General features: G+C 63.2%; 43 protein-coding genes and 1 pseudogene. 27 read left to right on the top strand and 17 right to left on the bottom strand.

The features are described from left to right. Positions 1-46: 46 nt before the first annotated feature. Positions 47-892: a lysophospholipid acyltransferase family protein gene (locus tag NH396_RS02470; protein ID WP_253061337.1), complete on the bottom strand. Its 846-nt coding sequence runs from the start codon at positions 890-892 to the stop codon at positions 47-49. Positions 893-900: 8 nt separating this feature from the next. Beyond that, the gene (locus NH396_RS02465; RefSeq protein ID WP_253061335.1) at positions 901-1,629 is read right to left on the bottom strand and encodes a beta-ketoacyl synthase chain length factor; all 729 of its coding nucleotides are present in this window, start codon (positions 1,627-1,629) and stop codon (positions 901-903) included. 331 nt (positions 1,630-1,960) lie between these two features. Between NH396_RS02465 and NH396_RS02460 the strand changes: the two genes are divergently transcribed. Further along, positions 1,961-3,502 (top strand): TrkH family potassium uptake protein, encoded by a 1,542-nt coding sequence (locus NH396_RS02460; RefSeq protein ID WP_253061333.1) that lies wholly within the window; start codon positions 1,961-1,963, stop codon positions 3,500-3,502. A 102-nt stretch (positions 3,503-3,604) separates the two neighbouring features. On the opposite strand, the gene NH396_RS02455 is transcribed toward NH396_RS02460, so the two are convergent. Beyond that, a complete protein-coding gene (locus tag NH396_RS02455; RefSeq protein ID WP_253061331.1) occupies positions 3,605-4,873 on the bottom strand; it encodes a 1-acyl-sn-glycerol-3-phosphate acyltransferase in 1,269 nt (422 codons plus the stop codon). A 62-nt stretch (positions 4,874-4,935) separates the two neighbouring features. Beyond that, positions 4,936-5,856, bottom strand: a complete 921-nt coding sequence (locus tag NH396_RS02450) for a recombination-associated protein RdgC (protein ID WP_253061329.1) — start codon at positions 5,854-5,856, stop codon at positions 4,936-4,938. Positions 5,857-6,222: 366 nt separating this feature from the next. Here NH396_RS02450 and NH396_RS02445 point away from each other — a divergent pair, with 366 nt between their 5' ends. The 7 genes from NH396_RS02445 to rpsA all read left to right on the top strand — a co-directional run bounded on the left by NH396_RS02445 (position 6,223) and on the right by rpsA (position 17,068). Then, a complete protein-coding gene (locus NH396_RS02445; RefSeq protein WP_253061327.1) occupies positions 6,223-6,735 on the top strand; it encodes a thioesterase family protein in 513 nt (170 codons plus the stop codon). A 247-nt stretch (positions 6,736-6,982) separates the two neighbouring features. Then, positions 6,983-9,760 carry a DNA gyrase subunit A gene (gene gyrA / locus NH396_RS02440; RefSeq protein WP_253061325.1) on the top strand — a complete coding sequence of 926 codons (2,778 nt, stop codon included), beginning with the start codon at positions 6,983-6,985 and terminating at the stop codon, positions 9,758-9,760. A gap of 58 nt (positions 9,761-9,818) precedes the next feature. Next, complete coding sequence (gene serC / locus NH396_RS02435) at positions 9,819-10,913, top strand: 3-phosphoserine/phosphohydroxythreonine transaminase (RefSeq protein WP_253061323.1); 1,095 nt, start codon at positions 9,819-9,821, stop codon at positions 10,911-10,913. A 13-nt stretch (positions 10,914-10,926) separates the two neighbouring features. Continuing rightward, entirely contained in the window at positions 10,927-12,066 is a 1,140-nt protein-coding gene (gene pheA / locus NH396_RS02430) for a prephenate dehydratase (RefSeq protein ID WP_253061321.1), read from the top strand. 68 nt (positions 12,067-12,134) lie between these two features. Beyond that, positions 12,135-14,366: a bifunctional prephenate dehydrogenase/3-phosphoshikimate 1-carboxyvinyltransferase gene (locus tag NH396_RS02425; protein ID WP_253061548.1), complete on the top strand. Its 2,232-nt coding sequence runs from the start codon at positions 12,135-12,137 to the stop codon at positions 14,364-14,366. Beyond that, on the top strand, positions 14,363-15,082 hold the full coding sequence (gene cmk / locus NH396_RS02420) for a (d)CMP kinase (RefSeq protein WP_176677692.1): 720 nt from the start codon (positions 14,363-14,365) through the stop codon (positions 15,080-15,082). The genes NH396_RS02425 and cmk overlap by 4 nt, the downstream gene beginning before the upstream one ends. 306 nt (positions 15,083-15,388) lie before the next feature. Continuing rightward, positions 15,389-17,068: a 30S ribosomal protein S1 gene (gene rpsA, locus NH396_RS02415; protein WP_176677691.1), complete on the top strand. Its 1,680-nt coding sequence runs from the start codon at positions 15,389-15,391 to the stop codon at positions 17,066-17,068. 255 nt (positions 17,069-17,323) lie between these two features. On the opposite strand, the gene NH396_RS02410 is transcribed toward rpsA, so the two are convergent. The 5 genes from NH396_RS02410 to NH396_RS02390 all read right to left on the bottom strand — a co-directional run bounded on the left by NH396_RS02410 (position 17,324) and on the right by NH396_RS02390 (position 22,332). Beyond that, a complete protein-coding gene (locus NH396_RS02410; protein WP_253061319.1) occupies positions 17,324-17,527 on the bottom strand; it encodes a hypothetical protein in 204 nt (67 codons plus the stop codon). 414 nt (positions 17,528-17,941) lie between these two features. Further along, positions 17,942-18,760: an RNA methyltransferase gene (locus tag NH396_RS02405; RefSeq protein WP_253061317.1), complete on the bottom strand. Its 819-nt coding sequence runs from the start codon at positions 18,758-18,760 to the stop codon at positions 17,942-17,944. Positions 18,761-19,112: 352 nt separating this feature from the next. Continuing rightward, a complete protein-coding gene (gene groL / locus NH396_RS02400; protein ID WP_253061315.1) occupies positions 19,113-20,762 on the bottom strand; it encodes a chaperonin GroEL in 1,650 nt (549 codons plus the stop codon). Between the two features lie 57 nt (positions 20,763-20,819). Then, on the bottom strand, positions 20,820-21,113 hold the full coding sequence (locus NH396_RS02395; protein ID WP_043331438.1) for a co-chaperone GroES: 294 nt from the start codon (positions 21,111-21,113) through the stop codon (positions 20,820-20,822). A 655-nt stretch (positions 21,114-21,768) separates the two neighbouring features. Beyond that, positions 21,769-22,332, bottom strand: a complete 564-nt coding sequence (locus tag NH396_RS02390) for an FxsA family protein (RefSeq protein WP_253061313.1) — start codon at positions 22,330-22,332, stop codon at positions 21,769-21,771. Positions 22,333-22,908: 576 nt separating this feature from the next. Here NH396_RS02390 and NH396_RS02385 point away from each other — a divergent pair. From NH396_RS02385 to rsd, 6 genes are all read left to right on the top strand, one after another. Then, positions 22,909-23,670 carry an SDR family oxidoreductase gene (locus tag NH396_RS02385; protein ID WP_253061311.1) on the top strand — a complete coding sequence of 254 codons (762 nt, stop codon included), beginning with the start codon at positions 22,909-22,911 and terminating at the stop codon, positions 23,668-23,670. 143 nt (positions 23,671-23,813) lie between these two features. Next, complete coding sequence (gene msrB / locus NH396_RS02380) at positions 23,814-24,311, top strand: peptide-methionine (R)-S-oxide reductase MsrB (protein ID WP_253061309.1); 498 nt, start codon at positions 23,814-23,816, stop codon at positions 24,309-24,311. Positions 24,312-24,471: 160 nt separating this feature from the next. Next, complete coding sequence (locus NH396_RS02375; RefSeq protein ID WP_253061307.1) at positions 24,472-26,895, top strand: Tex family protein; 2,424 nt, start codon at positions 24,472-24,474, stop codon at positions 26,893-26,895. A 164-nt stretch (positions 26,896-27,059) separates the two neighbouring features. Beyond that, entirely contained in the window at positions 27,060-28,658 is a 1,599-nt protein-coding gene (gene gshA, locus NH396_RS02370) for a glutamate--cysteine ligase (RefSeq protein ID WP_253061305.1), read from the top strand. A 269-nt stretch (positions 28,659-28,927) separates the two neighbouring features. Next, positions 28,928-29,488, top strand: a complete 561-nt coding sequence (locus NH396_RS02365) for a disulfide bond formation protein B (RefSeq protein ID WP_176677683.1) — start codon at positions 28,928-28,930, stop codon at positions 29,486-29,488. Between the two features lie 126 nt (positions 29,489-29,614). Next, entirely contained in the window at positions 29,615-30,118 is a 504-nt protein-coding gene (rsd, locus tag NH396_RS02360) for a sigma D regulator (RefSeq protein ID WP_253061303.1), read from the top strand. 107 nt (positions 30,119-30,225) lie between these two features. On the opposite strand, the gene NH396_RS02355 is transcribed toward rsd, so the two are convergent. Both NH396_RS02355 and NH396_RS02350 read right to left on the bottom strand, forming a co-directional pair. Next, positions 30,226-31,617, bottom strand: a complete 1,392-nt coding sequence (locus NH396_RS02355) for an FAD-dependent oxidoreductase (RefSeq protein ID WP_175088486.1) — start codon at positions 31,615-31,617, stop codon at positions 30,226-30,228. Positions 31,618-31,874: 257 nt separating this feature from the next. Then, positions 31,875-32,531: an HAD family hydrolase gene (locus NH396_RS02350; RefSeq protein ID WP_253061301.1), complete on the bottom strand. Its 657-nt coding sequence runs from the start codon at positions 32,529-32,531 to the stop codon at positions 31,875-31,877. A 260-nt stretch (positions 32,532-32,791) separates the two neighbouring features. On the opposite strand from NH396_RS02350, the pseudogene NH396_RS02345 reads away from it, so the two are divergent. Next, positions 32,792-33,265: pseudogene (locus tag NH396_RS02345) on the top strand (RNA pyrophosphohydrolase); the annotation flags it as partial. Positions 33,266-33,574: 309 nt separating this feature from the next. Further along, on the top strand, positions 33,575-35,875 hold the full coding sequence (ptsP, locus tag NH396_RS02340) for a phosphoenolpyruvate--protein phosphotransferase (protein ID WP_253061299.1): 2,301 nt from the start codon (positions 33,575-33,577) through the stop codon (positions 35,873-35,875). Here ptsP and NH396_RS02335 read toward each other — a convergent pair. After that, positions 35,868-36,821 (bottom strand): NRDE family protein, encoded by a 954-nt coding sequence (locus tag NH396_RS02335; protein WP_253061297.1) that lies wholly within the window; start codon positions 36,819-36,821, stop codon positions 35,868-35,870. The genes ptsP and NH396_RS02335 overlap by 8 nt on opposite strands. 171 nt (positions 36,822-36,992) lie before the next feature. On the opposite strand from NH396_RS02335, the gene NH396_RS02330 reads away from it, so the two are divergent. From NH396_RS02330 to NH396_RS02285, 10 genes are all read left to right on the top strand, one after another. Further along, positions 36,993-39,803: a response regulator gene (locus NH396_RS02330; protein ID WP_253061295.1), complete on the top strand. Its 2,811-nt coding sequence runs from the start codon at positions 36,993-36,995 to the stop codon at positions 39,801-39,803. A gap of 73 nt (positions 39,804-39,876) precedes the next feature. Further along, entirely contained in the window at positions 39,877-40,659 is a 783-nt protein-coding gene (locus tag NH396_RS02325; RefSeq protein ID WP_253061293.1) for a sulfite exporter TauE/SafE family protein, read from the top strand. Positions 40,660-40,786: 127 nt separating this feature from the next. After that, the gene (gene lgt / locus NH396_RS02320) at positions 40,787-41,590 is read left to right on the top strand and encodes a prolipoprotein diacylglyceryl transferase (protein WP_253061291.1); all 804 of its coding nucleotides are present in this window, start codon (positions 40,787-40,789) and stop codon (positions 41,588-41,590) included. A 214-nt stretch (positions 41,591-41,804) separates the two neighbouring features. Next, complete coding sequence (locus NH396_RS02315) at positions 41,805-42,599, top strand: thymidylate synthase (RefSeq protein ID WP_131432578.1); 795 nt, start codon at positions 41,805-41,807, stop codon at positions 42,597-42,599. Beyond that, on the top strand, positions 42,596-43,147 hold the full coding sequence (locus tag NH396_RS02310) for a dihydrofolate reductase (protein ID WP_253061289.1): 552 nt from the start codon (positions 42,596-42,598) through the stop codon (positions 43,145-43,147). Before NH396_RS02315 ends, NH396_RS02310 begins: the two co-directional genes overlap by 4 nt. A 103-nt stretch (positions 43,148-43,250) precedes the next feature. Next, the gene (locus tag NH396_RS02305; RefSeq protein WP_253061546.1) at positions 43,251-44,240 is read left to right on the top strand and encodes a ProQ/FINO family protein; all 990 of its coding nucleotides are present in this window, start codon (positions 43,251-43,253) and stop codon (positions 44,238-44,240) included. Between the two features lie 419 nt (positions 44,241-44,659). Beyond that, entirely contained in the window at positions 44,660-45,649 is a 990-nt protein-coding gene (locus NH396_RS02300) for a TRAP transporter substrate-binding protein (protein WP_175088495.1), read from the top strand. A gap of 97 nt (positions 45,650-45,746) precedes the next feature. Beyond that, entirely contained in the window at positions 45,747-46,331 is a 585-nt protein-coding gene (locus tag NH396_RS02295) for a TRAP transporter small permease (protein WP_175088496.1), read from the top strand. Beyond that, entirely contained in the window at positions 46,328-47,713 is a 1,386-nt protein-coding gene (locus NH396_RS02290; protein ID WP_043331424.1) for a TRAP transporter large permease subunit, read from the top strand. The genes NH396_RS02295 and NH396_RS02290 overlap by 4 nt, the downstream gene beginning before the upstream one ends. Before the next feature lie 495 nt (positions 47,714-48,208). Further along, on the top strand, positions 48,209-49,252 hold the full coding sequence (locus NH396_RS02285) for a porin (RefSeq protein WP_175088498.1): 1,044 nt from the start codon (positions 48,209-48,211) through the stop codon (positions 49,250-49,252). A 242-nt stretch (positions 49,253-49,494) separates the two neighbouring features. Here NH396_RS02285 and NH396_RS02280 read toward each other — a convergent pair whose 3' ends face one another. The 5 genes from NH396_RS02280 to edd all read right to left on the bottom strand — a co-directional run bounded on the left by NH396_RS02280 (position 49,495) and on the right by edd (position 56,212). Further along, the gene (locus NH396_RS02280; RefSeq protein ID WP_253061287.1) at positions 49,495-50,478 is read right to left on the bottom strand and encodes a carbohydrate kinase; all 984 of its coding nucleotides are present in this window, start codon (positions 50,476-50,478) and stop codon (positions 49,495-49,497) included. Then, a complete protein-coding gene (pgi, locus tag NH396_RS02275) occupies positions 50,478-52,160 on the bottom strand; it encodes a glucose-6-phosphate isomerase (protein WP_253061285.1) in 1,683 nt (560 codons plus the stop codon). Before pgi ends, NH396_RS02280 begins: the two co-directional genes overlap by 1 nt. A 204-nt stretch (positions 52,161-52,364) precedes the next feature. Further along, positions 52,365-53,243, bottom strand: a complete 879-nt coding sequence (locus NH396_RS02270; RefSeq protein ID WP_253061283.1) for a D-hexose-6-phosphate mutarotase — start codon at positions 53,241-53,243, stop codon at positions 52,365-52,367. A 37-nt stretch (positions 53,244-53,280) separates the two neighbouring features. Next, the gene (glk, locus tag NH396_RS02265) at positions 53,281-54,306 is read right to left on the bottom strand and encodes a glucokinase (protein WP_253061281.1); all 1,026 of its coding nucleotides are present in this window, start codon (positions 54,304-54,306) and stop codon (positions 53,281-53,283) included. A gap of 55 nt (positions 54,307-54,361) precedes the next feature. Further along, entirely contained in the window at positions 54,362-56,212 is a 1,851-nt protein-coding gene (gene edd, locus NH396_RS02260) for a phosphogluconate dehydratase (protein ID WP_253061279.1), read from the bottom strand. A gap of 365 nt (positions 56,213-56,577) precedes the next feature. On the opposite strand from edd, the gene gap reads away from it, so the two are divergent. Further along, on the top strand, positions 56,578-57,582 hold the full coding sequence (gene gap / locus NH396_RS02255; RefSeq protein WP_043331416.1) for a type I glyceraldehyde-3-phosphate dehydrogenase: 1,005 nt from the start codon (positions 56,578-56,580) through the stop codon (positions 57,580-57,582). The last annotated feature ends 89 nt before the right edge of the window (positions 57,583-57,671 follow it).

The following is a 57,671-nucleotide window of genomic DNA, read 5'->3' as shown; positions in this document are numbered from 1 at the left end:
AAGGTTCCGTCATGGCATGGCGGCGATCATGCGGGCACTGCGCTCTTCATGACAGCTTTCGCGGCCGAGAGGCCCGGGGCTGGCCTGTGCCATCCTGTGCCGCGTTGGCCTGCTGGAAGCTTTCCAGCTGCGTGGCGAAGGTGTCGGCAAGCTCACGTGTCAGTGTACGGGCGGCACGCGAGGGAGGCATCGGCGACGCGTCGGGAGCCTGGGTGACCTCGGGTGGCATGTCCGGCAGCACCTTGATGTTGAGCATCACCCGCCGGGCCGGGATGTGGTACCAGGGCTCGCCCTTGGTCAGCGTGCTGGGCTGGCAGTCGATCAGCACCGGTGTGATGTCACTGGGCGTACGCAGCGCGATGTTGGCGGCGCCGCGGCGGAATTTCAGCGCCCGCCCCGGCACGCTGCGGGTGCCCTCCGGAAACAGGATCAGGGCATTGCCCTTGGCAAGGCTCGCGCGTGCGGCGTCCAGCACGTCCTGCGGCTCGTTGTTGGTGATGTAGCCGGCGGCGCGAATCGGCCCGCGAGTGAAGAGGTTGCGCGCTAGCCGCCCCTTGACCACGCAGTCGGCGTGGGGAATCAGCGCGAGCAGGAAGACCACGTCGATCAGCGTCGGATGATTGGCCAGCACCAGTAGGCCCGGGCGTTGCAGACGCTCGCAGTCATGCAGGCGATAGTCGAGCACCCCCAGGGTGCGCATCAGGCCCACGAAACCGCGCATGGCGTGATGGATGATCCGGCGTGCGAGCCTCTGGCGCTTGTCGGGGCGATGTACTACCCATGCCAGCAGCGGCCATGTGCCACCCAGCAGCAGTCCACCCAGTCCGAAGATCAGGAAGCTCAAGGCGGTGGCGATACCTCGCCACAGGCGTCCGAGGGCAGACGACAGCACGCGCGACATCAGTCGGCCCGGGGGCTGGAGAAGGGAGTGGAGGAGGGCCTGGAGGAGGCCGTGTTCAGCTGCCACTGCTGGCGGCGACAGACAAGCGTCTCGGCCCCGGCCTGCTCAAGCCAGGTGATGACCTCAAGCGGCGTGGGGGCACTGCCGGACAGCGAGTCGGCCGGCGTGGCGCTCAGTGTCCAGGCGCTGTCATCGTCACTGCGGCGGCTCAGGCGCAGGGCCACGGCGCTGGCGCACGCCGGGTAGTCACCGTGGTGTAGAAAGGCCTCTGGCGCGGCGATATCGGAAAACAGCACGATGACCTCCTCGCGCTCGCTCAGATAGCCGAGAGCCTCGCTCATCAGCGCCTCGAATTCGTGGCCGCAGGCGGCGAGGGCTTCCAGCGGCTGGCGTGATTTGCCGGTGATCGAGTACATCCCCAGCACGGCATTGTGCACCGAGAGCGAGAAGCGCGCCGGTGACAGGGCTTCGTCGGACTGGGTGGCGGCATCCAGCAGGGCGAGAATCTTGCCGGTATCGCCATGGCGCGAGGCATGGATGATGGGCAGGTCGGCGTCAGGGTCGAGCGCGAACAATAGCTTGCAGCAGGCCTGGCCGACCGGGCTGAGTCGACGACGCTGCATGGCCGGGACTTGCTCGGCACGCGGGGAAGGGGTGATATCTACGCGGCTGTCGTGGGCGGTGCGGGTCGCACTCGCCTGCCAGGCTCGCCAGTCAGTCAGACGCATGAGGTTCTTGTCCGTGAACGCATCGTTGCCATATTGGGGCCTCAGTGTACCGCACGGGGGTTGGGCAGCCCAACCGGACTCAGGCGTGTTGGCACTGAGCAGGCGGCGTGGCTACGCGTGTCGTTGGCAGGATAGCAGCTTGCAGGGTGGCACAAGGCGCCTGACGTGAGGTGTCGGGGCGTGATGTCCTGCGGCGGGTCACCGCTGTGGCGGCGCTGGACAGCGGCGAAAGAGGGTGTAGGGTATCGCCGCACTGAGACTGGCGCCCGGGGCGTCATGGGGTAAAACGCTGAGGACGCACAATGATGACGGTCATCAACAGGTCGGTGGCATGAAGGCTGGCTCGCCGAAACGGCGGCGCAGGCGGGAGCGCGCAGGGCAGGCGACCCGAGCGCACTCGCAGGCGCTGGTTCGCCTTCTCTCGCTCTCGGAGTGGTTGCCGGTCATCCGGGTGCTCGGCCTGCTGCTGTGCGTGGTGGCCTTGATGATGCTGGCGCCCTTGCTGGTGCTGCTCAGTGAAGCGGATGCGGATGCCAGCGCCTTTCTGATCTCGCTGGGCATCACGCTCGGCTCGGCGGCCATCATGCTGACGGTATCGCGCAAGGTGGAGCTGCAGCTCAAGCCACGCGCGATGTTCGTGCTGACGACACTGAGCTGGGTGCTGGTGTCGGCCTACTCGAGCCTGCCGTTGATCTTCGGGGCGACCCACCTGGGCGTGACCGATGCCGTGTTCGAATCGGTGTCGGCGATCACCACCACCGGCTCGACCGTGCTGTCAGACATCGAAGGGCTCTCGGATGGCCTCAAGCTGTGGCGCGGCCTGATGCAGTGGGTCGGCGGCATCGGCATCATCGTGATGGCGATCGCGATCCTGCCGTTTCTGAAGGTCGGCGGCATGCGCCTGTTCCAAACCGAATCCTCGGACTGGTCAGACAAGGTGCTGCCGCGTGCCGGTGGCGTGGCCAAGGCCATCGGCCTGGTCTACGTCGGGCTGACGTTGCTGGCCATCGGCTGTTATTGGCTCGGCGGCATGCACTGGCTGGATGCGCTGGTACATGGCATGACGTCGCTGGCCACCGGTGGTTTCGCCAATTACGACAGCTCGATGGGCGTCTATTCCGACCGGCCCTATCTGCTGTGGATGGCGTCGACCTTCATGTTGCTGGGGGCGTTGCCCTTCGTGCTGTTCATCCGCGCCTGGCAGGATCAGGCCGGTGTCCTGTGGCGTGATGCCCAGGTGCGCGGCTTCCTGCGTCTGCTGGGGTGGGTGATCGCCTTGCTGACGCTGTATCGCGTCGTCAACGGCGAGGCCATCTTCACGGCGCTGACCCAGGTGACCTTCAATGTCATCTCGGTGGTGACGACCACCGGCTACGCCAGCGATGACTACAGTGCCTGGGGGCCCTTTGCGGTGGTGGCCTTCTTCTATCTGACCTTCGTCGGCGGCTGCAGCGGCTCGACCAGCGGTGGCATGAAGATCTTCCGTCTGCAGATCGGCCTGATCATGCTCGGCAACCATCTGCGCTCGCTGATCCATGCCAATGGCGTCTTCTCGCAGCGCTACAACGGTCGCGCGCTGCCCGATGAGGTGGTGCGCGCCGTGATCGCCTTCTCGTTCTTCTTCTTCATCACCATCGGTGGCCTGGCGCTGGCGCTGTCATTCATCGGGCTGGATCTGATCACCGCGGTGACCGGCGCCGCCACGGCCGTCACCAACGTCGGCCCGGGGCTGGGCGAGATCATCGGCCCGGCGGGCAACTTCTCGAGCCTGCCGGACAGCGCCAAGTGGTTGCTGTGCATCGGCATGCTGATGGGGCGTCTCGAGATATTGACCGTGTTGGTGCTGTTCTCGCCCAGCTTCTGGCGCAAGTAATACTGTCCAGTCCTACCCAACGAAAACGCCACCGTCGATTGACGGTGGCGTTTTCGTGGTTTTGGTCGTGCCAAGCGCAGGGGCGATATGGCTTGCGCCGTCTTACTGCGCGACCTTCTCGCCGTCCGTCGCCTCGGCGGCATCGAGCTTCTCATCGAGATCGATGGAAAGCCCTTCGCGATTGAGGATCGGGTTGGCGTATTGCATCAGCCACCAGTCCTTGAGCTCTGCGGGTACCTCTGCGAGGCGGTTCTCGAAGGTGGCGCGGTCGGCGCCGCTGATCGCCGAGACATCCAGCGCCGAGGCCAGGCGCGGCGCCTCACGCAGCTGCGGACGGCTGGCGGCCAGCTTCTCGAGTGCCAGCTGATGGCTCGGGTAGAGGGTGTAGTGCTGGAGCACCTGGCGATCGACCTCGGCCACCACGTCCTCGGGGGTCGCGAAGTCGCCCTTGAGCGGCTCGCCGAACACCAGCTTGACGCGCCCCTTGTGGCCGCTGATACCCGCCGCGATGGACTGGATGTCCTCGTACTGCACCTTCTCGTAACGCCCTTCATTGGCGACGGCCGCCAGCTCACGCGCCTTCTGCAGATCACAGGGGTCGAACTCATAGCTGATCGACACCGGCACGATGTTGAGCTCGCTGATCGCCTCGCTGAACGGACGCGTCTTGTCGGCGGTGCGCGCCGCCATGGTCAGCATCTTGATGATGGCGCTCTCGGTGCCGTCACGGCCATCCTTGGCGCGCCCTTCACGCTGGGCCAGCCAGATGGAGTGCTGGTCATGGATCAGCGAGTGGCGGATATAGCCCGACAGTGACTGATAGGCAGCCAGCATCGCCCGCTTGCCTTTGGCGGAGCGCGGCACGATGAAGCTCTTGTTGAGGCGCATCAGGTCGGTGACGAAGGGCTTCTGCAACAGGTTGTCGCCGATGGCGATGCGCACCGTGTCGCGCCCGTGGCGATAGAGGGCGTAGTTGACGAAGGCCGGGTCCAGCGAGATATCGCGATGGTTGGACAGGAACAGATACGGCGTGTCGTCCGACAGGCGTTCCAGTCCCACCGTCTCGAAGCTGGTGGTGGTGGTGTGGATCATGCGCGCCATGTAGCTGGCGATGCGGCTCTGGAAGCTGGCCACATCGGTGACGCCACGCATCTCGCGCTTGATGGCCAGGCGCGCGATCTGACGCGCCAGCCACGGGAAGCGCTGGGTCAGGCCCGGCAGGCGGAAACGCGTCAGGGTGTCGAGCAGCTCGCGGTCCTGCTCCAGGCGTACCAGCACCTCCGCTACCTCGTCGTCGTGGTAGGGGCGAATATCGGCGAACGGGTCCTGTTCGCTGGTCGTGGCAGGCTTGGGTGTTGCAGTGTCAGTCATCGACGCACGTCATCCGGGTTTGTCATTCTGAGAAAAGAGAAAGTCGGCAGCGGCCCCAAGGCTCAGCTGGCGGGCTGGGCTTCACCACCCAGCCAGGCGGTCATCTGCTCGATCACGCCGGACAGCACCTGGGCCATCAACGCGAAGTCGGTCTCCAGCCGCAGGATGGGGTCTTCGCCATCATCCTGGGCGTTGGCTTCATCGACCACGGCATCGGCGAACTTGAGGCTCTTGAGCGCCATGTCCTCACCGAGCACCAGCGCGACGCGGCCATCGACTTCCAGCGCCAGCTTGCTGACCACACGGCCCAGATTCAGCGCCGTCTGGATTTCCTCGCCGTCGAGATCGAACTGGCGCGCACGCAGTACGCCATCTTCGCCGCCCGGCGCCTTGAGTTCGACCTGATCACCGACGATCAGGTCTTCCGGGCGCGAGCTGACATCCTTGAGCCAGGTGGTCATCACCTGGGAGGGCGGCTGGGCGACGGCCAGCGGGGTGACCTTGAGCGTGCCGAGCGTCTGGCGCAGCAGGTCCAGCACTTCCTCGGCGCGCTTGGCGTTCGAGGCGTTGACGGCGATCAGGCCGCGACGGCTGTCCCACCACAGGTCGGTGCGCGAGGAGCGCGTGAAGGCGCGCGGCAGCAGCTCCTCGTAGATCTGCTCCTTGAGGGTCAGCTTCTCGCGGCGACGCAGCGGACGACCTTCGGCGGTCTCGCGCTCGGCCACGCGTTCCTCGAGCTCTTCCTTGACCACGGCGGAGGGCAGTACGCGCTCCTGGCGCAGGGCGCTGATCAGGAAATGGCCCTGAATCTCGTGCACCAGCAGATCGCTGTTGCGACCGCCCGGTGCGACCCAGCCGATACGCTTGGCTTCGACGCCGCTGACCGGGCGGAAGACATGCTCCGGCAGGGCCTCGGCGAGACGACCCTCTTCCAGCGGTGCGCTATCGTGCAGGCGATACAGTTGCAGGTTCTTGAACCACATGCGACCAGTCCTTGAGTCCGGTGAACGGGGGGCTGCCCGTCTGAATGGCGCATATTATGGCGAAACTCATGCGGCGGGTCATCCGCCGTGGGGCTCGCGGTGGTGATCCGGTGGTTCGGGGAAGAGGAATAGGGAGACTGGAGTGGTCGACGGTATGGTGCCGGTGCCTGGAGACGAGGGGAAGGCTCTGGCAGGCATTTTCCTCTGTTCCATTTCCTCTGTTCCATTTCTCTCCGGTCTCTGTCCGACACTCGAGTGGCGGCAGTCGCGACTTTCAGCCAAGCGTTTGTTTTTCTGTCCGTCACCGGCATAAGATCAGCTGACGACGGCCATACGGCGCGATCGTTTCATGGACGGGAGGCAGGGATGCAACACGAAAGCAATCCACCGCAGGCAGCGAATGGCACTCACACAGACGTCGGCAATCACGCAGGCGTCGTCAGTCGCACGGCCCTGACAGTGCGAGGCTATCATCTGGATGGCTATGGGCACGTCAACAATGCCCGCTATCTGGAGTTCTATGAGGAAGGCCGCTGGGAGTTCATGCTCGCGCACCTCGATCTGGCCGCGCTCAAGCGAGAAGGCATCGCGATGGTGGCGGTCAACCTCAACCTGGACTGGCACTATCCCGCCACCGTGCACGATGAGCTGATCATCACCACGCGGCTGTCAGAGCTCGGGCGCCGCAAGATGATCATGCGCCAGGAGATCCATCTGGGTGAGCGGCGCATGGGCGAGGTGCATCCGCGTTCCGGAGCGCTGGTCTCCAGAGCGGATTTCACCTTCGTGCTGATGAATACCGATACCGGTCGCGCCATGCCGCTGGATGGCGAGATCGGCGCGCTGCTGGGGTTGTTGGTCAGTGAAGAAACGGCCTGATCGCCCTCAGCGGCGAGGCATGAGCCAGCAGGCCGTGCACATTGACGGCCGTACTACCGTACTGAGGTGTCCTTGCGGCGTCGTGTGAGCTGCTAGGCGCGCTCGCAAGTGATATAATGCCGCCACTTCGGTGCCGCGGAGCTGGCACCCCGTGTCCGCTTCACGTCACTGCCGCGCTGCAGTAGCGACGGAGCATGCGTCGTTGCTGCAGTGGCGCCAACAGTTGAGTTCAAGGATTTGACGAATCATGGGTGAGATCGCCAGAGAGATACTGCCAGTCAACATCGAGGACGAGCTCAAGCAGTCGTATCTCGATTACGCGATGAGCGTCATCATCGGGCGTGCCTTGCCGGATGTTCGCGATGGCCTCAAACCGGTTCACCGTCGCGTACTGTTCGCGATGCACGAGCTGAACAATGACTGGAACAAGGCCTACAAGAAATCTGCCCGTGTCGTCGGCGATGTGATCGGTAAATATCACCCGCACGGTGACAGTGCGGTCTACGACACCATCGTCCGCATGGCCCAGCACTTCTCCATGCGTTATGTGCTGGTGGATGGTCAGGGCAACTTCGGTTCCATCGATGGCGACAGCGCCGCGGCGATGCGTTACACCGAGGTGCGCATGGCGCGCCTGGCGCACGAGCTGCTGGCCGATCTCGAGAAGGACACCGTCGATTGGGTCGACAACTATGACGGCACCGAGCGCATCCCTGGCGTGCTGCCGACCAAGACCCCGAACCTGCTGGTCAATGGCTCCTCCGGTATCGCCGTGGGCATGGCCACCAATATCCCGCCCCACAACATGGGCGAGGTCATCGACGGCTGTCTGGCGCTGATCGACAACGGCGATCTGACCGTCGATGAGCTGATGGAATTCATTCCGGGGCCGGACTTCCCGACCGCCGGTATCATCAACGGCCGTGCCGGCATCCTCGATGCCTATCGCACCGGTCGTGGTCGTATCTACGTGCGTGCCGTGCATACCATCGAGCACAACGACAAGAACGGCCGTGATCACATCATCATCACCGAGCTTCCCTACCAGGTGAACAAGGCGCGTCTGATCGAGAAGATCGCCGAGCTGGTCAAGGACAAGAAGATCGAGGGCATCGCCGAGCTGCGTGACGAGTCCGACAAGGACGGTCTGCGCGTGGTCATCGAGACCAAGCGTGGCGAGTCCGGTGAAGTGGTCGTCAACAACCTCTTCTCCCAGACCCAGCTCGAGACCGTGTTCGGCATCAACATGGTCGCGCTGCACGAAGGTCAGCCGAAGATCCTGAACCTCAAGCAGATTCTGGAATCCTTCGTGCGTCACCGTCGTGAAGTCGTCACCCGTCGTACCCTGTTCGAGCTCAAGAAGGCGCGTGAACGTGGCCACATTCTTGAAGGTCTGGCGGTGGCGATCTCGAACATCGATGAGGTGATCGAGCTGATCAAGGGCTCGCCGAGCGCGGCGGAAGCCAAGGAAAAGCTGATCGGTCGTGAATGGCAGCCGGGTCAAGTGGTCGAGATGCTCGAGCGCGCCGGTGCCACGTCCTGCCGTCCGGAAGACCTGCCGGAAGGTCTGGGGCTATCTGAAGACGCCAAGCACTACCGTCTGTCGCCGGCCCAGGCTCAGGCCATCCTCGAGCTGCGTCTGCATCGCCTGACCGGTCTCGAGACCGAGAAACTGCTGGCCGAGTACTCCTCCATCCTCGAGCGTATCGCCGAGCTGATGGAGATCCTGTCCTCTGCCGACCGTCTGATGGAAGTCATCCGCGAAGAGCTGCGCGAAGTGCGCGCCCAGTACGCCGATGAGCGCCGCACCGAGATCATGACCAGCCGTCGTGACCTGACCATCGAAGACCTCATCAACGAGGAAGACATGGTGGTGACGGTCTCGCGCAGTGGTTATGCCAAGACCCAGCCGCTGTCTGACTACCAGGCCCAGAAGCGCGGTGGCCGCGGCAAGTCCGCCACCTCGATGAAGGATGAGGATGTCATCGAGCACCTGCTGGTCGCCTCGACCCACGACACCGTGCTGCTGTTCTCCAACAAGGGCAAGGTGTACTGGCTCAAGGTCTACGAGATGCCGCAGGCGTCACGTGGCTCGCGCGGCAAGCCGCTGGTCAACCTGATTCCGCTGGACGACGGCGAGTGGGTCACCACCATCCTGCCGGTGCGCGATTACGCTGCCGACAGCTACATCTTCTTCGCCACCGCCAACGGCACGGTCAAGCGCACCGCGCTGAGCCAGTTCTCGCGTCCGCGCAGTGTCGGCCTGATCGCACTGGACATCGAGGAAGGTGACCGTCTGATCGGCGCCGACATCACGTCCGGTTCCGACCACGTCATGCTGGTGTCCTCCAACGGCAAGGCGATCCGCTTCGAAGAGCAGAATGTGCGCGTGATGGGCCGTACCGCCCGTGGTGTGCGCGGCATGCGCCTGCTCGACGATGCACAGGTCATCAGCCTGATCATTCCGCGCACCACCGCGATCGATGACAACGAGATCGAGGTCGATGAGGCCGCGGACGCGACGGCGGAAGGTGTCGAGAGCGCTGATGTGGCGGCCACCGAGGGTGCGACGGAAGACAGCGTCGCCAGCGGTGAAGTGCCGCAGTGCTACATCCTGACCGCGTCCGCCAATGGCTTCGGCAAGCGCACGCGTCTGGAAGAGTTCCCGCTGCGTGGCCGTGGTGGCCAGGGCGTGATCGCGATGCAGACCAGTGAGCGCAACGGTGATCTGGTCAGCGCGGTGCAGGTCAGCGACAACGACGAACTGATGCTGATCACCGACCGCGGCACTCTGGTGCGTACCCGCGTCGCCGAGGTGTCCACCACCTCGCGCAACACCCAGGGCGTGACCTTGATCCGCACGGCGGAAGAGGAGCGTCTGGTGACGACGGTGCGTGTCGACGAGCCGGAAGAGGTCGTCGTGGTGCAGGATGAGCTGGACGAAGAGGCGCTGAGCACCGACGAACAGGTGCAGGCGGGAGATGACGCCGAGTCGACGGATACCCCGCCGACAGGCGCGGAATAAGACGCTGGATTGCGACCGCCTTCGGGGCGGTCGCTTCACTTTCGGGAAATAAGACGACATGACACGCAAGTTCAACTTCTGCGCCGGTCCTGCTGCACTGCCGACCGCTGTCCTGGAGCGCGCCCGCGCCGAGATGCTGGATTATCAGGGCCGCGGACTGTCCGTCATGGAGATGAGTCATCGCTCCGACGAATTCGTGGTCATCGCCGAGAAGGCCGAGGCGGACCTGCGCGAACTGCTCGAGATTCCGTCCAACTATCGCGTGTTGTTCATGCAGGGTGGCGCCTCGACCCAGTTTGCGGGTGTGCCGCTGAACCTGCTGGGCGCGGGTGGCAGTGCCAACTATCTGTATACCGGTATCTGGGGCAAGAAGGCGATCAAGGAAGCCGAGCATCTGGCGGTGGGCAGCCACGTGGCAGCCTCCAGCGATAGCAATGGCCTGATCGCCGTGCCGCGCCAGAGCGCGATCCAGCTCTCGGGCGATGTGGGCTATCTGCACTACACCGCCAACGAGACCATCGGCGGCCTCGAGTTCGACTATATCCCCGAGGTAGCAGCGGATGGCGTGCCGCTGGTGTGTGACATGTCGTCTTCCATCCTGTCTGGCCCGCTGGATGTCAGCCGTTTCGGCGTCATCTATGCCGGCGCCCAGAAGAACATCGGTCCGGCGGGGCTGACGCTGGTCATCGTGCGCGAAGACCTGCTCGATCGCGCCCGCAAGGACTGCCCGACCATGCTGAACTGGAAGACGGCCGCCGAGGCCAATTCTATGTTCAACACGCCGCCGACCTACGCCTGGTATCTCTCCGGGCTGGTGTTCGAGTGGCTCAAGGATGAGGTCGGCGGCCTCGCCGCCATGAACGCGATCAATGATCGCAAGGCGCAGGCGCTTTACGCTGCCATCGATGGCAGCGACTTCTATTCCAACCCGATCGTGACCGAGAACCGCTCACGCATGAACGTGCCGTTCGTGCTGGCCGATGAGCGTCTCGACAAGACCTTCCTCGCCGAGTCCGAAGCGGCGGGTCTCTTGAATCTGGCCGGTCACCGCAGCGTCGGTGGCATGCGTGCCAGCCTCTACAACGCCGTGCCGGAAGCTGCCGTCACTGCGCTGGTGGACTTCATGGGCGACTTCGCGCGTCGTCACGGCTAAGGGAGTAGGTGAGATGTCGGATTTCAAGGAAAGCCCTGCGTCGCAGGCGGCGGGCAAGGCGGTGACGCTGGACGACCTGCGTCAGCGCATCGATGCCATCGACAACGAGCTGCTGAACCTGATCAGCGAGCGCGCGGGCTGCGCGCAGCAGGTCGCCGAGGTCAAGATGGCCGCCGGTGACGTGGGCGAGGATGGTCAGGTGCAGTTCTATCGTCCGGAGCGCGAAGCCCAGGTGTTGCGTCGCATCATGGCCAACAACCCCGGCCCGCTGAAAGGCGAGGAGATGGCGCGTCTGTTCCGCGAGATCATGTCCGCCTGTCTGGCGCTGGAGCAGCCGATCCGCCTGGCCTATCTCGGCCCGGAGGGTACCTTCACCCAGCAGGCCGCGCTCAAGCACTTCGGTGACAGTGCCGTGACCAAGCCGATGGCCGCCATCGACGAGGTGTTCCGCGAAGTGGAAGCGGGCGCGGTGCAGTACGGTGTGGTGCCGGTGGAGAACTCCACCGAGGGCGTCATCAACCACACGCTGGATTCGTTCATGGGCTCGCAGCTCAAGATCTCCGGCGAAGTGGTGCTGCGCATTCATCATCACCTGCTGGTGGGCCCGAATACGCGTCGCGAGAAGATCTCGCGCATCTATTCCCACGCCCAGTCGCTGGCCCAGTGCCGCAAGTGGCTGGATGCCCACTTCCCGCACGCCGAGCGCATCGCGGTGTCCTCGAATGCCGAGGCCGCGCGTCAGGTGCGCACCGAGTGGCACAGTGCGGCGATTGCCGGTGACATGGCCGCCAAGCTCTATGAATTGGAGAAGGTCGAGGAGAAGATCGAGGACAGCCCCGACAACTCCACGCGCTTCCTGATCATCGGTGACAGCTCGGTGCCGGCGTCCGGTGATGACAAGACCTCCATCGTGGTGGCGATGCGCAACCAGCCGGGGGCACTGCACGACCTGCTGGCGCCGTTCCACCGCCACCAGATCGACCTGACCCGCGTCGAGACGCGCCCTTCACGTTCCGGTGCCTGGAACTATGTCTTCTTCATCGACTTCCGTGGCCACCGCGATGACCCGCTCATCACCGCCACGCTCGAGGAGCTGCGTCAGTGCGCGGCGGACGTCAAGGTGCTCGGGTCCTACCCGGTCGGTGTGCTGTGAGCGAGGTTGACCACACTCGCCATGCTGCGTCGTCAGACCTGCTGTCCTCGCTGCCGTCAGCGGAGCGCCTGGCCGGCGAGCGGCGTATTCTGCTGGTCGGGCTGGGCTTGATCGGTGGCTCGCTGGCGGCGGCATTGCGCGCGGCGGGCCATCACGGCGAGATTCTCGCCTGTGATCGTGACTCCAACGAGATCTGCCTCGGTCAGCGCATGGGGCTGATCGATGGTGGCAGCACGCAACTGGCGGCGCTGGTACCGGGTGCCTCGCTGATCGTGCTGTGCGTGCCGGTGATGGCGATGCAGGGCGTGATGGCCGAACTGGCGCCGTTACTGGAGGATGATGCCGTCATCACCGATGTCGGCAGCACCAAGGGCGCGATCCGCGATGCGGCGCTTGGCGTCTTCGGTCGGATGCCGCCGAATCTGGTGCTCGGTCACCCGATCGCCGGGTCCGAGAAGAGCGGTGTCGCGGCGTCCAATCCCGAGCTCTATCGCGATCACAAGGTGATCCTGACGCCGGAGCCGGACAGCGATGCCGAGGCCGTGGCACGCGTGGCGGCCATGTGGTCGGTATGTGGTGCCCAGCTTCTGAGCATGAGCGTGGCGCGCCACGATGAAGTGCTGGCGCGCACCAGCCATCTGCCGCACCTGCTGGCGTTCTCGCTGGTCGACAGCCTGGCGCGCCAGGATGAGCGGTTGGAGATCTTCCGCTACGCGGCGGGCGGTTTCCGTGATTTCACGCGCATCGCCGGCAGTGATCCGGTGATGTGGCGCGACGTCTATCTGGCCAACCGCGATGCGGTGCTGGAGGCGTTGGACGAATTCGAGGCCGGGGTGGCGCGGGTGCGCGCTGCCGTGACCGCGGGCGATGGTGAGGCGATGCTGGGGATCTTCACCCGCGCAAGCCACGCCCGACACTACTTCAATACCCTATTGAAACAGACGAGTTATCAGACCATGGAACAGCAGAACGTGCGGTACCGTGCACTGCCGGGTGGGCAGGTTCAGGGGCGCATTCGTGTGCCGGGCGACAAGTCCATGTCGCATCGCTCCATCATGCTGGGCGCCTTGGCGACTGGCGTGACCGAAGTCGAAGGTTTCCTCGAAGGGGAAGACAGCCTGGCCACGCTGCAGGCCTTCCGCGACATGGGCGTCGTCATCGAAGGCCCGCATCAGGGGCGTGTCACCATCCACGGTGTGGGTCTCAACGGCCTGAAGCAGCCGCCGGGCCCGCTGTATGTCGGCAACTCCGGCACCGCGATGCGCCTGTTCGCCGGTCTGCTGGCCGGTCAGGCCTTCGATACCGAGCTGACCGGTGATGCCTCGCTGACCAAGCGTCCGATGGACCGCGTCGCCAATCCGCTGCGCGAGATGGGCGCGGTGATCGATACCGCCGACAACGGTCGTCCGCCGCTGCGTATCCACGGTGGTCAGCCGCTCAAGGGCATCCGTTACGAGATGCCGATGGCGTCCGCTCAGGTCAAGTCGTGCCTGCTGCTGGCCGGTCTCTACGCCGAAGGCGAGACACGTGCCATCGAGCCGGCGCCGACGCGTGACCACACCGAGCGCATGCTCAATGGCTTCGGCTACAAGGTCGAGCGCGAGGGCGCCGAGGCGTGGCTGACCGGTGGCGGCAGCCTCGAAGCCTGCCCGATCGACGTGCCGGCCGACATCTCCTCCGCGACCTTCTTCCTGGTCGCCGCAGCCATCACGCCGGGTTCCGATCTGGTGCTGGAGCACGTCGGCATCAACCCGACGCGCATCGGCGTGATCAACATCCTCAAGGCGATGGGTGCCGACCTGAGCGTCACCAATGAGCGCGAAGTCGGCGGCGAGCCGGTGGCAGACCTGCACATCCGTTATGCGCCGCTCAAGGGCATCGACATTCCGGAAGACCAGGTGCCGCTGGCCATCGACGAATTCCCGGCACTGTTCATCGCCGCCGCCAACGCCGAGGGCATGACCCGTCTGCGTGGTGCCGAGGAACTGCGCGTCAAGGAATCCGACCGCATCCAGGTGATGGCGGATGGTCTGGCGCAGATCGGCGTCGAGCACGAAGTGGTCGCGGACGGCATCGACATCCGTGGCGGCGCCTACGGCGGCGGCCTGGTCGACAGTCACGGCGATCACCGCATCGCGATGGCCTTCAGTGTCGCGGCGCTGCGCGCCCAGGGCGAGATCCTGATCGACGACTGCGCCAATGTCGCGACCTCCTTCCCGAACTTCGTGGCGCTGGCCGCTGAAGTCGGCATGCAGGTCGAGAATCTCGGTGCCGTGGCACCCGGCCAGGAGGCTTCATGAGCGGGGAAGCAACACCTCATCACAGCCAGATCTGCGACGCGCCGGTGTTGACCCTTGATGGCCCCGGCGGGGCAGGCAAGGGCACCATCAGTCGTCTGGTCGCGGCGAGCCTGGGCTGGCATCTGCTGGATTCCGGTGCGCTGTATCGCCTGACGGCGCTGGCCGCCGAGCGCCATGGCGTAGCGCTGGAAGACGAGGACGCCGTGGCGACCATCGCCGAGTACCTCGATGTGCAGTTCGATGCCGAAGGCGACGCCACCAGCGTGATTCTGGAAGGCGAGGATGTCACCCGTGACATCCGTCTCGAGTCGGTCGGCAACAATGCTTCCATCATCGCGGCCCAGCCGCGCGTGCGGACTGCACTGCTGGCGCGCCAGCGTGCCTTTGCGCGTGCGCCGGGCCTGGTGGCCGATGGTCGCGACATGGGCACGGTGGTCTTCACCGCTGCGCCGCTCAAGATCTTCCTGACGGCGAGCGCCGAGGAACGTGCGCGTCGTCGTCATGCCCAGTTGCAGGAAGCGGGTGTCGATGCTAATATTTCGAGCCTTTTGACAGAAATACAGGCGCGCGATGCGCGTGACATGGGCCGGGCAGTCGCCCCGCTCAAGCCTGCAGACGACGGCGTGATCCTCGATACGACAGATCTCGACATCGACCAGGTGATCGAACGCATCCAGCAGCTGCTGGTCGAATACGGCCTGGTAGCAGCGCGCTGAGACTCGAGTCTCAGCCTGTAAGTCGTCAGAACAACGGATTGAATGCCTGCTGTTGCAATGCGGCCTCCGGGTCGGGCAGCAGCGGGTTTCGCTCGCTTCGCGAGTGATGATGCAGAACCCAGATGACACCGAGGTGTCATCAACCCCCCGGCCAGGTGTCATGGGGTGCATCGGCGGCAAGCGGAAAGCCGGTGTATCTCGAACCAGCGTCAACGCCCCCGGGGATATGTAGATATGGCCCGTGCTTGCTGGTGGTACGGAGACTGCGGTGCAAGCCGCCCCAAACGTTGATCATGTAGGAATACCATGAGCGAGAGCTTTGCTGATTTATTTGAACAGTCACTCCAGGACATCAACATGGAGCCGGGCGCAATCGTGTCCGCTACCATCGTGGATATCGATGGCGACTGGATCACTGTCAATGCCGGTCTGAAGTCTGAAGGTCAGATTCCGTCTGAACAGTTCCGTGACGAAAGTGGCCAGCTGTCCATCAGCGTCGGCGACGAAGTCATGGTTGCACTGGAAGCCGTGGAAGATGGCTTCGGTGAGACCCGCCTGTCCCGCGAGAAGGCCAAGCGTGCCGAAGCGTGGAAAGAGCTGGAAGCTGCCTTCGAGAAGGACGAGATCGTCAAGGGCGTGATCAACGGCAAGGTCAAAGGTGGCTTTACCGTCGACATCAACACCATCCGTGCCTTCCTGCCGGGTTCTCTGGTCGATGTCCGCCCTGTGCGCGACACCGCCCACCTCGAGAACAAGGAGCTGGACTTCAAGGTCATCAAGCTCGACGCCAAGCGCAACAACGTTGTCGTGTCTCGTCGTGCCGTCCTCGAAGCCGAGAACAGCGCTGAGCGTGAAGCCCTCCTGGCCACTCTGCAGGAAGGTCAGCAGATTCAGGGTATCGTCAAGAACCTGACCGACTACGGCGCCTTCGTCGACCTCGGCGGCGTTGACGGCCTGCTGCACATCACCGACATGGCATGGAAGCGCATCAAGCATCCGTCCGAGATCGTTGCTGTCGGCGACGAGATCAATGTCAAGGTGCTGAAGTTCGACCGCGAGCGCAACCGTGTGTCTCTGGGTCTCAAGCAGCTGGGCGAAGATCCGTGGGTCAACATCAAGGCTCGCTACCCGGAAGGCGCCAAGATCAACGCACGCGTCACCAACCTCACTGACTACGGCTGCTTCGCCGAGCTGGAAGAGGGCGTCGAAGGTCTGGTCCACGTGTCCGAAATGGACTGGACCAACAAGAACATCCACCCGTCCAAGGTCGTCAATGTCGGCGATGACGTGGAAGTGATGATTCTGGACATCGACGAAGAGCGTCGTCGTATCTCCCTGGGTATCAAGCAGTGCACCACCAACCCGTGGGAAGACTTCAGCGGCAAGCACAACAAGGGTGACCGCGTCTCCGGTACCATCAAGTCAATCACTGACTTCGGTATCTTCATCGGTCTGGAAGGCGGCATCGACGGCCTGGTTCACCTCTCCGACATCTCCTGGAACGAAGCTGGCGAAGAAGCCGTGCGTCGTTACAAGAAGGGCGAAGAAGCTGAAGCGGTCATCCTGTCCATCGATCCGGAACGTGAGCGCATCTCTCTGGGCATCAAGCAGCTCGAGAGCGATCCGGTCTCCGAGTACCTGGCCGTCAACGACAAGGGCGCTGTCGTGTCCGGTCGCGTTGTCGACATCGATGCCAAGGAAGTTCAGGTAGAGCTGGCAACTGACGTCATTGCTATCCTGAAGGCTTCTGAAATCAGCGCTGACCGTGTCGAAGACGCACGCAACGTCCTGAGCGTCGGCGATGCTGTCGAAGCCAAGATCGTCGGTGTGGATCGCAAGAGCCGCCTGATCAACCTGTCCGTCAAGTCCAAGGACCAGGTTGAAGCTCCGCGTGGCCAGGCTGCCAAGCCGCGCACCCAGGAAGTCGAGAGCAACGGCCCGACTACCATCGGTGATCTGATCAAGCAGCAGCTGGGTCAGGAGTGATCCCGAGACACTCCGCCTCCTCGTGAGGTGGGGTGTCCGGATCCACGCTGAGGTGACATGCCTCTGGTTGTCATCTCGGCGTCTCCGAATCGGTATCCTGCATGAGGCGCATGTCATATGCGGGAACGAAAAAAACCGCCACCCTTCGGGGTGGCGGTTTTTTCATGTCTGGTCGTTACGGGTGACTGCTGGTCATTGCTGATCGTTGCTGGCCATTAGCAGTCGCCACCTGCCAACCACCTGATCTGGCGTTGTTCAATGCGTCTGCGAGGCGCCAGGCTGGCTGACCTTGGCCAGCAGTTGCATCTGACGCAGCGAGATCGTGCAGTACAGACTGCGATAGAGTTCCGGTTCCTGCTTCGGATCGGTCTTGAGCAGGCGAGCTTCCAGCTGGTGGAGGTCGCTGGCCAGCTGTGTCGTGTCCGGGGTCAGAGGCTGTCGTGCGGCTGTCTGAGTCATGTAAAGGCGCTCCGTGAGTCCATGGTCGTGGATGGGGTCAGGGTCGGCTCTTCTTGTCTTGAAGACTTCTCGCGACGTGGCGGTGCTGCTGTCTGCGCTTGAGCCAGTTCGCGATCCGCTCAGCGATTCTCATCGTGCATGCCAGGCCCCGGGTCGGATCTTGAGATCAGATGGGAGCCTTTGCCTGATACCTGCAGCCCTCGCTCGAGCTATCACGGCGGAGCTGCAGTTGCTGCATGGGACAGTGTGTCACTCGGTACCTGTTGTCCTGCTCGTCAAGCAAAGCGGAAGGTCTAGAGTGCACCTTGATCCATGTCAGGGGGATGACGATGCGCTGACAGGCGGTAGCGAAGTGGCGAGAGCCAAGTCGCAACAGTCCGAGCCTCAGTACATGACGGGAGGGCCGTGCATGACTCAGGACGCCTCGTGATCGCTCTGCTCGCTGGCTGTGCCAGCGTTCGCCGCTGCCGTCTGGCGCTCAAGATTGGACAGCATGCCGCGCAGGATGGAGAGCTCGCGGCGGGTCGGTTCGGCACGCGCAAACAGGGCGCGCAGCCGCTCTTCGGTCTGGGAGTGGGGCTGGTTGAGGAAGCCGGAGCCCTGCAGGGCGCGACCAAGATGCTCATGGAAGTAGCCGAGCTGTTCGCGGGTCGGCAACTGGTCGTCCTCACGGCGCGCGACAGGCGCCTCCTGAGGCTTGTCGAGTGTCAGGCGCCATGCACTGCGGCACTCGTGCGCCAGCACCTGGGCGGCCTGTGAGACGTTGAGGATGCCGTAGTCCGGGTTGGTGGGGATCGACACCTGATGCGTGCAGCAGGCGATCTCCTCGTTGGTCAGTCCGAAGCGTTCGCGGCCGAATACCAGCGCCACCTTGCCATCGCGCGCGATATCCATGGCGTGGGCCGCCATCTCGCGTGGCTCATCGAAGTGGGGCAGTGGGACGCTGCGCAGGCGAGCGCTGGCCCCGATGACCAGCTGGCAGTCATTGACGGCGTCTTCCAGGCGCTCGACTACGTGTGCATTTTCCAGCAGCTCCGCGGCGCCGCTGGCCATGCGCGTCGCTTCCTCATCGGGGAAGCAGCGCGGATTGACCAGCACCAGGTCCTTGATGCCCATGGTCAGGATGGCGCGAGCGGTGGCGCCGATATTGCCGGGGTGGAAGGTCTGCACCAGCACGACACGCACATTGTCGAGGGCACTAGTGGTCGGAGAAGCGGCGGGGGTATCAGTCATGTGAAGATCCTGGGCAAGCGAGGCGCGCGGCCTGAGTGGTAGCGTCGTCGGTCGTGACCGTAGGCATTTCAGCCGCAATACAACGTCAGCCTCGATTCACTGTCATCACCAGGCGCAATGTCTCGGGTCGCGGCAAAAAGTGGCGCCTAGTGTAGCGTGGTGAGCGGGAGGCGTCAGGTGCCGAGAGGCGTGGCGCTTGCCATATGAGAGTCACGGCGTTCACTGTATGGGGCTCGCGGTGCACACCATGTGGAGCTCGCGGCGCTCGCTGAATGACAGGCATGAAAAAACCGCCCCTGCTTGCGCAGGAGCGGTTCGGGTCACGACGGGTGAGTCGTGGGGTGAGGCTGGCTTACATCATGCCGCCCATGCCACCCATGCCGCCCATACCACCCATGTCGCCGCCGCCGGCAGCTTCCTTGTCTTCCGGATCTTCAGCGATCATGCATTCGGTGGTGATCATCAGGCCGCCGATGGAGGCCGCAGACTGCAGTGCAGAGCGGGTCACCTTGGCCGGGTCCAGCACGCCCATCTCGAACATGTCGCCATAGACGCCGGTAGAGGCGTTGTAACCGTAGTTGCCTTCGCCAGCCTTGACGTTGTTGAGCACGACAGAGGCTTCTTCACCGGCGTTGGTGACGATCTGACGCAGCGGCGCTTCCATGGCACGCAGTGCGATGGCGATACCGTGAGTCTGATCTTCGTTGTCGCCTTTCAGGTCGGCCAGCTGGCCCAGCACGCGAACCAGGGCAGTACCACCACCAGGCACGACGCCTTCCTCGACGGCTGCACGAGTGGAGTGCAGGGCGTCTTCGACGCGAGCCTTCTTCTCTTTCATCTCGACTTCGGTGGCAGCACCGACGCGGATGACGGCAACGCCGCCGGCCAGCTTGGCGACACGTTCCTGCAGCTTCTCGCGGTCGTAATCAGAGGAGGTTTCCTCGATCTGAGCGCGAATCTGGGCAACGCGTGCTTCGATATCGCCTTCGTTGCCGGCGCCATCGATGATGGTGGTGTTTTCCTTGGACATGGTCACGCGCTTGGCGGTGCCCAGGTGGTCCAGGTTGGCCTGTTCGAGGTTGAGGCCGACTTCTTCGGAAATCACGGTGCCACCGGTCAGGATGGCGATGTCCTGCAGCATGGCCTTGCGACGGTCACCGAAGCCCGGTGCCTTGACGGCAGCGACCTTGACGATACCGCGCATGGTGTTGACGACCAGAGTCGCCAGCGCTTCGCCTTCGATGTCTTCGGCGATGATCGCCAGCGGCTTGCCGGACTTGGCAACGCCTTCCAGCACCGGCAGCAGTTCGCGGATGTTGGAGATCTTCTTGTCGACCAGCAGGATGTACGGGTCTTCGAGTTCGACCGCCATGGTGTCCTGGTTGGTGACGAAGTACGGAGACAGGTAACCGCGATCGAACTGCATGCCTTCGACCACTTCCAGCTCGTCTTCGAAGCCACGACCTTCATCGACGGTGATGACGCCTTCCTTGCCGACCTTCTCCATCGCTTCCGCGATGATCTCGCCGATGCGAGAGTCGCCATTGGCGGAGATGGTGCCGACCTGAGCGATGGCCTTGGTGTCGGTGCACGGCACGGACAGCTCACGCACGGCCTTGACGGCTTCGATGACGGCCTTGTCGATACCGCGCTTCAGGTCCATCGGGTTCATGCCCGCGGTCACGCCTTTCAGGCCTTCGTTGACGATGGACTGAGCCAGCACGGTGGCGGTGGTGGTGCCGTCGCCAGCCACGTCAGACGTCTTGGAAGCGACTTCCTTGACCATCTGGGCGCCCATGTTCTCGAAGCGGTCCTTCAGTTCGATTTCCTTGGCGACGGAAACGCCGTCCTTGGTGACGGTCGGAGCGCCGAAGGATTTTTCCAGTACCACGTTACGGCCTTTCGGGCCGAGGGTAGTCTTGACCGCGTCGGCCAGGACATTGACACCACGCGCCATGCGCTTGCGTGCATCATCGGAGAAACGAACGTCTTTTGCAGCCATGTTTATCTCTACCTTTAATCAGTAAGTCGAAGCGTTGGAACCCGAAAAAGCTGAAACTCAGCCTTCCACCACGGCGAGGATGTCGCTCTCGCTCATGATCAGCACCTCTTCGCCGTCGATTTTCTGCTTCTCGACGCCGTAGCCATCCTTGAAGATCACGGTATCGCCGACTTTCACGTCCAGCGGGCGAACTTCACCGTTCTCGAGGATGCGACCGTTACCGGCAGCGAGAATCTCGCCACGGGTCGGCTTTTCCTGGGCGCTGCCGGGCAGAACGATGCCACCTGCAGTTTTCTGTTCTTCTTCCACGCGACGAACCACGACGCGATCGTGCAAGGGACGAATGTTCATTGCTCACGTTCTCCTGATGGTAAATCCCGCCAGCTCCCGTTCTTTGTCGGTGAGTCTGGCGTTCAATGGGGTTGCCTAGCGAGTGTTGGGCCCCGCCGCTGGGGGCGTGGCCGTTATCCATTGCACCGCATTTATGGTGGCGGGAGGACAGCTTTCAAGTAGGCGATCATAAAAAAATTTCAAATCTGCGCATCTTGTGCGTCGCATGAAAGCTACCCACTCTGGATGTCGCCTGTCTTCCGCAAGGTTCCACTAGATGAATCAACGGCTTGAGTGTATCCGAGCCATTCACCGTTGGCATATAGCTGGCAGCCCCCAGACGGTGTCCATTGGTACAAGACGCCAGAGGGTGGTTTTCGACCAGGGTGAGCGTCATTGCAAGATGCAAGGTTCAGATGGGTAGCTCACGGAGCGCGAATCTGACCAGTGAGGCATTGGCACAGGGGCAGGGCAGGTCATTGCAGAACAGAAGAGGACAGGAAAGCATGATGGGGCCTGTGAGGCGCGGTATCACAAATCAAAAGGGCCCGGCACTGACTTCCAGTACCGGGCCCATGGCTCTCTAACCTGCCTCTCAAACATGACTTTCAAACATGACTTTCAAACATGATTCTCAGGCAGACGCTTGCGCGTGATGCTTGTGCGTGGGAAGACGTTAGAGGCGCGGCTCGTCACGGCTGATGTAATCACCTTCCAGCGGCTCGCCGGTCTGCTGGCTGCTGCCTTGCTGTCCAGCGTGGTTGCTGCTTGTGTGCTGCTGATCGCCACCGCTGCGTGAGGCGCTGTCAGCACGGGCATCGGCTTCCCAGTCACCCGTGCGGGTGCTGCGCGAGCTCCCCGCAGCCGAGAAGCGTCCTCTGAAGAAGCGCGCGATCGCGCCATTGCCGCTCAGACCGCGCGTCAACAGTCCCCGTGAGGCGGGGAGCAGGCACAGCAGGCCGAAGGCGTCAGACAGAAAGCCCGGCGCCATCAACAGGGCGCCGCCGAAGATGAGCGCCGCGCCTTCCATCAGCTCGCCGGAAGGCATCTCGCCGCGTTGCAGGCGTTCCTGGGCGCGCATCAGTGTCGCGCGACCTTCGCGGCGAATCAGATGCAGGCCGATGGCGCCGGTGATCAGCACCAGCGCCAGGGTCGGCAGCAGGCCGATCTGACTGCCGAGGCTGAACAACACCACGAAATCCAATAACCCGAACAGGGTAATCACTAACAGTATGGGCATCGTTTCTCCCGAAGCAGGTAAATGGCAGGTTGCGCCAATGCGTCAAGGGTAAACCAGCCGCCGGACGGGGAACAGTCGAATCGGGCCCTTTGAACGGCCTATGATCCGCTGGTGAGCGGTTGATGGTCGGTGGCGTGGATGGCTGGCGCTGCAGGGGTAGCGGTGCCATGCTGAACGATGTTGCATGTTGCAGTGCACAATAGAAGGGGCTGGATCGGGAGCGCCGGACAGGCAGAGCCCACGGCGGCCGCAGGGGGCGGGCCCAGGCTCACTCATCAGCATTCCCTGCTTTAACGCACGCTGTCGATGGCGTGCGTTGACGCTGTCATTGCGTAGCGTTGGCGGATCTCGCCTGCGTTGAGGCAGGACACGCCGCGATCTGTTGCACTGCATCATGAAAATTTACCGCGAACTGGCAGCGGGCGTCACCCAGAGGCATTCTCTGTCACGATGACGCTGAACACTGAAGGGCGCGGTGGGGACACTCGACACATAGATAGTGACGCCCGTACGGCATGCGGGCCTCGCATCCGGTAGCAGTTACTGACTGCCGGCAGACAACCTGGGAGACGGGACATGAAACTTGACGACAAGGTCATCGCGATTACGGGCGGCGCTCGAGGGCTGGGGTTGGCCATGGCGCGCTATCTGGGCGAGAAGGGAGCGGTGCTGGCGCTGCTGGACATCGAACAGGACGGCCTGGATGACGCCGTCGCGAGTCTGGAAGCTGCAGGCATCAAGGCGCAGGGCTTCGTGACCAATGTCGCGGAAGAAGACTCCGTCACCGCGGCCTTCTCGGCCATCAAGGGCGCATTGGGGCCGGTGAGCGGTCTGGTCAACAATGCCGGCATCACCCGTGACGGCCTGCTGATCAAGGCACGCGATGGCGTGGTGGAAAAGACCATGTCGCTGTCCAGCTGGCAGCAGGTCATCGATGTCAATCTGACCGGTGTCTTCCTGTGCACCCGTGAAGCGGCCAGTCAGATGATCGAAGCCGGCCAGCCGGGCGTGATCGTCAATATCTCCAGCATCTCGCGCGCCGGCAACATGGGGCAGAGCAACTACACCGCCGCCAAGTCCGGTGTCGCGGCGCTGAGCGTGACCTGGGCCAAGGAGCTGGCACGCTACAGGATTCGCGTCGGTGCCGTGGCACCGGGCTTCATCGCCACCGAGATGACTGCCGGCATGAAGCCGGAGATGCTCGACAAGATCAAGAGTGGCATTCCGCTGCGCGATCTCGGGCGTCCGGAAGATATCGCCAGCAGCGTGGCCTTCATCTTCGACAATGACTACTTCACCGGGCGAGTGATCGAATGTGATGGTGGTCTGCGCATCTGACCCCATGGCTTGTGTCAGCCGATGAGACTGAAGCCCCCGCGATGACAGCATCGTGGGGGCTTTCTCTTGCGGCGAATGCATCCAACGCAGGTTGCTGCGCGTAGAGGTCAGTATTGCCGTTCATTGTCATAAGGAGACACGTCATGCAACGACGCCAATTCATGGGGCTGGTGCTGGGGGCGGGAGCGATGCTGGCCCTGCCCAGGCTGTCTGCCGCACGTCCGCAGCTGGAACTCGAGCGTGGCGCGGACATCACGCCGCTGACCCTGGAGGAAGATGAATGGCGTGCCCGCCTGAGCCCGGAGCAGTATCGCGTACTGCGCGAGGAGGGCACCGAGCGTGCGGGCTCCAGCGAGCTCAACAGGGAGCATCGCGAGGGCGAGTATCGCTGTGCCGGTTGTGATCTGGCGCTGTTCTCTTCTGCCACCAAGTTCGAGTCCGGCACCGGCTGGCCCAGCTTCTTCGATCATATCGAAGGCCGCCTGCTGACCAAGATCGACTACGGACTCATCTGGCCGCGCACCGAATATCACTGTGCGCGCTGTGGCGGGCACCAGGGGCATGTCTTCGAGGATGGTCCCGAACCCACCGGCCTGCGCTGGTGCAACAACGGTGTCGCGCTGCGCTTCGTGCCCGCGTGAGGCGCTTGGGAGGCATCCCGATTGGCGCAGTGAGTGGCTAAAGCAATCTTGCCGCTTTGTGGTAACGTGACGACATCGTGATACAGACGGCCCGGTCAACTCCACGACCGGGCCGTCTGTATATTGCCGCATGAATTCTGCTGTAAGGGACTGACGTTTCATGGACGCTACTGCAACTGACGCTACCACCTCCCGTCCTGCACCGACGCTGTCGCCCGCTGCCACCACTCGCCGCATTCAACAGGCGCTGGCCGGTGAGCTTGGGGTGCGCGAAGAACAGATCACTGCCACCGTCGAGCTGCTGGATGGCGGCGCGACCGTGCCGTTCATCTCGCGCTACCGCAAGGAAGCCACCGGCGGGCTTGATGACACCCAGATGCGTCAGCTCGAAGAGCGCCTGCGCTATCTGCGTGAGCTGGAGGAGCGGCGTCAGGTCGTGCTCGAGTCGATCGCCGAGCAGAACAAGCTGAGCGCCACGCTTGAGCGCGATGTGCTGGCCGCCGACAGCAAGCAGCGTCTGGAAGATCTCTACCTGCCGTATCGCAAGAAGCGCCGTACCAAGGCCCAGATCGCCCGTGAAGCGGGGCTTGAGCCTCTGGCCGATGCGCTGCTCAATGACCCGACGCTGGAGCCGGAGGCTCAGGCGGCCGGCTTCGTCGCTGCCGACAAGGACGTGGCGGATACCAAGGCGGCGCTGGATGGCGCCAAGCAGATTCTGATGGAGCGCTTCGCGGAGGACGCCGCCCTGGTCGGTCGCCTGCGTCAACGTCTATGGGATGATGGCATCCTCAGCGCGCGCGTCATGAAGGGCAAGGAGCAGGAGGGCGCCAAGTTCTCCGATTACTTCGAACATGACGAGCCGCTGCACAAGGCACCCTCGCACCGTGCGCTGGCCATGCTGCGTGGTCGCAACGAAGGCGTGCTGAGCCTCGCGCTCAAGCTGGAAGGCGAGGACGACCTGCCGCGTCACCCGATGGAAGGCGCCATCGCGGCGCATTTCTCCCTCGAGGATCAGGGGCGCGCCGCGGACCGCTGGTTGAAGGAAGTGGTGCGCTGGACCTGGCGCGTCAAGCTCTACACCCATCTGGAAAGCGAACTGATCGGGCGCCTGCGCGAGCGCGCCGAGCAGGAGGCCATCCAGGTCTTCGCCGACAACCTGAAGGACCTGCTGCTGGCAGCGCCGGCGGGCCCCAAGGCCACACTGGGGCTGGACCCGGGGCTACGCACCGGCGTCAAGGTCGCGGTAGTGGATGCCACCGGCAAGTATGTCGATCAGGCCACCCTCTATCCGCATGCACCGCACAATCGCTGGGACGCCTCGGTGGCCGAGCTGGTCAAGCTGATCGAACGGCATGATGTCGAGCTGATCGCCATCGGCAATGGCACCGCCTCACGCGAGACTGACAAGCTGGCCGCCGACGTGCTGACGCGCCTGTCCGGCCGTCGTCTGCAGAAAGTGATGGTCAACGAGGCCGGCGCGTCCATCTACTCGGCCTCGGAATATGCGGCGCGCGAATTTCCGGATCTGGACGTGACCATCCGCGGCGCGGTCTCCATCGCCCGCCGCCTGCAGGACCCGCTGGGCGAGCTGGTCAAGATCGAGCCCAAGTCCATCGGCGTGGGCCAGTACCAGCACGATGTCAGTCAGGTGCAGTTGGGGCGCAGCCTGGAGGCCGTCGTCGAGGATTGCGTCAACGGTGTCGGCGTCGATCTCAACATGGCCTCCAGCGCGCTGCTGTCGCGTGTCGCGGGTCTCAACACCACGCTTGCCGAGAATATCGTCGCGCACCGGGACGCCAATGGCCGTTTCGCCTCGCGCCAGGAATTGCTCAAGGTCAGCCGGCTGGGCCCGCGCACCTTCGAGCAGTGTGCCGGCTTCCTGCGCATCGCCTCTGGCAAGAACCCACTGGATGCCAGCGCCGTCCACCCGGAGGCCTATCCGCTGGTCGAGCGCATCGCCAAGGCGCACGGGCGTGATCTGCCGAGTCTGCTGGGTGACAGCGCCTTCCTGCGCACCGTGAAGCCGACGGAATTCACCGATGAGCACTTCGGCCTGCCGACGGTGACCGATATCCTGCGCGAACTGGACAAGCCGGGACGCGACCCGCGTCCCGAATTCCGCTTCGCCGAGTTCAAGGAAGGCGTCGAGACCCTCAAGGATCTCGAGCCGGGCATGAAGCTTGAGGGCGTCGTCACCAACGTGACTCACTTCGGAGCCTTCGTGGATATCGGCGTGCATCAGGACGGCCTGGTACACATTTCTGCCCTGTCGCAAAAGTATGTTGCCGACCCGCGGGAGGTGGTCAAGGCGGGCGACATCGTCAGCGTCAAGGTGATGGAGGTCGACATCCCGCGCGCGCGCATCGCGTTGAGCATGCGTATGAGCGATACTCCCGCCGAGAAAGGCGCGGCCGGCGAGGCGCGACGCGGCGCAGAGGGCGGTCGCGGTGGGCGCTCGCAAGGCGGCGGAGGCCGTCAGGAGCGCGGCGGTCGCGGCAGCAATTCTGGCGCGAGCGGCGGCGCGGCACCGGCCAACAATGCGATGGCGGCAGCACTGCTCAATGCGCGCAAGTCAAAATCATAAGCCTTGAAAGCATTTTTTACGCGCCCATAATGTGGGCATACTGACCTGACGCGAACGGTACCTGCCGTTCGCGTCTTGCATGGCATCCGGTGCAGCACGCGGGCCATGGTCATCCAATTCGACCGGAGAGGCTGGGCTTCTCCCCATGCGAAAGGGTTCATACCTTGTCCGAGCAACTCGCGTCCGCCATCGCGCGACTCACGCCCCAGGCCCGTCAGGGTCTCTTCGGGCGCCTGCGCCGTGGTATCGAGAAGGAAGGCCTGCGGGTTACCGCTGGCGGTGACATCAGTCAGACGCCGCATCCGCGTTCTCTGGGGTCGAAGCTGACCCATCCGTACATCACCACGGACTATTCCGAGTCTCTGCTCGAGTACATCACCCCGGTGTTCACTCGTCCCAAGGAGTCGCTGGAGTTTCTGGCTGACCTGCATCGTTTCAGCTATCGCAACCTGGGCGATGAGCTGATCTGGCCGGCCAGCATGCCGCCGCGTCTGCACGGCAATGACAGCGTGCCGATCGCCGATTACGGCACCTCCAACAGCGGCACCATGAAGCATATCTACCGCAAGGGGCTGGACGTCCGTTACGGGCGCATCATGCAGTCGATTGCCGGTATCCATTACAACTTCTCGCTGCCGGATGACTTCTGGAGCCTGCTGCAGGGGCTGGAAGGGGCAGAGGCGGAAGATGCGCGTGATTTCCGCTCGCGTCGCTATTTCGAGTTGATCCGCAACTTCCGCCGCCATAGCTGGATCCTGCTCTATCTGTTCGGCGCCTCGCCGGGGATCGACGAGAGCTTCCTCGATGGCGGCAATGATGATCGCCTCAAGCGTCAGGCGGACCGCAGCCTGGTCTCGGCCTACGCCACCAGTCTGCGCATGTCGGACCTGGGCTATCAGAACAAGGTGCAGGCGCAGCTCAAGATCTGTTTCAACTCGCTGGACAACTTCGTCGGCACCCTGCGTCACGCCATCGTCACGCCGTGGAAGGACTACGAGAAGCTGGGCGTCAAGCAGGCCGACGGCAGCTGGTCGCAGCTCTCCAGCAACATCCTGCAGATCGAGAACGAGTACTACTCCGACATCCGTCCCAAGCGTGTCACCCGGCAGAACGAGACGCCCAGTCAGGCACTGGAAGGGCGCGGTGTCGAATACATCGAAGTGCGCTGTCTGGATCTCAACCCCTTCCTGCCGGTCGGGATCGACGAGACGCAGATCCGCTTCCTCGATACCTTCCTGATCTGGTGTCTGCTGACCGAGAGTCCGTGGATCGATGACGAGGAGTGCGCGACGCTCGACGACAGCAAGCGTCGCGTGGTCGAGGCAGGGCGTGACCCGGCGCTGACCCTGAGCGTCAATGGTGAAGAGCGACGCCTGCGCGATCTGGCAGCCAACATCATGGATGAGCTGGGAGAAGTCGCGGGCCTGCTCGACAGTGGCGACAAGACTGGCAGCGCGCACCGTGATGCGCTGGCGGCACTCGCACCGCGCTTCGATGATGCGCAGACCACACCGTCTGGCCGTCTGCTGACCAGCATGCTCGACAACGGCAGCAACTTCGTCGACGAAGTGCTGGCGCTGGCCAAGGGCCAGGCCGAGCAGTTCAAGTCAGAACCGACGGAGCGTGCGCGCGGCTATCTGCTCGATCAGCTGGTCGAGACCTCGCTGCAGCAGCAGGGCGATATCGAGAAGGGGGATCATCAGGATTTCGACACCTTCATGGCCGAGTACTTCGCGTCCGCCCATGCTACGCAACCGGCGTGATCTCGTGACGCAACGCCAATTCATGTTCAGGTCATCGCGACACGGCATGATAGGTATCAGTCGCTGATAGTGACGGATTCGGCTATCGCTTCATCATCGGCGCCTCAGGCTTGAGGCGCCGATGATGTATGTGGCTGCAGCCAGACTGAGCGCGGCTGCGGGGCACGACGCGGTGCAAGCCTCCATGCAGTCGCAGGGCCTTGATGGCCTTGCGGCTGCGTCATTTCTCACCCATGACTCCACTGGAGTTCCACCGGCAAGGACGGCAAATGACACAAGCGGACAAACAATCTGGGCAGCAGCCGGTAGCGCGCAAGGGAGGGCTTGCCAGCCTGGCGAGCTGGAGTGGGCGTCAATGGTGTCTGTTGGGAGCGCTGGGATGCGCCTTTCTGCTGGGCGTGGCCTTCGTGCTGCAGTTCGCCTTCGATCTGGCGCCGTGTTCACTGTGCATCTTCCAGCGCGTGGCGGTGGCTGTGGCCGGCGTCTTCTTCCTGCTGGGGGCCTTGCATGGCCCCGGACGCATCGGCACGCGCATCTATGCGCTGGGCGCACTGGCCGGCAGCCTCGGTGCGGTCGTGCTGGCGGGGCGCCATGTCTGGCTGCAGTCTCTGCCGCCAGATCAGGTGCCGGCCTGTGGCCCGGGCCTCAACTACATGCTGGAAGTGCTGCCGGTATGGGACGTGATCACCCAGGTGCTCAACGCCTCCGGTGAGTGCGCCCAGATCAGCGCACAGTGGCTGGGACTTTCGATTCCCCAGTGGTCGCTGATCGGTTTCTGTGGGCTGGCGCTGGTACCGCTGGCGATGTTGTGGAGCAGTTTCCGCCGTTGAAGCCATTGCCCCTGCCACCATGGTGGGGGGTTGGCAGCGCGCACGGCATGGAGGATAGTGGGTTGGCAGCGGGGCGAGCACCGGAGGTCAGCCCCTATCGTTCGGGTCATGCCAGAGGAGGCGCCCATGCTGGAGGAATGCACCACTGCGGCGGAACGCTTTCGTGGCGTTCATCAGTTGGTTGATCGCTGGCTGGACCAGCGACGCGAGATGCTGGTCTGCTTCATGGATCTGCACGAGGCCTGCGTCAATGACCTCGAGCAGCTCGAGATGACACGCGTCAATCGCTTCATCGAGCTGTTGATGGACTACATCTCGGCGGGGCATTTCGAGGTCTATCCCCAGCTCAAGGAAGAAGGTCGTGTCTTCGAGGACACCGCGGCACTGGCGGTCTGCGAGCAGCTGATGCAGCGCCTGGAGCCCTCCACCGAGCTGGTGCTGTCCTTCGATGAGGATTTCTCCAGCCCTACCCGCTGCCAGCACTATCGCGCACGACTGCCGGAATGGCTGGCTCGCCTGCAGCAGGGGCTGACCGAGCGTTTCGCGCTGGAGGATCAGCTGATCCAGCGTCTGCATGCGGTACACGAGCCAATTGCCCGGACGGCCACGTCGGGCCAATCGGTGTCCTGAGGCACCTTCCGTCAGGCAGCCATCAGCAGGCACCTATCAAAAAGCCCCGCCAGCGAATGCTGGCGGGGCTTTTTGATGCTCATCCCGAGGCGTGTCTCGAAAGAGGCTTACATCAGAGAGGAGGCTTCCGGACGCTCGATCTCGGTCAATTCGATCTCGCCGGTCAGCAGGTCACGCTCGAAGGCTTCCTTGTCGATGTTGAAGCCAAGGAATTCCTGGGCGAGATACATGTCCTTCTCGGCGTTGCCCAGGCAGCTGGTGCCACCCGGTGACGGCGTCATGTTGAAGACGATGCCGGTGCCTGGATTGATCTTGGCTTCGCCCATCACGAGCTTCTGCTTGCTCTTGTCGATCAACTGCGGGCGAACGCCACCGAAGCCCTTGGCGAAGCTGACGTCCTTGACGTCCAGGCTCGGCACGATCTTCTTGATGTCGCCGTGGAACAGACGCTCACGCAGCACCGGCACCTCGAACATGAAGTTCTTGAAGATGTAGTTGCGGATGTCACGCACCTTCATCAGGTCCCACAGGGCCTTGACGACGTTGCGGTCCATGCGCAGCACCTTGAGGAACTCCCAGAAGGTCTTGCCGTTGTAGCGCTCCAGCAGCGGCAGCATCAGGGCGGTCGGGCCGAAGCGGGTCTTGCCTTCCACCAGCACGTCCGGGTCGCCGTGGACGGCGGCGAACGGCAGGTTCTCGTTCTGGATGGTGTAGACCTTGCCGTTGAGCACCTTCGGAGTGAAGTAGAAGGAGCCGGCCATCGGCAGGCAGGACTTGTCCAGGCCGTAACCCATCTTGTGGGCGAACAGCAGGGAGTGACCGCCGGCGCTGACCACGACATAGCGTGCGCTGAGCTCGCCCTTGTCGGTCTTGACCTTGTAGACGTCGCCTTCCTTGCGGATGTCTTCCACGGCGGTCGAGAGGCGAACGTCGAAGTTCATGCCTTTCTCGGCCGCTGCCTTCTCGCCTTCGCTGACGAAGGCTTCCGACAGGGTGGTGTAGTTGACGGCGGTATATTCGTCGGTGGAACCCAGCGCGACGATTTCCTCGTCAGGACGACGACCTTCCACCACCTTTGGCTCCAGCTCGGCGATGTCATCACGCTCGAGCAGCTTCAGATTGGGGAACAGCTGCTTGAAGGTGTCGAAACGCTTGCGCAGGAACTGGCATTCCTTGGCACCGACCGCCAGTACCATCTTCGGATACTTGTAGACGATGTGATCGCGCTCACTCTCGCTGAGCTTGGTGGCGAAGTTGACCACCATGCCCGCGGTGCGCTTGGTCACACGCGCCTTCTCGACCGTGTAGTTGGTCTCGATGTCGCCGCAGTGAATGGTCTGGGAGTTGTTGCGACCGTGCGAGTTGACGATCGCGACGTGGTCGTACTTTTCCACCAGGCCGACCGACTTGAGGTCGGTGTAGCGGGCGAGTTCATAGAGAAGGGCGGTGCCGGACACGCCGCCACCCACAATCAGGACATCGTATGTCGTTGAGGACATGGCTGCTCACGCTCAAGGTTGGTGAGGGACATCCCCCGGACCCGACCGGGATTCCGGAGGCCGTCCTGCCGTGACGGGGCAAAAGTTGCCGCACCAGGCTCGACGGTTCGATGGACACACATTATAGACACATCTTGTGCGAAATGATTCAGCAAATAAGGTCGACTTTATGGTGAATGCTTGTAGCCACATAAAAACCTTATAGCTGAGGCTGCTCGACCTTATGGATCGATAAAACCATGTAAATCAGTTTCTTATCAGTCGCGCAGTGAAATGATTCGCCAATCGCGCGCGTCAGCGGCGGCACGCAGTTGCTCATCCGGGTCCACCGCGATGGCAGTATCGACACGCTCCAGCAGCGGTAGGTCATTGATGGAGTCGCTGTAGAAGGTGCTGCCATCCAGGGTGTGGTCACGTTCGGCGAGCCAGGCTTCGAGGCGGGTCACCTTGCCGGCCTGGAAGCTGGGGACGCCACTGACGCGCCCGGTGTAGCGGCCGCCGACGATCTCGGGCTCGATGGCGATCAGCTCATCGACGCCGAGGCGCTCAGCGATGGGAGCGGTGATGAAGCGATTGGTGGCAGTGATGATCAGCAGGGTGTCGCCGCGTGCCCGGTGACGTGCCAGCAGCTCTTCCGCCCGCGGCAGGATGATGGGCTCGATCTTGGCGGCCATGAACTGCTGGTGCCAGGCCGCCAGCTGCTCAGGACTGTTCTCGGACAACGGCTTGAGTGAGAAGGCCAGGTATTCGTGAATGTCCAGCTCGCCACTCTGGTAGAGCTGGTAGTAGCGCTCGTTGGCTTCACGATAGACGTTGGCGTCGACAGCGCCCTGTTCGACCAGAAATTCGCCCCAGGCGTGATCACTGTCCCCGGCGATCAGGGTATTGTCGAGATCAAAGATGGCCAGACTCACGGAAAACTCCTTGCTCTGCCCAGCCACACTCGGCTGGGCGACAGACACGGACAACAGAGCACGATAGGGTGCCGGCCCAGTGTTTGCGCGGGTGTACGGTGGCCGACGAGCAGTCTCGTTCGGCCGTGTTGCACTGCAATAGCGTGAAGGCAGCGATTATTGCAGAGGTGCTCGGGCTTTCACACCGCCAAACCGCGTATTGAAGCGCTTTCAGCCTTTGTGGAAGAATGGTTTCAATTAACGAATCAAAGGTGACATCCGTGATCGACGCTGACGGCTTTCGCCCCAACGTTGGCATCATCATTGCCAACTGTGAGGGCCAGCTGCTCTGGGCGCGCCGGGTAGGACAGAATGCGTGGCAGTTTCCGCAAGGGGGCATCAAGCCAAACGAGACACCGCAACAGGCGCTGTTTCGTGAACTCGAAGAAGAGATCGGCCTGAAAGCTGAGGACGTCGAGATACTGGCCTGCACCCGTGGATGGCTGCGCTACCGGTTACCCAGACGCATGGTAAGAACGCACTCCCGACCGATCTGCATCGGTCAGAAGCAGAAGTGGTTCCTGTTGCAGATTCGCTGTCAGGACAACCGCGTAAGCGTGGATACCACACCCAAGCCGGAATTCGATGGCTGGCGTTGGGTAAGCTACTGGTATCCACTGGGGCAGGTCGTGGCCTTCAAGCGCGAGGTCTATCGGCGGGCGCTGCGTGAACTGGCGCCGCGGCTGCAGCGTCTGGTGGACACCGAGCGACTCAAGACGCTCGCCGAGGGGACCTCGCTGCATGAGGCGCGAGGTGCCTGCGGGACGCCTGGTGCCAGTGGCTCACCGGTCGGCACTGCCAATGCGGCGGCCAAGGGGCTCGATGGTACAGGTGCCACTGACCCCGAGGCCGGTGGCGCCAGCTCTGAAGGGCACGGGCGTCATTCGTCCGACTGATGGCGTTGATGGGCGCGGGTGGCTGAGCCTGATTCACGCCACCCGTGTCCAGCAATCACTTTCTTCGACGTCTCCGATGCGCGAGAGACACCATGCTTGAGGTACTCCATGCTTGAGGTGCTACGTCGTATCGTTCAGGAGGTCAATGGCGCACGTTCCCTGGACGCGGCACTGGCGACCATGGTGTTGCGCATACGCAAGGCCATGAAGACGGACGTCTGCTCCGTCTATCTGCTGGCACCGGAAAGCGATCGCTTCGTGCTCAAGGATACCATCGGTCTGCGCTCGTCGTCGGTGGGGCAGGTCAGTCTGGCACGTGGCGAGGGCCTGGTCGGGATGGTGGCGCTCAGAGAAGAGCCGCTCAATCTCGAGGATGCGCCCGCACACCCCCATTTCCGTTATTTCGAGGAGACCGGAGAGGAGCGTTTCTCCAGCTTCCTTGGAGTCCCCATCATTCATCAGCGTCGTGTGCTCGGGGTGCTGGTCATCCAGCAACACGAGAAGCGCCGCTTCGATGAAGGTGAGGAAGCCTTCCTTGTCACCCTCGGCGCGCAGCTGGCGGGAGTGCTGGCCCACGCGCTGGCCACCGGGGCGCTGGGCAAGCTGGCCGGCACCAGTGGCCAGGCGACCTTCTCCGGCGTGGCCGGCTCGCCCGGCATCGCCATCGGCAAGGCCTTCGTGCTGTCTCCGCCCGCCGACCTTGACGCTGTCCCCGACCTGATCCCCACCGATATCGAATTCGAGATCGCACGCCTCAAGGAGGCGATCAACGCCGTGCGCGAAGAGATTCGCGTCGCGGCGGAGCGTCTCGCCAGTCGTATCTCCACCCAGGAACATGCGCTGTTCGAGGTCTATCAGCAGATGCTGGGCGACGCGGCGCTGGGGCAGGAGGTCGAGAAGCGCATCCGTGAAGGACAGTGGGCGCCGGCGGCGCTGGCCGATATCGTGCGCCGCCATGTGCAGTATCTCGAGCGTGTCGATGACGACTACCTGCGCGAAAGAGCGGCCGACATACGGGATCTCGGGCGCCGCGTGTTGTCACACCTGCAGGAAGAGGGTGACAGCGGTCCGATCGAATACCCGGAAAACACCATCCTCATCGGCCACGAGATCAGTCCAGCGACCTTGGGAGAGGTGCCGCGTGAGCGCCTCAAGGGATTGGTCGCGGTCAGTGGCTCGAGCACCTCGCATGTCGCCATCCTGGCGCGTGCGATGGGGATTCCCACCGTGCTGGGCATGGTGGATCTTCCGTTGTCGCGACTGGGCGGTGCACCGGTCATTCTCGATGGTCACCGTGGTCGACTGGTAGTGCGTCCCGAGCTTGAGCTCGGCGCCTACTATTCACGGTTGATCGAGGAGGAGCAGGCGTTGAGTGCTCTGCTGGAGCAGGAGCAGGATCTGCCAAGCGTGACCCCGGATGGTCATGTTCTGCCGCTGATGGTGAATACCGGCCTGGCGCTGGATTCCGTCGCGTCGCTCAAGTCGCGGGTCGGCGGGGTCGGGCTCTACCGCACCGAAGTGCCGTTCATGATGAGTGACCGCTTCCCCAGCGAGCAGGAGCAGGCGCGTCTGTATCGTGAGCAGCTTACGGGCTTCGCGCCGCTGCCGGTCATCATGCGCACGCTGGATATCGGCGGCGACAAGGACCTGCCCTATTTCCCGATCAACGAGGCCAATCCCTTCTTGGGCTGGCGGGGCATCCGGGTGACACTCGATCATCCCGAGGTGCTGATGGTGCAGCTGCGTGCCATGCTACGTGCCGCGGAAGGGCTAGACAATCTGCGCATCATGCTGCCGATGATCTCGGGAATAGAGGAAGTCGATGCGGCGCTGGCGCTGGTCAATCGGGCGCTGGTCGAGCTGGCCGAAGAGGGCATCAACGTCTCGCGACCGAGTCTCGGCGTGATGATCGAGGTGCCGGCGGCGCTCTACCAGCTGGAAGCGCTCGCCACTCGGGTCGACTTCTTCTCCGTGGGCTCCAACGATCTCACCCAGTATCTGCTGGCGGTGGATCGCAACAACCCGCGCGTGGCGAGTCTCTACGATGCCTGCCATCCGGCGGTGTTGCGCGCCCTGGCGCGCCTGGCGGAAGAGTCGCGTGCGCTCAAGATGCCGGTGAGCGTCTGCGGTGAGCTGGCGGGCGACCCCGCCGGGGCCTTGCTGCTGCTGGGCATGGGCTTTGACAGCCTGTCGATGAATGCCCCGAGTCTGCCGCGCGTGCGTGCGGCCATTCGGCGGGTGTCACTGGGTGCGGCGCAGGGACTGGTGGACGAGGTGCTGTGTCAGCCCACCGCCGATGAGGTTCATGACCTGTTGCTCCACCGCCTGCAGGCCTGGGATCTGGCCCATCTGTTGCCGCCGCGCGACAACGCGCCCGTGGCGCAGAAAGCCGGCGAGACGACTAACTGAGCCGCCAGCTGCCGATGTCTCCTTTCTCGCCGCTTCCCGGGGCGATCGAACATGTCATGGCCCTGCGGCTGGCGATGGTATGGCCCTCAGGGCTGAAACGTCGCTCCAGCAGGGTCAGGGTCTGCACCACACCAGATGGATCAGTCGTGTCCCTTGCCGGGTGGCGTTGCCAGCGCACCAGGGTCGAGGCCCGCGTGCCATATTCGGCGCTGACGATGAACGGGCTGGACAGCAGGGCTTCGCGTTCGGGCGTGAGCCCGGTGGCCGGCAGCTGAGTCGGCGCGGGCCGCCAGTCATCCTTGAGCAGGTCGAGCAGCGAGTCGTCGCTCAATGCTCGTGCGGTTGTCTGACCAGCACGGGCTGACGGGGCGAGGAGGGCTGCCAGGCGGCCACTCAAGCGTCGTTGCTTGGGCCAGTCGCTCTCGGGATGGCCATTGCTCAGGCTGTGGATGCCCGCGCCGAGGCGGCTCACCTCGGCCCCTTTTGGGCCATGATGCAGGCGCCACAACGCCTTGCCATCGCAGACCAGCAGGTTGCACCAGTCCACGGCCTCAAGCGTCAGCGCAGACAGCTTCTGTGCGTCCGCTCCCTCCAGTGCCGCAGGCACGCTCTCTCCCGCGACCAGGGCGCGCAACCAGTCCTCAAGGCCCCAGCGTGAGCATCGGCCCAGCGCCTGACGCGCCGCTGCCGCGACCAGCTGGCCACGGCTGATGCTGGCCGTCGGGGCAGGGTGGTCCAGCTGTCGCACATTGGTCAGCGTGGCGAGGCTGCCGGCGGGGTGCATGACCAGCCAGCCGCCGCCGGCCACCAGGTCGCGTCCGCCGCACAACAGGCCATCCGGCCACACGCCGAGCCCGATGGTGGCGCGTGCGTGAAACTCATCCCGGTTGCCGATCAGTAGCAGGCATTCGCCCTGCGGCGAGTCCGGTTGCCAGTCAAATGCCATCAGGCACATATCGCCACTCCATCAGGGGGTCGGGAGAAAATAGCGCCTCTGTCACGCTGGCACTGCATGACGCCTGACGGCGGCTTGCGTATGCTGCTGCTTTGTCTCGACAGCTTGCGCTGGCAAGCGGTCGGGCTTGCCGACGCCTCACCTACAGGATGCTTTCAGATCATGTTCTCGCGCCGTGCTTCCTCTGTCGAGCCACCGCCCGCGGCGGCAGCTTCGAATGCCCAGAATTCCGCCAGTAGCCTGGAGAAGGTCTGGGCGCGCATGATTCGGCTGACGGCTGGCCCGCTGCTGCTGGCGGAGCTGGCGGTGGCGTTGTGCTTTCTGGTCGGGGCCGCCGTGGTCTGGGACAGCACGCAGCATGCCGCCGTCGATAGCGCGCTGGGGGAACTCAGGCAGGAGCATGCGTTGGCCACGGCGCTGGTCAGCGAGCGCCTGGAAACCCAGCAGCGTCGCCTGCAGATTCTGGCGCGCTACGCACGGCGCCATCTCGATTTCGGCGCCAACGGGAGCAGCGCCTATGACGATGGCCTGGACCAGTTCTCGCTCACCGAGCAGGGCCAGTTGTTCAGGCCGGTATCGCGCGGGGGAGCCGCACTTTATGGTGAATTCGAAGGACCGTTGAGCGATGAGGATCGTGACGTCGGGCGGCGACTGATGCATATGCAGTGGCTGCTATCGGACCTCTACTCGTCGGACCCCCTGATCTCACGCCTGTTCGTGAGTCTCGATAACAGCATGGTCATGCTCTATCCCTGGTTCAACGTGCTGGACGCCTTCGCGCCGGGCAGTGATTTCATGCCCTACACCGGGGTGCTGCCGGACACCGTGCGTCAGCTTGCCGAAAATGCCGACAATGGTGCGGCGCGCGTGGTCTGGCTGCCGCCGCACCCCGGGCCTGCCGGTCTGCCGCAGATCACGGCGTTGGCAGAGGTCTCGCTCGGCAATGGCCAGAAGGCGCGTGTCGGGTTGGATCTCGCGCTGCCCCAGATGGAGGCGCGCCTGCTGCTGCCGGGGCATGCCCACTCGGATGCCTTCTGGCTGGTCGATGACCACCTGAACGTCTGGGCGGCCAGCAGCAATGTCGGCGACGGCCATTCACGGGAGCTGCCTGCGGATATCGCCCGCGCGATGGATACCAGCCTGCGCGGTGCCACGCTGGATGACCCGCACGGCGCCCAAGTGGTGGTGTGGGACAGCTTGCCGGTCACGGGTTGGCGCCTGGTGTCCAGCACGCGACTCGAGGTGCCCGGACAAGTGCCGCTGCTGACCCTGTTGCTGGGCAGTGGTGGCGCGCTGCTGCTGGTGTTCGCTGTCGTCATGCTCATCTTGCAATGGCGGCTCAGGCGTATGGACCAGCGCCTGGGGCAGCCATTGGAGTGGCTGGCGCGCCAGAGCGAGCGTCTTGAAAACGGAGAGGTGATGGAGGAGTACCCGCCGGTGGGGCGGCAGAGCTATCCGGCGGATGACATCCTGCGTCGCCATCGTGGAGCCGTGGCCTTGCTGCGTCGTGGTCGCGGCCATGAGCTGGATGCCTTGCCGCTGCCGGCCTTTGTGATGCGCCATGGGCTGTTGGCGATGGCCAACCCGGCCTTCGAGAAGCTGTTCGGGCTGGTATTGCATGAGTCGCTGGGGCGGTCGGTGGGCAGCTTGCTGATGCTGGAGCCCAACCCCAGCGTGCCCAGCAGTCGTGAACTCCGGGTGCATGACGCCGAGGGGCGCATGCGGCGCATGCGCCTGGAGCTGTGTCGCTTCAACAATGACCCGGCCCAGGTGCTCGGGGTGCTGATCGACGAGTCCGAACATGATCAGGCCAGTCAGCAGTTGCTGGTCGCGCGTGACCGTGCACGGGAAGAGGCTCGCCTGAAGAGCGATTATCTGGACATGCTGCACGCCGAGCTGACGCCGCCGTTGCAAGGCCTGGTGCGCAAGCTTGGTCAGCTCAGGCGCGAGCGTCATATCGAGGATGCCGAGCTCAGCCTGCTGCAGGGCCGCCTCGACAGCGTGGCGCAACTGCTGGATGCCCTGACCGAGCGTGAGGAAGTGGTACGGGCACCGCTGGAAGAGAATGACTTCTCGCCGACCGAGACGCTGGGGGCGCTGCTCGAGGATATGCAGCAGCGCCATCATGACGTCGGCTACCCCTTCGAGTGGCAGCTGGGGCCGATGCCGGAGGCATTGCGCGGTGATGTGCGTCGGCTTGCACAGCTGTTCGAGCATCTTGCGGAAGGCTGTGTGCGCCACGAAAGCGCCAGTCATCAATCTCTGCGGCTTGAGCTGCAGCAAGGCTGTGAGCTGCCGGCCTGTCGCGATGCAGCGTTCTCTGCCGAGGGGGCGGATGACGAGGGCGCTGGCTGTTGCTGCCTGCGACTCGAGCTGCGGGGGCATGTCGGGCTCGATATCGGTCATCAATCGCCCTCGAGCCTTGTCATGGCGCGGCGCTTGATCGATGAGCTGGGTGGTAGCTATCGCCAGATCAACCTGGACGACGAGCAGGCGCTGGAAATCCTGCTGCCGATGACATGGCCGGGTAAGCCGACCGAAACCCGCATTCTGGTAGTGGATGACGGGCCGGTGAATGCGATGCTGGCGCGCACGGTGCTCGGTCGTCAGGGGTTGTTGGTCGATACCGCCAGCAGCGGCGAAGAGGCACTGGCCGCACGTGGGCAACATTTCTACGCGCTGGTGTTCATGGATATCTTCATGCCCGGCATGGACGGCGTCAGTGTCAGTCAGCGCTGGCGCGAGCAGGAAGCCGCCGCCGGCAGCGGGCGGCGCAGTGTCATCATCGCGTTGACCGCCAATGCCAGTGAAGCTGATCGCGAACGCTTCTTCGCCGCCGGGCTGGATGATTATCTGGGCAAGCCCTACCGTCCCCAGGCGCTGATCGACAAGGTCAGCATGTGGCTGCCTGACGTGACACTGACGCCACGTGTGTCCGGCAGCGGCGAAGGTCCGCTATCAACAGACGGCTGACGGTCATGGCGCTGAGAGGCCCGGGCCACTCTCGGCAGACAGTCACCGCAATTCAGCATGAGAGGAGTCGGGTATGTGGTGGTGGTATCCCTTGTTGGGCGCGGTCGCCGGCATGATTGCGGGGTTGTTCGGTATAGGGGGTGGGTTGGTCATCGTGCCGGTGCTGGCCGCGGCCTTCGTGCTGCAAGGCGTCGCGCCGGAGGTGTTGATGCATCTGGCGATCGGCACCTCGCTGGCCACCATCGTGGTGACCTCGCTGTCGTCGGCGCGGGCACACCATGAGCGCGGTGCGGTGCGCCTCGACTGGCTCAAGCGGCTGTTGCCGGGACTGGTGGTCGGCACCGGGCTGGGCGTGGTGCTGGCCAGTGAACTGAGCGGTGAGACGCTCAAGATGGCCTTTGGCGTCTTCGTGCTGCTGGTGGCGGCCAAGCTCGGGCTGGATCTCAAGGTGGGCCAGATGGCACAGGCCCCCGGGCGGGTCGGCCAGTTCGTGGGTGGCAGTACCGTCGGCGTGATTTCCTCGCTGTTCGGCATCGGCGGCGGCACGGTGATGGTGCCGATGCTCTCCAGCTGGCAGGCGCGCATGACCGAGGCGGTGGGGACCGCCGCCGCGGCAGGCTTTCCCATTGCGCTGACCGCCGCACTGACCAACATCGTGGTTGGCTGGCATGCCCCCAATCTGCCGGAACACGCCATCGGCTATGTCCATTGGGTGGCGTGGCTGGGCATCGTGCTGGTATCCGTGCCGTTCGCGCGCCTCGGGGCGCGGCTGGCACATGCCTTGCCAGCTCTGCTGCTCAAGCGCCTGTTCGCGCTGATTCTGGTCGTCGTCGGACTGCGGTTTCTGCTGGCGTGAGCGGGAATACGCTGCCTCAGGCAGGTCGTGTTCATGCTTTGACTGTTATGCTCTGCCCGCCTGAGAGGCGATGCCTGCATCGCCCAGTGCGTTGATAGAGCCCGACTTCCTCATTCAAGGTTTTCACATGTTGCAATATCCTGAGATCGACCCCGTGGCGCTGGCGCTGGGGCCCTTCAAGATTCACTGGTATGGGTTGATGTACGTGATCGGTTTCGCGGCGGCCTGGGGGCTGGCGCGAGCACGTCGCGCACGTGTCGGCCTCAGTCAGGACGCGGTGGGCGACCTGATCTTCTTCGGCGCCCTGGGTGTGGTGCTGGGTGGCCGCCTGGGGTATGCGCTCTTCTATGGCTTCGACAAGCTGCTGGCGGACCCGGTGTGGATCTTCAAGGTCTGGGATGGCGGCATGAGCTTCCATGGCGGTCTGCTGGGCGTGTTGATCGCGATGCTGTTGTTCGCGCGTCGCCATCAGCTGACCTTCTTCCAGTTGACCGATTTCATCGCGCCGATGGTGCCGATCGGCCTCGGAGCAGGACGGCTGGGCAACTTCATCAATCAGGAGCTGCCGGGGCGCATCACCGATGTCTCCTGGGGCATGGTCTACCCGCTCTACGGGCCAGAGCCGCGTCATCCCTCGCAGCTCTATCAGTTTGCACTGGAAGGCGTCGTGCTGTTCGCCATCCTGTGGTTCGTCTCGCGTGAACCGCGCCAGAAGGGCTTGATCTCCGGTCTGTTCCTGCTCTGCTACGGTGGCTTCCGGTTCATCACCGAATTCTTCCGTCAGCCGGACTCCCAGCTCGGCTTCATCGCCTTCGACTGGCTGACCATGGGCCAGCTGCTGTCGCTGCCGATGGTACTGTTCGGGCTGCTGTTGATGGCCTGGTCGCGCGGTCAGGAAGTGGCGCAGCCGCCGGTGCCTCGGGCTTCCTGAGGTGGCAATGCAGGCGTGAATACAGGGGGCATTCGGTGTAAACTGGGCCCCTGCCAGATACGCAAGAACGCGGCCATCGGGCCGCGTTCTTGCGTATCTGGCAGCGTCAAATATCGTCAAGTGAACGATTCGAATTCATGAAGAGGCTGGCGCAGGGCTACCGACGGCACCGCTCGCTGCGCCAGCCTCTGACACGCCGTACGGACTCGCCACCATGCAACCCTATCTAGATCTGATGCGCCATGTGCTGGAAAACGGCACACAAAAGGGCGATCGCACCGGCACCGGCACCCTGAGTGTCTTCGGCCACCAGATGCGCTTTGATCTGGCCGAAGGCTTCCCGCTGGTCACGACCAAGAAGCTGCACCTGCGCTCGATCATCCACGAGCTGCTGTGGTTCCTGAAAGGCGATACCAACATCGCGTACCTGAAGGAAAACGGCGTGCGTATCTGGGACGAGTGGGCCGATGAGAATGGCGACCTCGGGCCGGTATACGGTTACCAGTGGCGCAGCTGGCCGAACCCGCAAGGTGGTTCCGTCGACCAGATCAGCCAGCTGATCGAGCAGATCAAGACCAACCCGGATTCGCGCCGCCTGATGGTCTCGGCCTGGAACCCGGCGCTGGTGGACGAGATGGCGCTGCCGCCCTGTCATGCACTGTTCCAGTTCTACGTCGCCGATGGTCGCCTGTCCTGCCAGCTCTATCAGCGCAGCGCGGACATCTTCCTCGGCGTGCCGTTCAACATCGCAAGCTATGCGCTGCTGACCCAGATGGTCGCGCAGGTGTGTGGCCTCAAGCCGGGCGAGTTCATCCATACCCTCGGCGATGCCCACCTTTACAGCAATCATCTCGAGCAGGCGCGTGAGCAGTTGACGCGTGAGCCGCTGGCGCTGCCGAAGCTGGTGTTGAATCCGGAAGTCACGGATCTGTTCGACTTCACCTTCGATGACATTGCCATCGAAGGCTATGAATCCCATCCGCATATCAAGGCGCAGGTGGCTGTATGAGCGATAATGAATTCTCTCCGCTGACGGCGGCGGCTGACACCGTCGTGCCCGTCGCGATGATTGCCGCCATGTCGGTCAACCGCGTGATCGGCGTCGACAACCAGTTGCCGTGGTATCTGCCGGAAGACCTGAAGTTCTTCAAGCATGTCACCCAGGGCAAGCCGGTGATCATGGGACGCAAGACCTTCGCCTCCATCGGCAGGCCGTTGCCCAATCGCCTCAACATCGTGGTCACGCGTGACAGCGAGTTCCATCACGATGGCGTACGGGTCTGCAGTGACCTGGCCGCCGCGCTGAGCATGGCGGACCACCACGCGATGATCGAAGGCGTGGATGAGATCATGGTGATCGGTGGCGGTCAGATCTACGCCCAGGCGCTGCCGGTGGCGACGCGCCTCTATCTCACCGAGGTTGCGGTCGAGATCGAGGGCGATGCCCATTTCCCGGCGCTGGATGCGAGCTGGCAGGAAGCGCAGCGCGTCCCGGGGGAGAGCGGTGAGGGCCTGCCGGCCTATGACTTCGTGCGCTTCGAGCGCCGCGACGTCTGAGCCACTGGCTGGTCGGCGTGACCTTTACAGTCAGCAGGTACTGACACAGACTGGTGCCAAACGGAACTGCCCATAGCGTGCAAGGGAGGCTCAGGCCTTGACGATGGATCGCCTCGAAGCGCTGTATTCTGCGCTTGAACATGAAGCCGACACACAGCGACAGCAGCGTGACACAGAGCGCCGGGCCCGTACGGCCCTGGAGTCGGAAAATGCCCGCCTGCGCGATGCGCTGGCCCAGCTGGAGCAGCAGGCAGCGTCTGCAGCCACGGCAGATGCCGATGCGCATCAGCGTGCCCTGGCAGACGCCGAGCGTGCACTGGCCGCAGAGCGTCGTGAGCGAGAGCAGCTCGCTGAGCAACTCGCGGCGGCGCGCCAGACACTGCAGGAGCAGCAGGCGCAGTTGAACGCGGTGAATGAGGCGTTGCTGGCGCGAGATGCTCAACTGCGCGAACTGGCTGAGCAGGCTTCTGCGCCGCAACCCTCCACGAATGCGGAGTCGGTTCTGGCAGCGCAGCAGGAGGCGCAGGCAGAACGCCTGGCCTCAGAGCGCATGAACGTGAGTCAGCCGGCAGCTGACGCGCAGACAGCGGCGGCTGCCGACTCGTCCGAGGCTCAGGCACCGCAAGCTCAGGTACCGCAGGAGCAGGAAGCGCATCAGCAGAACGAGGCCGAGCAGGGCGAGGCCCCGCAGGCACAGCAGGCTTCTCAGCCTGAGTCGGCGCCTTCTCCCCATGCGCTGCTCAAGCAGTGGTACAAGCGCTATCCGGATACCTTCTTCAAGGGCCACACCCGGCCGCTGAAGATCGGCATCCATATCGAGCTGCTGGAAAACGAGCCCTGGGATGACAAGCTGGTGCGGCGCGCGCTGGCGGGTTATGTCCATCTGCCGCGGTATCTGAAGGCGGTACGGGCGGGCACGCAGCGCGTGGACCTCTCGGGTCAGTCGGTGGGTGCCGTGACGGAAGATGAGGCACGCCATGCCCGTCAGCAGCTCGATGAGCTGACGCGCCAGCAGAAGGCGCGGGAAGAGCAGGCGACCGATCAGCGCATCAGCCACAAGCTCAGCGAGCTGATGACCAAGCACCGTCCCTGAACACAGTCCTTGAACACAGTCCCTGAGCACCGTCCCTGAGAATGTGCTGGCAGGTGGTGTGACAGCTGAGGAAGACGCTCGGTCGACAATGATCGGTGCTAACAGACAAGGCCCCTGTGCGGATTCCCGCACAGGGGCCTTGTCGTTGGTGGGCGGAAATCCGCACAACTCCTCACAAATCGCCAGCGGCCCGCGGAATTCGGCTCACCTGTGCGCGAGTTGTGAGTGAACTGTGCGTCTTCAACTCATTGAATTGTCTGGATTGTCTCGTCTATCTGGCGGCTGTGGCGCAATGCTCGCAGTGTCTCGGCTATCCCTGCTCGCGCCGCACCTCTGCGCGGCATCGTGTCGGAGCCGCGCAGACGGGATATCGAATGCCCTACAAGACCCACAATATCCGCAATTCAAGAGGATTCGCCATGCGCCTTATCAAGCCAGCCCTGACCGCCCTGAGTGCCGCCATCCTGTTTGCCTCAGCGACGGCCATGGCCGACCCGATCACCATCAAGTTCTCCCATGTGGTGGCGGAAAATACCCCCAAGGGCCAGATGGGCAAGAAATTCCAGCAGCTGGTAGAGGAGCGTCTGGGCGACAAGGTGGAAGTCGAGCTCTACCCCAGTTCGCAGCTGTACGGGGACGACAAGGTGCTGGAAGCCATGCTGCTGGGCGATGTGCAGCTGGCCGCACCGTCATTGTCCAAGTTCCAGAAATATACCGACCAGCTGCAGGTCTTCGATCTGCCTTTCCTGTTCAAGGACATGGGCGCAGTTGAACGCTTCCAGAGCAGCGAGACGGGCCAGTCATTGCTGACGTCGCTGGAATCCAAGGGGCTGGTGGGACTCGGTTACCTGCATAACGGCATGAAGCAGCTTTCCGCATCGTCGCCGCTCAAGACACCGGAGGATGCCGACGGCAAGAAATTCCGCATCATGACTTCCGATGTGCTCGAGGCCCAGTTTGACGCGGTGGATGCCGTCTCGCTGAAGAAGCCGTTCTCCGAGGTCTTCATCCTGTTGCAGACCAAGGCCATCGACGGCCAGGAGAACACCTACTCCAACATCTACTCCCAGAAGTTCTTCGAGGTGCAGCCGTACATCACCGAATCCAACCACGGCGTGCTGGATTACATGGTGGTGTCCTCGGCGCGCTTCTGGAATGGCCTGCCGGATGATGTGCGTGGCGAGGTCAAGTCGGCGCTCGATGAGGCCATCGTCTACGGCAACCAGCTCTCCGAAGCCAAGAACATGGAGGCCAAGCAGGCCATCCTCGATTCCGGCCAGAGCGAGATCATCACGCTCGACGATGCCCAGCGTCAGCAGTGGGTCGACGCCATGAAGCCGGTATGGGGCGAGTTTGCCGACGACATCGGTCAGGACATCATCGACGCCGCGCAAGCGGCCAACCAGTAAGCCGTCAGGCCATCCATCACTTGCCCCATCTTGAGCGCCAGAAAATCGGCGATCACGCGTGGGGCAAGTGTCCTTGAGCGACATGAGGATTCTTGCCATGGCACTAAGATGGCTTCACAAGGCGGAAGAGACGCTGTTCTCGCTGCTGCTGGTAGCGATGGTGCTGCTGGTCTTCGTCGAGGTGGTGTTGCGCTTTGTCTTCAATACCGGCATCAGCTGGTCACAGGAAGCCACGCTGTATCTGGCGGGCTGGTTCGTGTTGATCGGCGTGTCCTGGGGCGTCAAGCAGGGCGCGCATATCGGTGTGGATGTCGTGGTCAAGATGCTGCCGGTGCTCTGGCAGCGCGTGGCGACCTTGCTGGCGCTGGCGATCTGCATGGCGTACTGCGTGTTGCTGCTGGTCGGCAGTTATGAATATCTCTCGCTGATGAAGATGATCGGCATCGAGCTTGAGGACATCGCGATTCCCAAGTGGTATGCCCTCACCATTCTGCCCATTGCCATGTTGTTGCTGATGCTGCGCTTTGCGGTACTGGGCTGGAAGGTGATTCGTGGCGATGCCAGTGGCTTCGGCTTTCATGACGAAGGCGAGGACAGCATGCACCTGGTGCAGTCGGATGAGCCGGATGGCCAGGACAACGGCGATGCTGGCCGTGACAGTGATCAGGGAACACCACGATGACCATAGCCACTCTGTTTGCGCTGCTGTTCGGCGGCATCTTTCTCGGCATGCCGATCGCCTTTGCGCTGGGCTTCTCGAGCGTTACCACGATCCTGCTGTTTTCCAGTGACTCACTGGGGTCGGTGGCGATCAAGCTGTTCGAAGCCCTGTCGCATCACTACACCCTGCTGGCGATCCCGTTCTTCATTCTCTCCAGCACCTTTCTCTCGACCGGCGGCGTGGCACGTCGCCTGATCACCTTCGCCACCGACGCCATTGGCCACGTGCGCGGTGGGCTGGCGATGGCCTCCGTATTGGCGTGCATGCTGTTTGCCGCCGTGTCCGGCTCTTCTCCGGCCACGGTGGCGGCCATCGGCTCCATCGTGATCGCGGGCATGGTGCGCCAGGGCTATACCGAGTCCTTCGCGGCGGGTGTGATCACCAATGCGGGTACGCTGGGTATTCTGATTCCACCGTCCATCGTGATGTTGGTGTATTCCGCCGCCACGGAAGTCTCGGCGGCCAAGATGTTCATGGCCGGCCTGATTCCGGGCCTCCTGATGGGCGGTATCCTGATGGTCGCGATCTATATCGCGGCGCGGATCAAGAAGTTGCCGGCTCAGCCTTTCCCTGGCGTACGGGTGCTTGCGCGCTCCGGCCTGATCGCCATGGGCGGTCTGATGTTGATCTTCATCGTGCTGGGTTCGATCTATGGCGGCGTGGCCAGTCCCACCGAAGCCGCGGCCGTGGCCACGGTGTATGCCTGGTTCATCGCCGTGGTGGGCTATCGCGACATGGGGCCCTTGAAGAACGTGCCGTGGCGCAAGGGCAACGAAGCATGGGGGAGTGCGGGGTTGCGCGCGCTGTGGCAGGTGCCTGCCGGGCTTCTGGGGTCCTTCACCGATCAGGAGGTCAAGAAGGTGGTACTGGATGGCGCGCGCGTCTCGATGATGCTGCTGTTCATCATCGCCAACGCGATGCTGTTCGCGCATGTCCTGACCACGGAGCGCATTCCGCACACCATCGCCGAAACCATCATCGGCTGGGGACTGCCGGCGTGGGGCTTCCTGATCGTGATGAATCTGCTGCTGCTGGCGGCGGGCAACTTCATGGAGCCCTCGGCCATCCTGCTGATCATGGCGCCGATCCTGTTTCCCATCGCGACGCAGCTGGGGATCGACCCGATCCATCTCGGCATCATCATGGTGGTCAACATGGAGATCGGCATGCTGACGCCTCCCGTGGGGCTGAATCTGTTCGTGACGGCGGGAATCACCGGCAAGCCGATGACCTGGGTCATTCGGGCAGCATTGCCGTGGCTGTCGCTGTTGCTGCTGTTCCTGGTGTTGATCACCTATGTGCCGGCGATCTCGCTGTTCCTGCCCAACTGGTTGAGCAGTTGACGATAACTATCTGCAGATCTTGATAGCAGACTCATCAATGAATCATTGGCACAGGGACGGTGCCTTTGATGAAGATAAAGCTGAGAGGAAACCACAGCTTGGCATCAGACAAGCACAGCAGTTGACGGGTATTTGATCTGCGACTTTTGTCGCAAACGAGGTTTTTCCACAATGAATCCGGGATTAACGCTCAGCGATGCGCTCGATGATGCAGAAATCGGCGTCAAGACGCATGGTTGTCATGAATCCTTCATTCGTGGGCCCTAGAGTATGCTCACGCCAGACAACCGACCGATGGATAGGTTCAGGAGTGGTGATCGAAAACAGTGTTTTTTTCTGTTGCACATCCTGAAAGCCCGGTATATGGTTTCCCTGCGAGCATTGGATAATAACTAGGCCACAGAGTTTTAGAGGCGTCATCAAGCGCCCGGAACCTCGGCCACTGCCATCGGCAGACACGATCGAACAGTTAACGCTAGTTAAGGAACTATCGCGATGAAAAAGACACTTCTGGCTACTGCCATCGCCGGCGCTGCTGCCCTGGCTGCTACTTCCGCTTCCGCTGCAACCGTCTACAACCAGGACGGCACCAAGCTGGACATCTACGGTAACGTTCAGCTGGCATACACCTATATTGACCAGCTCGGCGGTGATCCGGAAAGCGAACTGGCCGACAACGGTTCCACCTTCGGTGCCAAGGGCGAGCACAAGATCAACGACGACATCGTCGGTTACTTCAAGGCCGAGTGGGAATACGACGCTGACGAAGCCAAGAGCAGCGAAGGTCTCGACACCGGTGACCAGGCTTATGTCGGCGCCAAGGGCTCTTTCGGTGATGCGCGTATTGGTTCCTGGGATCAGCTGATGGATGACTGGATCCAGGATCCGGTAACCAACAACGAATATTTCGACGTTACCGACTCCAGCAGCAACATCACCGGTGGCAGCACGGTTCGTGAAGGTAACAAGCTGCAGTACATGTCTCCGGTCATGGGTGGCCTGCAGTTCGCCGTCGGTTCCAACTTCGAAGGTGACGGTGAAGACGAGAACGTCACCGATTCCAACCAGGCATCCTTCTATGCCGGTGGTAAGTACACTGTCGGTGGTTTCTCCATCGCTGCCGTGTATGACGATCTGGGCCAGTTCGACGGCGTAGATGACGGTACTGGTGCAAGCCAGGGTGATATCGGTGAGCAGTATGGTCTGACCGCTCAGTACACCGTCGATGCGCTGCGTGTTGCGGTGAAAGCCGAGCGCTTCGCTGCCGATGCTGACAACGCCGATGTCGACTACTACGGTATCGGCGCGCGTTACGGCTACGGCATGGGCGACGTCTACGGTGCCTACCAGTATGTCGATGCAGAAGATGGGTCTGATCTGGCTGTCGAAAATGGCGGCGATGACAGCTTCAACGAATTCACCGTCGGTGCCACCTACAACATCTCTTCCGCGATGTATACCTTCATCGAGTACGCCCAGTACGATCGTTCTGGCGATGCCAGTGACGGCGCTGCAGTCGGCATCTACTACGGCTTCTAAGACGTCTTCAATCGTCTAGCAAGCTAACGAAAGCCGGTCCCTCGGGGCCGGCTTTTTTACGTCTGTCACTTCCGTGATGACTGACTCCTCGTTCGATGAAGGGAGGGTAGTCAGTGCACAAACATGAGCGTCATGACCACGAAAAAGCCCCTTTGATCTGCTGATCAAGGGGGCTTTTATCATGTGCTTTCTGGGAAAATGATAACGCTTGTCTGTTATTCGTCAGCGTTATTGTCCGGCCATCATTTCATGGCGTCGAGGTCTTCACGCTTGGGCAGTGCGGCATAGGCGCCCGGGCGAGTCACGGCGAAGGCACCGCAGGACGCAGCGCGCTCCAGTGCGGCGTTGAGATGGCTATCGTCCTCACACCAGTCTCTCAGGTTGTCGGCATGGATGCCGGCTTCGCTGAGCGCTGACAGGAAGCCGCCGATGAAGGCATCGCCACCGGCGGTGGTGTCGACCGCCTTGACTGTGGGCGGCGTGATGCTGACGGTCTCGATGTCGCCGCTCTGCTTGCGCACCAGGGCGCGAATCACGCCCGGGCCATCGGTGAGCACGATCAGGCGCACACCGGCCTTCAGGCGCGCTTCGAGCCAGTCGGTCTGCGGCTGACTGCCGGTCAGTGCCTCGACCTCTTCCTGGGACAGCTTGAGGATGTCGGCGTTGTCCAGCAGGCGCGTGACCAGGGTCACATCGACCTGCTGGTTCGGCCACAGGTTGTGACGCAGATTGGCATCCACGCTGACCAGAGAGCCAGCCGCACGTGCGCGTGATGCCAGCACGAAGCTGGTGTCCGCGATGCCGGCGTCGGTCAGGCTGTTGCTGCACAGGTGGAAGATGGCGGGAGTCGCGAACAGCTCAGGCCCGGCGTGTTCCGGACGGAACAGCAGGTCAGCGGCCGGCGGACGATAGAAGTCGAAGCGGCGTTCACCCTCTTCATCGCGAGACACGAAGGCGAGCGCGGTGCGCGCATGGCTGGTGCGCTTGACGTGTTCCATCTGCACGCCATGAGCGCTCAGTTCGTCGTGCAGGAAGTCACCGAAGCTGTCCTGACCCAGCATGCCGACGAAGTGGCTCGGCAGGCCGAGGCGGGCACAGGCCACCGCGACGTTGGCCGGTGCGCCGCCCGCGTAGGGCGTGAAGGTTTCCTGCTCGACGGCCTGGCCGCCGAGCTTGTTGGAGAGCATGTCGACGAGCGCTTCGCCGAACGCGATTACCGGAGTCATCAGGAGGAGGTTTCCTTGCGAGTGGTCGTCGTGGAGCCTTTGGCTTTCTTGCCCGGCTTGTCGTTGCTGTCATCTGCCTGGGTGGCGCCACCGGCAGGGAAGTGCTCACGGACCAGTGCCAGCAGGCCCTGGGTGGACGGATCGAAGGCCTTCACGTCGGTATCGATGCGCGCGCTGATTTCCCCGGCGATGCGCTTGCCGAGCTGCACGCCCCACTGGTCGAAGGAGTTGATGTTCCAGATCACGCCCTGCACAAAGACCTTGTGCTCGTAGAGGGCGATCAGGGCGCCGAGATTGCGCGGGGTCATCTCATCCAGCAGCAGGGTGCTCGACGGGCGGTTGCCCGGGCAATTGTAGTGCGGATCGAGGTTGCTGCCATCCTGGCTGCCTTCCATGAAGGCGTTGGCCTGGGCCAGCATGTTGGTGATCAGTGCGAAGTGGTGCTCTTCGGTACCCGGCTCCGGCTTCAGCGAGGCGATGAAGTCGATGGGCACGTAGCGCGTGCCCTGGTGCAGTAGCTGGAAGAAGGCATGCTGACCGTTGGAGCCGGTCTCGCCCCAGACGATCGGGCCGGTCTTGTAGTCCACCGGACGGCCGAAGATGTCGACCGACTTGCCGTTGGATTCCATATCCAGCTGCTGCAGGAAGGCGGGCAGCTGATGCAGGGCCTGGTCGTAGGGCACGATGGCCTGGGTCTCGGCGCCCATGAAGTTGATGTACCAGATGCCGATCAGCGCCATCAGGACCGGCATGTTCTCGGCCATCGGTGCATTGATGAAGTGCTGGTCCATCTCGTGGGCGCCTTCCAGCAGCTCCATGAAGCCTTCGTAGCCGATGGACAGGGCAATGGGCAGGCCGATGGAAGACCACATGGAGTAGCGACCGCCAACCCAGGCCCAGAATTCGAAGACGTTCTCTTCGCGAATGCCGAATTCCTTGGCCGCCTTGCGGTTGGTGGAAGCCGCGACGAAGTGGGCACCGACGTCGGCATCTTCGCCGGCGTGCTCCAGGAACCAGCGGCGCGCCGTCTTGGCGTTGAGCAGGGTTTCCTGGGTGGAGAAGGTCTTGGTGGAGACGATGAACAGCGTGGTGGCCGGATCCAGGCGCTTGAGCACCTTCTGGATGTGGTTGCCATCCACGTTGGAGACGAAGTGGAAATTGATTTCCGGGTGGCGATGCTTGAGCAGCGCTCGGCAGGCCATGTTGGGGCCCAGATCAGAGCCGCCGATGCCGATGTTGACCACGTCGCGAATCCGCTGGCCGTCGAAGCCTTTCCACTCACCGCTGCGCACGGCTTCCGAGAAGGCGCGGATCTGCTCGCGCGTCTTGTGGATTTCCGGCATCACGTCCTTGCCATCGACGATGACCGGCGTGTTGGTCTGGCTGCGTAGCGCAGTGTGCAGCACCGGGCGATTCTCGGTGACGTTGATGATGTCGCCGGAGAACATCTGCGCGCGACGTTGCACGAGTGCAGAGTGCTCAGCCAGTTCGATCAGCGCCTCCATCACCTCATCGGAGATGTGGTGCTTGGAGTAGTCGAGGAACAGGCCGCCGACGCGCAGGCTCATCTTCTCGAAGCGCTTGGGATCCGCCGCGAAGTAATCGCGGATGCGGTCGTTGCGGGTCACCTCGCCCAGCCGGGTCAGCGCCTGCCAGGAAACACTACGGGTCAATTGCAGCATGGAAGTGTCCATCGTATGGGTTGTTGAAGTTCATCGGGGCGGGTCGCATTCTGTGGCGGCCCGACGCACGCTTGCAGGCGAGGCGAAAGTCACTGTCAGCCGGGAGTCGTGGCGATGACACGATTCAGGCGCAAAGCGCTCTCGGTTGGTCGACAAGGTGCGCAAGGTGCCGGCCACGCCGTGAGCCGCGTGGCCGGCTGTCATTCACTCGCCGCTTGCCTCATCACCGCTCAGCGGTGAGATGTGCTGGGCCAGCAGATGCTGAGCGCCCGGCGGCAGCCAGACCGGATCGAGACGCGTGCAGGCGGTCTCGACACACAGGAAGCTGCGCGCATTCTCGACGCTGGTGTCGGCCGGCGGCGCGTCACCGGGATGCCAGACCACCGTGGAGTCAGAGCCCTGCTTGGCGATGCGCAGCTGACGCTTGCCGTCCTCGAGCACCTGGACACGGCTGGTCTGGTAGATGCGGTCCAGCGGGCCGCGCACGCCCAGTTCGCCCTGCTGGTCGAAGCGCGAGAAGTCCTGGCGCTTGTCCAGGTAGCTGGCGCCGGCCAGACCGGTGACGCGACACGCGAAGGCATTCGGCACTGCGAAGTAGGTATGCAGCGCGCCGGTCATCTTGACGGGGGCGTCGCCACGGTTTTCCGTGATCAGCTCGACCTTGAGGAAGCGGCGGCTGGCAAAGATCACCACGCGCGGAGAGAGGGCGGCGTGCAGCGCTGAGACCGGTGAGGCATGGATCTCGACGCCTTCCTCTTCCTCGTCCACCGCATCGATGCGCCAGTCGGCCTTGCGAGCGGGGCCGTGCAGTTCGCTTTCGCCCTCGGGGAACTCATCCGCGAACCAGGGCCAGCACAGCGGAATGCCGCCGCGAATGCTGCCCGGCAGGGAGGCGGGCGTTTCCGTCACCCACAGCCAGGGAGAATCGCCCGTCGGCTGATAGTGCAGCACCTGAGCCCCCTGGTGGCAGACCACCAGCTCGCCCCACGCCTGGTTGAGGATCAACAGCGAGCGGCCCTGCCATTCGACAGTGCGTTGGCCAGCGGTGTCGGCGATCAGTTCGCGCAGACTTTCGGGGATCATCTCGAGCTACCTCGATGGTTCAGGAGGTGACAATGCATCATGTCACCTCTTCATTGTGCAGAGCCTCGGCGGCGCCCAGCAGGCCGGTCCACGGCGCGGTCACCACCCAGGTGGGTATCGCGGCATTGTAACGGCTCAGACGATTCTTGTCGGTGAAGGCGTGGCGGAAATCGCTGCGCATCAGCAGATCCAAATTGCGCGGCAGCACGCCACCGCACAGATAGACACCGCCGCGTGCCCCCAGTGTCAGGGCTGCATCGCCGGCCACCGCACCAAGAATCTTCATGAAGCGCATCACCGCCTCGAGTGCCAGTGACTCGCTCCTGATGGAGGCTTCATCTTGCACTGCCGCCGCATGGGCGGCCTGGCTGACGCTGGCGGCACTGTCGAGAGGCGTCGCCATGCCGCGAAGCTCGCCCAGGGCCTGATAGATCTCGAGCATGCCCTGGCCACACAACAGGCGCTCCACCGAGACGCGACCATGGCGACGGCGGAAGATGCCGAGCAGGCCATCCTCGATCTCGTCGGTGGGGGCGAAGCTTGCATGTCCCCCTTCGGTCGCGAGCGGAATCCAGTTGTGCGTGCCGCGTACCAGCCCCGCGACACCCAGCCCGGTGCCGGGGCCGATCACCAGGCGTGGCGAGGCCGCATCGCCACTACCTTCGGTGAGCTCCTCACCGATGGCCAGGCGTTCGCTGGCCTCGATATGGGGCACGCCCAGCGCCATGGCGGTGAAGTCATTGAGGCACTTGAAGCGCTCAAGCCCCAGTGAGTCGCGCACCTCGCGCTTGAGAAACGTCCAGTGATTGTTGGTCATGCTGACGCGTTCATCATGCACGGGGCAGGCGAAGGCCAGACAGGCCTCGACGGGTTGCTCGGCCTCTGACAGGCCCAGCATCCGATAGTAGGCCTGGATGGCCTCCTCGAGTCCGGCATGCTCGGCGCAGGCGAGCGTCTGGATGTGCTGCAGGGTGTGGCTGCCCGGCTGGACAAGTGCCAGCCGGGCATTGGTGCCACCGATATCGCCTACCAGAGCAAGGCGATGGGAGGTGTCGCGGGTCATCGTCCGGCATCCTTCCTTTGCGTCAGTGCCTCAGGAGAGTGACAGGGTGTGCCCATCACATCAGGTCGTGGCCGCTGCCCGGCAGGTCGCCGTAGCCTGCAAAGCTGGAAGCGCCTTCCTCGGCACCGCCGACCAGTGAACGCATGCCGGAGAACAGCTCGCGGCCCAGGCCGTGATGGTAGCTGTCGCGAGTGATGGTCGCGGCCTCGCGCTCGGCCCATTCGGCTTCATCGACCAGCGCCGTGAGGGTGCCGGCATTGGCGTCCAGACGGACCACGTCACCTTCGCGCAGGCGTGCCAGCGGGCCGCCATCGAGCGCTTCTGGCGTCATGTGAATGGCGGCCGGGACCTTGCCCGAGGCGCCAGACATGCGGCCATCCGTCACCAGCGCGACCTTGAAACCGCGGTCCTGCAGGATGCCGAGGTAGGGCGTCAGCTTGTGCAGTTCCGGCATGCCGTTGGCGCGCGGGCCCTGGTAGCGCACCACGGCGACCATGTCCTGCTCCAGCTCGCCGGCTTCGAAGGCGGCCTTGAGCTCATCCTGATCGCTGAACAGCTTCACCGGTGCCTCGACGAGACGATGCGCTTCCTTGACGGCAGAGACCTTGATCACGCCGCGGCCAAGGTTGCCGTCCAGCACGGTCAGGCCGCCTGTCGGGGCGAAGGGGTTGGCCACCGGACGCAGCACATCTTCGTCGAGGCTGTCGGTGGGGCCGTCTTTCCAGACCAGCTTGCCGTTCTCGAGGAAGGGCTCGCGGACATAGCCGGCCAGGGTGCCGCCGTCCTGGGTGGGGATGTCGTGGAGCAGACCCGCCTTGAGCAGTTCACGGATCAGGAAGCTCATGCCGCCGGCCGCCTGGAAGTGATTGATGTCGGCCTGGCCGTTCGGGTAGATGCGCGTCAGGCTCGGCACCACCGCGGAAAGCTCGGTGAAGTCATCCCAGGTGATGGTCACGCCCGCAGCGCCGGCCATCGCGACCAGGTGCAGGGTGTGGTTGGTGGAGCCGCCGGAGGCCAGCAGGCCGACCATGGCATTGACGATGGCGCGGGCATCGATCTGGCGATAGAAGGGACGGTAGTCGCCGCCGACTTCGCTGTTGCGGATGGTCTGCTCGGCGGCGTGACGCGTCAGGGCTTCGCGCAGCGGCGTGCCCGGATTGACGAAGGACGCGCCCGGCAGGTGCAGGCCCATCAGCTCGACCATCAGCTGGTTGGAGTTGGCGGTGCCATAGAAGGTGCAGGTGCCCGGGCTGTGGTAGGACGCGGACTCGGCTTCCAGCAGTGCATCGCGACCGACCTTGCCTTCGGCGAACAACTGGCGGACACGCGCCTTCTCGTTGTTGGGCAGGCCGGAGGGCATCGGGCCGGCCGGCACGAACAGCGTCGGCAGGTGGCCGAAGCGTGCGGCGGCGATGAACAGGCCCGGGACGATCTTGTCGCACACACCGAGGAACAGGGCGCCATCGAACATGTTGTGCGACAGGCCGACAGCAGCGGCCATGGCGATCAGGTCACGCGAGAACAGCGACAGCTCCATGCCCGGCTGGCCCTGGGTCACGCCATCGCACATCGCGGGCACGCCGCCGGCGAACTGGGCGGTGGAGCCCATCGCCTGGACGGCTCCCTTGATGATGCGCGGATAGTCCTCGAAGGGCTGGTGGGCGGACAACATGTCGTTATATGACGAAATAATGCCCAGGTTGGCCGAGTTCATCAGCTTGAGACGATTCTTGTCGGTCTCGCCACAGGCGGCAAAGCCGTGCGCCAGGTTGCCACAGGAGAGCTCGGAGCGGTGCACGCCGCGGCGCTGCTGGCTTTCCATCAACTGCTCATAGGCGGCGCGGCGTTCGCGGGAGCGGTCGATGATGCGCTGGGTCACGTGCTCTACGGTCTGGTTGACTGACATGCTCTTACCTCATGTATCAGGCGGCGCAGGGCGCCGAGGCTGGCGAAAGAAAGCGTTTCCCGCTGTGTGGGCGTGCTGCTGCCCGGCGACGCTAGCTAGTGGTGATGGCGGTGTAAAGCCTCTCGCATCACCCGTGTCGCGTCGTTTGGTTGCCGGGGTAGCCTACAGTAGCGCGTCATGGCGCTCGAGAAACGGTTTTGTTCGGAATATTCGGTAAATTTAACAAAAAAACTGCTTGAAGACTGGACGACTTTCGGCCAAATTATGGGAAAAGCGTGTAGGATAATTTCATGGAACGTATTGCAAGCTTTCGTTCTTCGATCAGGTCTGGTCCTGCACCCGCCATACGCCACAGGAGTTGAGTCATGACATTACGCGTCGCCATCAATGGTTTTGGTCGCATCGGTCGCAACGTGCTGCGTGCGCTGTATGAAGGTCAGTACAACGATCGTATCCAGGTCGTCGCCATCAACGATCTGGGTGATCCGAAGCTCAACGCTCACCTGCTGAGCCGCGATACCGTCCACGGCCGTTTCGCCGAAACCGTCTCGCACGACGAGGAGAATCTGTTCGTCGGTGACGACAAGATCCGCATCCTGGCCGAGCGTGACCCGGCCCAGCTGCCGTGGTCCAGCTTGGACATCGACCTGGTGATGGAATGCACCGGTCTGTTCACCAAGCGTGCTGCCGCTGCCAAGCACATCGAAGCCGGCGCCAAGCGTGTGTTGATTTCCGCGCCAAGCGGCGATGCCGATGCGACCGTCGTGTTCGGTGTCAACGAAGATGTGCTGAAGGCCGAGCATCAGGTCGTCTCCAACGCGTCCTGCACCACCAACTGCCTGGCGCCGGTCGCCAAGGCGCTGAATGATGAAGTCGGCATCGAGAATGGCCTGATGACCACCATTCACGCCTACACCAACGATCAGAACCTGTCGGATGTCTACCACTCCGACCCGTACCGTGCCCGCAGCGCGACCCATTCCATGATCCCGACCAAGACCGGTGCCGCTGCGGCAGTGGGTCTGGTGCTGCCGGAACTGAACGGCAAGCTGGATGGTCTGGCGATCCGCGTGCCGGTAATCAACGTGTCGCTGGTCGATCTGACCTTCACCGCGTCGCGTGATACCTCCATCGAAGAGATCAACGCCATCGTGGCCAAGGCCGCCGAAGGTTCCAGCGTGCTGGCCGTCAACGAGCTGCCGCTGGTGTCCATCGACTTCAACCACGATGCACACTCTTCCACCTTCGACAGCAACCACACCCGCGTCAGCGAAGATCGCCTGGTCAAGGTCATGGCGTGGTACGACAACGAGTGGGGCTTCTCCAACCGTATGCTCGACACTGCGCTGGCGATGCAAGCCGCCAAGTAACCGCTTGGTGAGTCCCGCGCGGCCGCTGATCCCTCATTGATCAACCGACCAGGCCGCGCGGGGCAGCAAGAATTCGGGGGGCTGTCAGT

Origin of the sequence: Cobetia sp. Dlab-2-AX (assembly GCF_024124625.1) — a bacterium.
Taxonomy (GTDB): domain Bacteria; phylum Pseudomonadota; class Gammaproteobacteria; order Pseudomonadales; family Halomonadaceae; genus Cobetia.
Note: the sequence above shows the minus strand (reverse complement) of the source record. Positions and strands in the feature narration are given on the sequence as shown.

What these genes read in the sequence shown, in the direction of transcription:
- rsd (WP_253061303.1), top strand. Translation starts at nt 29,615, where the DNA reads ATGCTGGAGGAATGCACCACTGCGGCGGAACGCTTTCGTGGCGTTCAT.
- NH396_RS02465 (WP_253061335.1), bottom strand. Translation starts at nt 1,629, where the DNA reads ATGCGTCTGACTGACTGGCGAGCCTGGCAGGCGAGTGCGACCCGCACC.
- NH396_RS02390 (WP_253061313.1), bottom strand. Translation starts at nt 22,332, where the DNA reads ATGCCCATACTGTTAGTGATTACCCTGTTCGGGTTATTGGATTTCGTG.
- serC (WP_253061323.1), top strand. Translation starts at nt 9,819, where the DNA reads ATGACACGCAAGTTCAACTTCTGCGCCGGTCCTGCTGCACTGCCGACC.
- NH396_RS02450 (WP_253061329.1), bottom strand. Translation starts at nt 5,856, where the DNA reads ATGTGGTTCAAGAACCTGCAACTGTATCGCCTGCACGATAGCGCACCG.
- pgi (WP_253061285.1), bottom strand. Translation starts at nt 52,160, where the DNA reads ATGCTGCAATTGACCCGTAGTGTTTCCTGGCAGGCGCTGACCCGGCTG.
- NH396_RS02280 (WP_253061287.1), bottom strand. Translation starts at nt 50,478, where the DNA reads ATGACTCCGGTAATCGCGTTCGGCGAAGCGCTCGTCGACATGCTCTCC.
- lgt (WP_253061291.1), top strand. Translation starts at nt 40,787, where the DNA reads ATGTTGCAATATCCTGAGATCGACCCCGTGGCGCTGGCGCTGGGGCCC.
- NH396_RS02305 (WP_253061546.1), top strand. Translation starts at nt 43,251, where the DNA reads ATGGATCGCCTCGAAGCGCTGTATTCTGCGCTTGAACATGAAGCCGAC.
- NH396_RS02455 (WP_253061331.1), bottom strand. Translation starts at nt 4,873, where the DNA reads ATGACTGACACTGCAACACCCAAGCCTGCCACGACCAGCGAACAGGAC.
- NH396_RS02300 (WP_175088495.1), top strand. Translation starts at nt 44,660, where the DNA reads ATGCGCCTTATCAAGCCAGCCCTGACCGCCCTGAGTGCCGCCATCCTG.
- NH396_RS02385 (WP_253061311.1), top strand. Translation starts at nt 22,909, where the DNA reads ATGAAACTTGACGACAAGGTCATCGCGATTACGGGCGGCGCTCGAGGG.
- NH396_RS02355 (WP_175088486.1), bottom strand. Translation starts at nt 31,617, where the DNA reads ATGTCCTCAACGACATACGATGTCCTGATTGTGGGTGGCGGCGTGTCC.
- ptsP (WP_253061299.1), top strand. Translation starts at nt 33,575, where the DNA reads ATGCTTGAGGTGCTACGTCGTATCGTTCAGGAGGTCAATGGCGCACGT.
- NH396_RS02445 (WP_253061327.1), top strand. Translation starts at nt 6,223, where the DNA reads ATGCAACACGAAAGCAATCCACCGCAGGCAGCGAATGGCACTCACACA.
- NH396_RS02325 (WP_253061293.1), top strand. Translation starts at nt 39,877, where the DNA reads ATGTGGTGGTGGTATCCCTTGTTGGGCGCGGTCGCCGGCATGATTGCG.
- msrB (WP_253061309.1), top strand. Translation starts at nt 23,814, where the DNA reads ATGCAACGACGCCAATTCATGGGGCTGGTGCTGGGGGCGGGAGCGATG.
- NH396_RS02410 (WP_253061319.1), bottom strand. Translation starts at nt 17,527, where the DNA reads ATGACTCAGACAGCCGCACGACAGCCTCTGACCCCGGACACGACACAG.
- NH396_RS02375 (WP_253061307.1), top strand. Translation starts at nt 24,472, where the DNA reads ATGGACGCTACTGCAACTGACGCTACCACCTCCCGTCCTGCACCGACG.
- NH396_RS02310 (WP_253061289.1), top strand. Translation starts at nt 42,596, where the DNA reads ATGAGCGATAATGAATTCTCTCCGCTGACGGCGGCGGCTGACACCGTC.
- NH396_RS02395 (WP_043331438.1), bottom strand. Translation starts at nt 21,113, where the DNA reads ATGAACATTCGTCCCTTGCACGATCGCGTCGTGGTTCGTCGCGTGGAA.
- NH396_RS02460 (WP_253061333.1), top strand. Translation starts at nt 1,961, where the DNA reads ATGAAGGCTGGCTCGCCGAAACGGCGGCGCAGGCGGGAGCGCGCAGGG.
- glk (WP_253061281.1), bottom strand. Translation starts at nt 54,306, where the DNA reads ATGACCCGCGACACCTCCCATCGCCTTGCTCTGGTAGGCGATATCGGT.
- pheA (WP_253061321.1), top strand. Translation starts at nt 10,927, where the DNA reads ATGTCGGATTTCAAGGAAAGCCCTGCGTCGCAGGCGGCGGGCAAGGCG.
- rpsA (WP_176677691.1), top strand. Translation starts at nt 15,389, where the DNA reads ATGAGCGAGAGCTTTGCTGATTTATTTGAACAGTCACTCCAGGACATC.
- groL (WP_253061315.1), bottom strand. Translation starts at nt 20,762, where the DNA reads ATGGCTGCAAAAGACGTTCGTTTCTCCGATGATGCACGCAAGCGCATG.
- NH396_RS02330 (WP_253061295.1), top strand. Translation starts at nt 36,993, where the DNA reads ATGTTCTCGCGCCGTGCTTCCTCTGTCGAGCCACCGCCCGCGGCGGCA.
- edd (WP_253061279.1), bottom strand. Translation starts at nt 56,212, where the DNA reads ATGTCAGTCAACCAGACCGTAGAGCACGTGACCCAGCGCATCATCGAC.
- NH396_RS02335 (WP_253061297.1), bottom strand. Translation starts at nt 36,821, where the DNA reads ATGGCATTTGACTGGCAACCGGACTCGCCGCAGGGCGAATGCCTGCTA.
- cmk (WP_176677692.1), top strand. Translation starts at nt 14,363, where the DNA reads ATGAGCGGGGAAGCAACACCTCATCACAGCCAGATCTGCGACGCGCCG.
- NH396_RS02270 (WP_253061283.1), bottom strand. Translation starts at nt 53,243, where the DNA reads ATGATCCCCGAAAGTCTGCGCGAACTGATCGCCGACACCGCTGGCCAA.
- NH396_RS02315 (WP_131432578.1), top strand. Translation starts at nt 41,805, where the DNA reads ATGCAACCCTATCTAGATCTGATGCGCCATGTGCTGGAAAACGGCACA.
- gyrA (WP_253061325.1), top strand. Translation starts at nt 6,983, where the DNA reads ATGGGTGAGATCGCCAGAGAGATACTGCCAGTCAACATCGAGGACGAG.
- NH396_RS02285 (WP_175088498.1), top strand. Translation starts at nt 48,209, where the DNA reads ATGAAAAAGACACTTCTGGCTACTGCCATCGCCGGCGCTGCTGCCCTG.
- NH396_RS02295 (WP_175088496.1), top strand. Translation starts at nt 45,747, where the DNA reads ATGGCACTAAGATGGCTTCACAAGGCGGAAGAGACGCTGTTCTCGCTG.
- NH396_RS02290 (WP_043331424.1), top strand. Translation starts at nt 46,328, where the DNA reads ATGACCATAGCCACTCTGTTTGCGCTGCTGTTCGGCGGCATCTTTCTC.
- NH396_RS02405 (WP_253061317.1), bottom strand. Translation starts at nt 18,760, where the DNA reads ATGACTGATACCCCCGCCGCTTCTCCGACCACTAGTGCCCTCGACAAT.
- NH396_RS02365 (WP_176677683.1), top strand. Translation starts at nt 28,928, where the DNA reads ATGACACAAGCGGACAAACAATCTGGGCAGCAGCCGGTAGCGCGCAAG.
- gap (WP_043331416.1), top strand. Translation starts at nt 56,578, where the DNA reads ATGACATTACGCGTCGCCATCAATGGTTTTGGTCGCATCGGTCGCAAC.